The sequence below is a fragment of the Halomonas sp. THAF5a genome, assembly GCF_009363755.1.
Classification (GTDB): Bacteria; Pseudomonadota; Gammaproteobacteria; order Pseudomonadales; family Halomonadaceae; genus Halomonas.
Genome location: NZ_CP045417.1, coordinates 392,981 through 448,065 on the forward strand (window position 1 = coordinate 392,981; position 55,085 = coordinate 448,065).

The 55,085-nt window shown below is 69.9% G+C and carries 56 protein-coding genes (2 of these 56 running past the window's edge); 37 read left to right on the plus strand and 19 right to left on the minus strand.

Annotation, left to right across the window (positions count from 1 at the left end):
- Together FIU83_RS01755 and FIU83_RS01760 are read left to right on the plus strand one after the other, a co-directional pair.
- Positions 1–386, plus strand: the 3' end of a protein-coding gene (locus FIU83_RS01755; RefSeq protein ID WP_152485211.1) for a DHH family phosphoesterase. Its footprint begins 1,408 nt before the window's first position; only the last 386 of its 1,794 coding nucleotides appear in the window; its start codon lies off the left edge, out of view; the stop codon is at positions 384–386.
- A 9-nt stretch (positions 387–395) separates the two neighbouring features.
- A complete protein-coding gene (locus FIU83_RS01760; protein WP_152482477.1) occupies positions 396–1,013 on the plus strand; it encodes a YitT family protein in 618 nt (205 codons plus the stop codon).
- Positions 1,014–1,038: 25 nt separating this feature from the next.
- Here the strand turns inward: FIU83_RS01760 and FIU83_RS01765 are convergent, their stop codons facing one another.
- The 3 genes from FIU83_RS01765 to FIU83_RS01775 form a co-directional block, all read right to left on the minus strand.
- Positions 1,039–1,458 (minus strand): VOC family protein, encoded by a 420-nt coding sequence (locus FIU83_RS01765; RefSeq protein WP_152482478.1) that lies wholly within the window; start codon positions 1,456–1,458, stop codon positions 1,039–1,041.
- 134 nt (positions 1,459–1,592) lie between these two features.
- The gene (locus FIU83_RS01770; RefSeq protein WP_152482479.1) at positions 1,593–4,175 is read right to left on the minus strand and encodes a heavy metal translocating P-type ATPase; all 2,583 of its coding nucleotides are present in this window, start codon (positions 4,173–4,175) and stop codon (positions 1,593–1,595) included.
- Positions 4,172–4,615, minus strand: a complete 444-nt coding sequence (locus FIU83_RS01775; RefSeq protein ID WP_152482480.1) for a MerR family transcriptional regulator — start codon at positions 4,613–4,615, stop codon at positions 4,172–4,174. Before FIU83_RS01775 ends, FIU83_RS01770 begins: the two co-directional genes overlap by 4 nt.
- 271 nt (positions 4,616–4,886) lie before the next feature.
- Between FIU83_RS01775 and FIU83_RS01780 the strand changes: the two genes are divergently transcribed.
- The 8 genes from FIU83_RS01780 (at position 4,887) to rimI (ending at position 13,073) form a co-directional block, all read left to right on the plus strand.
- The gene (locus tag FIU83_RS01780; RefSeq protein ID WP_253939516.1) at positions 4,887–6,281 is read left to right on the plus strand and encodes an OmpP1/FadL family transporter; all 1,395 of its coding nucleotides are present in this window, start codon (positions 4,887–4,889) and stop codon (positions 6,279–6,281) included.
- Positions 6,282–6,536: 255 nt separating this feature from the next.
- A protein-coding gene (prfB, locus tag FIU83_RS01785; protein ID WP_152482482.1) for a peptide chain release factor 2 occupies positions 6,537–7,635 on the plus strand; the annotation gives its coding sequence in 2 pieces (ribosomal slippage) (positions 6,537–6,611 and positions 6,613–7,635; 1,098 coding nt in all).
- Between the two features lie 107 nt (positions 7,636–7,742).
- On the plus strand, positions 7,743–9,281 hold the full coding sequence (gene lysS / locus FIU83_RS01790) for a lysine--tRNA ligase (RefSeq protein WP_152482483.1): 1,539 nt from the start codon (positions 7,743–7,745) through the stop codon (positions 9,279–9,281).
- A gap of 247 nt (positions 9,282–9,528) precedes the next feature.
- Entirely contained in the window at positions 9,529–9,915 is a 387-nt protein-coding gene (locus FIU83_RS01795) for a hypothetical protein (RefSeq protein WP_152482484.1), read from the plus strand.
- Between the two features lie 107 nt (positions 9,916–10,022).
- Positions 10,023–11,417, plus strand: coding sequence for an MFS transporter (locus FIU83_RS01800; protein WP_152482485.1), 1,395 nt, complete (start codon positions 10,023–10,025; stop codon positions 11,415–11,417).
- A gap of 75 nt (positions 11,418–11,492) precedes the next feature.
- Positions 11,493–11,804, plus strand: a complete 312-nt coding sequence (locus FIU83_RS01805; protein WP_152482486.1) for a BolA family transcriptional regulator — start codon at positions 11,493–11,495, stop codon at positions 11,802–11,804.
- Positions 11,801–12,622, plus strand: coding sequence for a hypothetical protein (locus tag FIU83_RS01810; RefSeq protein WP_152482487.1), 822 nt, complete (start codon positions 11,801–11,803; stop codon positions 12,620–12,622). The genes FIU83_RS01805 and FIU83_RS01810 overlap by 4 nt, the downstream gene beginning before the upstream one ends.
- Positions 12,609–13,073 carry a ribosomal protein S18-alanine N-acetyltransferase gene (gene rimI, locus FIU83_RS01815; protein WP_152482488.1) on the plus strand — a complete coding sequence of 155 codons (465 nt, stop codon included), beginning with the start codon at positions 12,609–12,611 and terminating at the stop codon, positions 13,071–13,073. Before FIU83_RS01810 ends, rimI begins: the two co-directional genes overlap by 14 nt.
- A 7-nt stretch (positions 13,074–13,080) precedes the next feature.
- On the opposite strand, the gene FIU83_RS01820 is transcribed toward rimI, so the two are convergent.
- Both FIU83_RS01820 and rsmD read right to left on the minus strand, forming a co-directional pair.
- Positions 13,081–13,275 carry a cell division protein ZapB gene (locus tag FIU83_RS01820; protein WP_152482489.1) on the minus strand — a complete coding sequence of 65 codons (195 nt, stop codon included), beginning with the start codon at positions 13,273–13,275 and terminating at the stop codon, positions 13,081–13,083.
- An 83-nt stretch (positions 13,276–13,358) separates the two neighbouring features.
- Positions 13,359–14,030, minus strand: a complete 672-nt coding sequence (rsmD, locus tag FIU83_RS01825) for a 16S rRNA (guanine(966)-N(2))-methyltransferase RsmD (protein ID WP_152482490.1) — start codon at positions 14,028–14,030, stop codon at positions 13,359–13,361.
- Positions 14,031–14,120: 90 nt separating this feature from the next.
- Between rsmD and ftsY the strand changes: the two genes are divergently transcribed.
- From ftsY to rpoH, 4 genes are all read left to right on the plus strand, one after another.
- Positions 14,121–15,485, plus strand: a complete 1,365-nt coding sequence (gene ftsY / locus FIU83_RS01830) for a signal recognition particle-docking protein FtsY (RefSeq protein ID WP_152482491.1) — start codon at positions 14,121–14,123, stop codon at positions 15,483–15,485.
- Complete coding sequence (gene ftsE / locus FIU83_RS01835; protein WP_152482492.1) at positions 15,482–16,150, plus strand: cell division ATP-binding protein FtsE; 669 nt, start codon at positions 15,482–15,484, stop codon at positions 16,148–16,150. Before ftsY ends, ftsE begins: the two co-directional genes overlap by 4 nt.
- Positions 16,147–17,118 carry a permease-like cell division protein FtsX gene (ftsX, locus tag FIU83_RS01840; protein ID WP_152482493.1) on the plus strand — a complete coding sequence of 324 codons (972 nt, stop codon included), beginning with the start codon at positions 16,147–16,149 and terminating at the stop codon, positions 17,116–17,118. The genes ftsE and ftsX overlap by 4 nt, the downstream gene beginning before the upstream one ends.
- 147 nt (positions 17,119–17,265) lie before the next feature.
- Positions 17,266–18,132 (plus strand): RNA polymerase sigma factor RpoH, encoded by an 867-nt coding sequence (gene rpoH, locus FIU83_RS01845; protein ID WP_152482494.1) that lies wholly within the window; start codon positions 17,266–17,268, stop codon positions 18,130–18,132.
- A 94-nt stretch (positions 18,133–18,226) separates the two neighbouring features.
- Here the strand turns inward: rpoH and slmA are convergent, their stop codons facing one another.
- From slmA to coaBC, 5 genes are all read right to left on the minus strand, one after another.
- Positions 18,227–18,838, minus strand: a complete 612-nt coding sequence (gene slmA, locus FIU83_RS01850) for a nucleoid occlusion factor SlmA (protein ID WP_152482495.1) — start codon at positions 18,836–18,838, stop codon at positions 18,227–18,229.
- 103 nt (positions 18,839–18,941) lie between these two features.
- Complete coding sequence (gene argB, locus FIU83_RS01855) at positions 18,942–19,859, minus strand: acetylglutamate kinase (protein ID WP_152482496.1); 918 nt, start codon at positions 19,857–19,859, stop codon at positions 18,942–18,944.
- 71 nt (positions 19,860–19,930) lie between these two features.
- On the minus strand, positions 19,931–21,319 hold the full coding sequence (locus FIU83_RS01860; RefSeq protein WP_152482497.1) for a phosphomannomutase/phosphoglucomutase: 1,389 nt from the start codon (positions 21,317–21,319) through the stop codon (positions 19,931–19,933).
- Between the two features lie 31 nt (positions 21,320–21,350).
- Positions 21,351–21,818, minus strand: a complete 468-nt coding sequence (gene dut / locus FIU83_RS01865; protein ID WP_152482498.1) for a dUTP diphosphatase — start codon at positions 21,816–21,818, stop codon at positions 21,351–21,353.
- A gap of 22 nt (positions 21,819–21,840) precedes the next feature.
- Positions 21,841–23,121, minus strand: a complete 1,281-nt coding sequence (gene coaBC, locus FIU83_RS01870; protein WP_152482499.1) for a bifunctional phosphopantothenoylcysteine decarboxylase/phosphopantothenate--cysteine ligase CoaBC — start codon at positions 23,119–23,121, stop codon at positions 21,841–21,843.
- Between the two features lie 111 nt (positions 23,122–23,232).
- Here coaBC and radC point away from each other — a divergent pair, with 111 nt between their 5' ends.
- The 11 genes from radC to FIU83_RS01925 all read left to right on the plus strand — a co-directional run bounded on the left by radC (position 23,233) and on the right by FIU83_RS01925 (position 33,447).
- A complete protein-coding gene (gene radC, locus FIU83_RS01875; RefSeq protein WP_152482500.1) occupies positions 23,233–23,907 on the plus strand; it encodes a DNA repair protein RadC in 675 nt (224 codons plus the stop codon).
- A gap of 340 nt (positions 23,908–24,247) precedes the next feature.
- Complete coding sequence (gene rpmB / locus FIU83_RS01880) at positions 24,248–24,484, plus strand: 50S ribosomal protein L28 (RefSeq protein ID WP_071944134.1); 237 nt, start codon at positions 24,248–24,250, stop codon at positions 24,482–24,484.
- Positions 24,485–24,508: 24 nt separating this feature from the next.
- Positions 24,509–24,664 carry a 50S ribosomal protein L33 gene (gene rpmG, locus FIU83_RS01885; protein ID WP_071944136.1) on the plus strand — a complete coding sequence of 52 codons (156 nt, stop codon included), beginning with the start codon at positions 24,509–24,511 and terminating at the stop codon, positions 24,662–24,664.
- A gap of 94 nt (positions 24,665–24,758) precedes the next feature.
- On the plus strand, positions 24,759–25,595 hold the full coding sequence (gene mutM / locus FIU83_RS01890) for a bifunctional DNA-formamidopyrimidine glycosylase/DNA-(apurinic or apyrimidinic site) lyase (protein WP_152482501.1): 837 nt from the start codon (positions 24,759–24,761) through the stop codon (positions 25,593–25,595).
- A gap of 29 nt (positions 25,596–25,624) precedes the next feature.
- Positions 25,625–26,818 carry a class I SAM-dependent rRNA methyltransferase gene (locus tag FIU83_RS01895; protein WP_152482502.1) on the plus strand — a complete coding sequence of 398 codons (1,194 nt, stop codon included), beginning with the start codon at positions 25,625–25,627 and terminating at the stop codon, positions 26,816–26,818.
- A 3-nt stretch (positions 26,819–26,821) separates the two neighbouring features.
- On the plus strand, positions 26,822–27,151 hold the full coding sequence (locus FIU83_RS01900; protein WP_152482503.1) for a DUF2007 domain-containing protein: 330 nt from the start codon (positions 26,822–26,824) through the stop codon (positions 27,149–27,151).
- Positions 27,152–27,371: 220 nt separating this feature from the next.
- Positions 27,372–28,487, plus strand: coding sequence for an alanine dehydrogenase (gene ald / locus FIU83_RS01905; protein ID WP_152482504.1), 1,116 nt, complete (start codon positions 27,372–27,374; stop codon positions 28,485–28,487).
- A gap of 239 nt (positions 28,488–28,726) precedes the next feature.
- Entirely contained in the window at positions 28,727–29,752 is a 1,026-nt protein-coding gene (trpS, locus tag FIU83_RS01910) for a tryptophan--tRNA ligase (protein ID WP_152482505.1), read from the plus strand.
- A gap of 170 nt (positions 29,753–29,922) precedes the next feature.
- Positions 29,923–31,131, plus strand: coding sequence for a YeeE/YedE family protein (locus FIU83_RS01915; RefSeq protein WP_152482506.1), 1,209 nt, complete (start codon positions 29,923–29,925; stop codon positions 31,129–31,131).
- A 169-nt stretch (positions 31,132–31,300) separates the two neighbouring features.
- Positions 31,301–31,630, plus strand: a complete 330-nt coding sequence (locus tag FIU83_RS01920; protein ID WP_152482507.1) for a hypothetical protein — start codon at positions 31,301–31,303, stop codon at positions 31,628–31,630.
- Between the two features lie 137 nt (positions 31,631–31,767).
- On the plus strand, positions 31,768–33,447 hold the full coding sequence (locus FIU83_RS01925) for an NAD-dependent malic enzyme (RefSeq protein ID WP_152482508.1): 1,680 nt from the start codon (positions 31,768–31,770) through the stop codon (positions 33,445–33,447).
- 80 nt (positions 33,448–33,527) lie between these two features.
- Here the strand turns inward: FIU83_RS01925 and acnA are convergent, their stop codons facing one another.
- Complete coding sequence (gene acnA / locus FIU83_RS01930) at positions 33,528–36,272, minus strand: aconitate hydratase AcnA (protein WP_152482509.1); 2,745 nt, start codon at positions 36,270–36,272, stop codon at positions 33,528–33,530.
- A 182-nt stretch (positions 36,273–36,454) separates the two neighbouring features.
- Between acnA and FIU83_RS01935 the strand changes: the two genes are divergently transcribed.
- A complete protein-coding gene (locus tag FIU83_RS01935) occupies positions 36,455–36,664 on the plus strand; it encodes a CPXCG motif-containing cysteine-rich protein (RefSeq protein ID WP_152482510.1) in 210 nt (69 codons plus the stop codon).
- 104 nt (positions 36,665–36,768) lie between these two features.
- Positions 36,769–37,719, plus strand: coding sequence for a thioredoxin-disulfide reductase (gene trxB / locus FIU83_RS01940; protein WP_152482511.1), 951 nt, complete (start codon positions 36,769–36,771; stop codon positions 37,717–37,719).
- A 228-nt stretch (positions 37,720–37,947) separates the two neighbouring features.
- Here the strand turns inward: trxB and FIU83_RS01945 are convergent, their stop codons facing one another.
- On the minus strand, positions 37,948–38,226 hold the full coding sequence (locus tag FIU83_RS01945; RefSeq protein ID WP_253939517.1) for a SlyX family protein: 279 nt from the start codon (positions 38,224–38,226) through the stop codon (positions 37,948–37,950).
- Positions 38,227–38,292: 66 nt separating this feature from the next.
- On the opposite strand from FIU83_RS01945, the gene FIU83_RS17680 reads away from it, so the two are divergent.
- The gene (locus FIU83_RS17680) at positions 38,293–38,757 is read left to right on the plus strand and encodes a cold-shock protein (protein ID WP_301538567.1); all 465 of its coding nucleotides are present in this window, start codon (positions 38,293–38,295) and stop codon (positions 38,755–38,757) included.
- Between the two features lie 208 nt (positions 38,758–38,965).
- Here the strand turns inward: FIU83_RS17680 and FIU83_RS01955 are convergent, their stop codons facing one another.
- The 7 genes from FIU83_RS01955 to map all read right to left on the minus strand — a co-directional run bounded on the left by FIU83_RS01955 (position 38,966) and on the right by map (position 46,735).
- Positions 38,966–39,346: a hypothetical protein gene (locus tag FIU83_RS01955; RefSeq protein ID WP_152482512.1), complete on the minus strand. Its 381-nt coding sequence runs from the start codon at positions 39,344–39,346 to the stop codon at positions 38,966–38,968.
- Between the two features lie 7 nt (positions 39,347–39,353).
- Positions 39,354–40,526: a succinyl-diaminopimelate desuccinylase gene (gene dapE / locus FIU83_RS01960; protein ID WP_152482513.1), complete on the minus strand. Its 1,173-nt coding sequence runs from the start codon at positions 40,524–40,526 to the stop codon at positions 39,354–39,356.
- Positions 40,513–41,538 (minus strand): 2,3,4,5-tetrahydropyridine-2,6-dicarboxylate N-succinyltransferase, encoded by a 1,026-nt coding sequence (dapD, locus tag FIU83_RS01965; protein WP_152482514.1) that lies wholly within the window; start codon positions 41,536–41,538, stop codon positions 40,513–40,515. Before dapD ends, dapE begins: the two co-directional genes overlap by 14 nt.
- 40 nt (positions 41,539–41,578) lie before the next feature.
- A complete protein-coding gene (locus FIU83_RS01970) occupies positions 41,579–41,917 on the minus strand; it encodes an arsenate reductase (RefSeq protein ID WP_152482515.1) in 339 nt (112 codons plus the stop codon).
- Complete coding sequence (gene dapC / locus FIU83_RS01975; RefSeq protein WP_152482516.1) at positions 41,911–43,116, minus strand: succinyldiaminopimelate transaminase; 1,206 nt, start codon at positions 43,114–43,116, stop codon at positions 41,911–41,913. The genes FIU83_RS01970 and dapC overlap by 7 nt, the downstream gene beginning before the upstream one ends.
- A 135-nt stretch (positions 43,117–43,251) precedes the next feature.
- Positions 43,252–45,933: a [protein-PII] uridylyltransferase gene (locus FIU83_RS01980; protein WP_152482517.1), complete on the minus strand. Its 2,682-nt coding sequence runs from the start codon at positions 45,931–45,933 to the stop codon at positions 43,252–43,254.
- Positions 45,934–45,943: 10 nt separating this feature from the next.
- Positions 45,944–46,735 (minus strand): type I methionyl aminopeptidase, encoded by a 792-nt coding sequence (gene map, locus FIU83_RS01985; RefSeq protein ID WP_108445282.1) that lies wholly within the window; start codon positions 46,733–46,735, stop codon positions 45,944–45,946.
- Between the two features lie 294 nt (positions 46,736–47,029).
- On the opposite strand from map, the gene rpsB reads away from it, so the two are divergent.
- From rpsB to bamA, 9 genes are all read left to right on the plus strand, one after another.
- On the plus strand, positions 47,030–47,776 hold the full coding sequence (gene rpsB / locus FIU83_RS01990) for a 30S ribosomal protein S2 (protein WP_152482518.1): 747 nt from the start codon (positions 47,030–47,032) through the stop codon (positions 47,774–47,776).
- A 139-nt stretch (positions 47,777–47,915) separates the two neighbouring features.
- Complete coding sequence (tsf, locus tag FIU83_RS01995) at positions 47,916–48,785, plus strand: translation elongation factor Ts (RefSeq protein ID WP_152482519.1); 870 nt, start codon at positions 47,916–47,918, stop codon at positions 48,783–48,785.
- Positions 48,786–48,901: 116 nt separating this feature from the next.
- Complete coding sequence (gene pyrH / locus FIU83_RS02000; RefSeq protein ID WP_152482520.1) at positions 48,902–49,669, plus strand: UMP kinase; 768 nt, start codon at positions 48,902–48,904, stop codon at positions 49,667–49,669.
- A gap of 4 nt (positions 49,670–49,673) precedes the next feature.
- Positions 49,674–50,231: a ribosome recycling factor gene (frr, locus tag FIU83_RS02005; protein WP_152482521.1), complete on the plus strand. Its 558-nt coding sequence runs from the start codon at positions 49,674–49,676 to the stop codon at positions 50,229–50,231.
- Positions 50,232–50,345: 114 nt separating this feature from the next.
- Entirely contained in the window at positions 50,346–51,122 is a 777-nt protein-coding gene (gene uppS, locus FIU83_RS02010) for a polyprenyl diphosphate synthase (protein WP_253939518.1), read from the plus strand.
- A gap of 4 nt (positions 51,123–51,126) precedes the next feature.
- On the plus strand, positions 51,127–51,927 hold the full coding sequence (locus FIU83_RS02015) for a phosphatidate cytidylyltransferase (protein WP_152482522.1): 801 nt from the start codon (positions 51,127–51,129) through the stop codon (positions 51,925–51,927).
- Positions 51,924–53,105, plus strand: coding sequence for a 1-deoxy-D-xylulose-5-phosphate reductoisomerase (gene ispC / locus FIU83_RS02020; RefSeq protein ID WP_152482523.1), 1,182 nt, complete (start codon positions 51,924–51,926; stop codon positions 53,103–53,105). Before FIU83_RS02015 ends, ispC begins: the two co-directional genes overlap by 4 nt.
- Before the next feature lie 39 nt (positions 53,106–53,144).
- Positions 53,145–54,503, plus strand: a complete 1,359-nt coding sequence (rseP, locus tag FIU83_RS02025; RefSeq protein WP_152482524.1) for an RIP metalloprotease RseP — start codon at positions 53,145–53,147, stop codon at positions 54,501–54,503.
- Between the two features lie 87 nt (positions 54,504–54,590).
- Positions 54,591–55,085: the 5' portion of an outer membrane protein assembly factor BamA gene (gene bamA, locus FIU83_RS02030; RefSeq protein WP_253939519.1), read on the plus strand. 1,851 nt of this gene lie beyond the right edge of the window; the window shows 495 of its 2,346 coding nt (coding positions 1–495); the start codon lies at positions 54,591–54,593; its stop codon lies beyond the right edge, outside the window.

Here is a 55,085-nt window from a genome sequence, read left to right on the forward strand (position 1 = left end):
CCGTCGGCGAGCAGCTGGGCGAGGCCGAGCTGCGCCCGCGCATCCTCACCGACGGCGAGCTCGCCCCCGACCAGCTCGACCTCGCCACCCTGGACGAGCTCGAACGCCTCGCCCCCTACGGCCGCGAGTTCGATGCCCCGCTCTTCGAGGGCAGCTTCCTGGTCGAGGCGCTGCGCCCGGTGGGCGCCGACGGCAGCCACCTGATGCTCGAGCTCTCGACCGGCGCCGCGAGCCTCAAGGCGATCTGGTTCCGGGCACTGACCCCGGGCGAGGTGCCGGCCTTCGGCGTCGGCGCGACCCTGCACTGCGCCTTCAAGCTCAACCGCAACCGCTGGCGGGGGCGCGAGAGCTTGCAGCTGATGATCGAGCACGCCGAGCCGCGCTGAGGAGACGCCATGGACCCCCAGGACCTGCCCACCGACCGCCACCGCCTCCACGAGGACGTGATGGCGATGCTGGTCGGCACGCTCTTCGTCGCCCTCGGCGTGAGCTTCTACACCCAGGCGATGCTGCTCACCGGCAGCACCGCGGGCCTCGCCTTCCTGCTGCAGTACGCCACCGGCTGGCGCTTCGGGGTCGGCTTCTTCCTGATCAACCTGCCGTTCTACTGGCTGGCGATCCGGCGCATGGGCTGGAGCTTCACCCTGCGCACCTTCGTGGCCATCGCCCTGGTCTCGACGTTCTCGGAACTCACCGCCGGCTGGGTGCGCTTCGAGCAGCTGCAGCCGCTCTACGCCGCCCTGATGGGCGGCAGCCTGATCGGCATCGGCATGCTGGTGCTGTTTCGCCACCGCACCAGCCTCGGCGGCATCAACATCCTCTCGCTCTACCTGCAGGACCGCTACGGCTGGCGGGCCGGCTACGTGCAGCTGGGCATCGACGGGGCGATCATGCTGATCGCGCTGGCGATGCTGCCCCTGGAGAGGGTCGGGCTCTCGGTGCTGGGCGCCGTGGCGCTCAACCTGATCATCGCCCTGAACCACAAGCCGGGGCGCTACATGGGGGTCAGCTGACGCCCCTGTGCCGGAGCCGTGGGCCTCAGTAGGTCGGCCAGACGCCGGGCGTGGCGAGCTCCAGCAGGTGGCCGTCCGGATCGCGGAAATAGAGGCTTTCGCCCCCGCGGGGCCAGTGGGTGCGCCCCTCGATGGGAATCTCGTGACGCCCCAGCTGTGCCTCCCAGTCGGCGAGTGCCTCGATGGCGATGGCGAAGGCCAGGTGCACCTGGCCGGCGCCGTCGTGGGGCGGGATGGTGCCCATCTCGCCGGGCAGCACCACGGTCTCCTGCGTCTCGCCGTCGAGGAACAGCAGCAGCACCGAGCGGCCGCCGGCGTCATAGGCGGTGAAGCGGTGATCGGCGTTGAAGGGCGCAAGCCCCATCACCTCCTCGAAGAAGGCCCGCGCCCGGGCCATGTCCGCCACGTAGAGGGCGGTTTCCAGCACGCCGTTGAGTTCGGGCATCGGGCACTCTCCCTGGTGGCTATCTGCCTTCAGCGTAGCGTCGGCGGCCCCGGGCGTCGGTCAGCGCTGGCCCCAGAACCACCAGGCGATCAGGGCGATCAGGGCCAGGCCGGCGAGATTGACGATCCAGCTCATCATGCATCCTCCTGGGGGGGATCGCGGCGCCGGGTTCCGCTCCGGCCCTCGGCGGCGGGGCGGAACAGGCGCAGCCGGTTGGCGTTGCTGACCACGGTGATCGAGGAGAGCGACATGGCGGCCCCGGCGATCATCGGCGAGAGCAGGGTGCCGGTGACGGGGTAGAGCACCCCGGCGGCGATGGGGATGCCCAGCACGTTGTAGCCGAAGGCGCCCACCAGGTTCTGCTTGATGTTGGCAAGCGTCGCCCGGCTGATCTCGATGGCGGCGGCCACGCCGTGCAGCGAGCCGCGCACCAGGGTGATGCCGGCGCTCTCGATGGCCACGTCGGTGCCCTGGCCGATGGCGAAGCCGACATCGGCCCGGGCCAGCGCCGGGGCGTCGTTGATGCCGTCGCCGACCATGCCGACCACCTCGCCGGCGGCCTGGCGGCGGCCGATCTCGGCGTGCTTGTCCTCGGGCAGCAGGCCGGCGCGGACCTCGTCGATGCCCACCTCCCGGGCGATGGCGGCGGCGGTGTGCGCGTTGTCGCCGGTCAGCATCACGATCGTCAGGCCATCGTCCTGCAGGCGCTTCACCGCCTCGCGGGTGTCGTGGCGCAGCGGGTCGCTGATGCCGAAGACCGCGGCGAGCCGGCCGTCCACGGCGAAATAGACCACGGTGCGCGCCTTCTCCTCGAGCTCGCCGGCGATCTCCCGGGCCTCGTCCAGCGCCACGCCGGCCTCCTCCAGCAGCCGGGCATTGCCCAGCAGCAGCGGGCGTCCGTCGGCGGTGTTCGCCGTGATGCCGCCGCCGGTGACGGTGTCGAAGTCGGTGATCTCATCGGGCCGGGCGCCGGCCTCCTCGGCGTGGGCCATCAGCGCCTCGGCCAGGGGGTGCTCGGAGCCTCGCTCCAGGGCCGCGACCAGGCCCAGCACCGTGCGCTCGTCGCCCGCCAGGACCTCGGCCTCGGTGACCCGGGGCTTGCCCTCGGTGAGGGTCCCGGTCTTGTCCACCACCAGGGTGGTCAGCCGGCTGGCGGTCTGCAGGGCGTCGCCGCTTCTCACCAGCACGCCGTGCTCGGCGGCCTTGCCGACCCCGATCATGGTGGAGATCGGCGTGGCCAGGCCCAGCGCGCAGGGGCAGGCGATGATCAGCACCGTGGTGGCGGTGACCAGCATGTGGATCACCCGCAGCTCGGCGCCGGCATTAAACCAGGCGAGCGCGGTGAGCACGGCGATGATCATCACCGAGGGCACGAAGATGCTCGACACCCGGTCGGCCAGCTGGCCGATGGGCGGACGGGAGGCCTGGGCGCTGGCCACCTGCTCGGTGATCCGGCCGAGCCGCGTGTTCGCCCCGACGCGGGTGGCGTGGTAGACCAGGCCGCCCTTGCCGTTGACGGTGCCGGCGCTCACCTCGTCGCCTGCGCCCTTGGCCACGGGCACCGGCTCGCCGGTGAGCATCGACTCGTCGATGTGGCTCCGGCCCTCGGTCACCTCGCCGTCCACCGGCAGGCGCTCGCCGGGACGCACGCGGATATGGTCGCCCTGGCGCACCTCGTCGATCTCGATCTCCTGCTCCTTGCCGTCGCGGATGACCCGGGCGGTGCGGCTCTGCAGGTCGAGCAGGCGCTTCAGGGCCTCGCTGGTGCGGCCCCGGGCGCGCAGCTCCAGGGCGTTGCCCAGCAGCACCAGGCCGATGACCATGGCCGAGGCCTCGAAGTAGATGCCCCGGGCCACCTCCGGCAGCCAGGGGCCGACGGCCACCACCGCCATGGAGTAGAGCCAGGCGGTGCCGGTGCCCATGGCGATCAGGGTGTCCATGTTGGCCTGGTGGTGGCGGACGTTCTTCCAGGCGTTGACGAAGAAATGGCGCCCCGGATAGGCCATCACGGCCAGCGTCAGCAGGCCGACCGCCAGCCAGTAGAGGCGGCCGCCGCCCACCGGCTGGGGGTGGTAGACGAACATGCTGGCCATCAGCGGCACGGCGAGCGCCAGCGACAGCAGGCTGCCCCGTAGGCGCTCACGGTAGGTGCGCTCGTCCTTGCGCGCCCGGGCCTCCTCCGCCTCGCGCAGGTCGACGATGGGCTCGGCGCCATAGCCCACGTCCTCCACGGCGCGCACCAGGGCGTCCGGGTCGGCGCTGCCGCGCACCTCGGCGGTGTGGGTGCCGAAGTTCACCTCCGCACCGACCACCCCGGGCGTCTTCTCGAGGGCCTGCTGGACGCTCTTCACGCAGCTGGCGCAGGTCATGCCGCTGATCGAGAGGCGGCGGGTCGTCGGCTGCTGCGCCTCGACAGGGGCGTCATGCGGCGCGTCGCCGGAGGCTGGCTCGGCGTCCTCGGTCGACTCGGTTTCGCGGGTTTTCGCCTCGGTGGACTCGTCATCGCCGTGCTCGACGGGCGGATAGCCGGCCTCGGCGAGCGCCTCGTCCAGTTCGCGTGCCGCGAGCGAGGTGGCGACCTCGAGGCGCTTGTCGGCGGGGGTGCCGGTGACCTCGGCCGCGCTGTCCCGGGCCTGGATGGCGCGGCGCATCTTGGCCACGCAGCCCTGGCAGCTCATGCCGGGCACCCGGCGTTCGAGGGTCTGTCGGGCGTTCATGGCGTCTCCTCGCCGGCGTCCACGCCGGTCTTGAGCGGTTCGGGGAAACTCTCGATCAGCCGACACAGGCTGTGGCCGTCCGGCGTGCCGTCGGGCATCTCCTCCCAGGCGGCCAGGGCCTGCTCCATGCGCGTGGCCAGTGCCTCCAGCTCGGCGATGTGCGCGCGGATCTGGGGCAGTCGGCTCGCCAGCAGGTCGCGCACCATCGGGCAGGGCGAGTCGCCATGGTCGGCATGCTCGAGGATGTCGCGGATCTCCGCCACGCCGAACCCCAAGGTGCGGGCGCGCTGAATGAAGCGCAGGCGCTCCAGCTCCCGCTGGTCGAACAGCTGGTAGCCGTTCTCGGGGTGGCGTTCGGGTCTCAGCAGACCCTCTCGGGTGTAGTGGCGCACGGTCTCGGCGGTGACGCCGGCCTGGCGAGCGATCTCGCTGACTTTCATCGCGGTGTCTCCGGTGAATGCCATGGGGGAAGTGTAAAACCCTTGGGTTACCTATAGGTCAAGCCTTGACGGCACCCCTGGGCGGCATGGCCGTTGGTCGGTGGCTAAGGCAATGAATAAAAAGAAGTTAAAACGTGCGTTCTACCAAAGTATTAGAAAAAAATGCTTTAAAACGATCGTTTGGACTTGATCCCTGGCCGGGGATGGGCGAACACTGACGGCACGTGACCGCCCCGCGGAAGAACGACAATAACGATCCATCGGAATAGGGATGCCTCGCCATATGCCCCATCACGTCAATCGGCTCACCCTCGCCATCGCCTTCGCCTCCACGGCGCTGATCGCCAGTCAGGCCGCCGCCACCGGCTTCCAGGTGCGCGAGCAGAGCGCCAAGAGCCTCGCCAACGCCTTCTCGAACGCCGCCGCCGGCGCCGAGGATGTCAGCTTCATGGCCCATAACCCGGCCGCTATCGGCAACATCGACGGCAATCAGGTCGCCGGCGGGGTGGCCTATATCGATGCCTCCTTCGAGCTTCAGGGGGCAGAAGCAACAGGTCTAGGCGGTTCCAATTACGACCGAGGCGGCTCTCGTCAGGGCGGCGAGACGGCCACCGTGCCGAGCTTCGCCGCCAAGACGCAGCTCGATGAGCGCTGGGACCTGGGCCTGGCCATCTATGCGCCCTACGGCCTCTCCACCAAGTACGACAAGGACTGGATCGGCCGCTACCATGCCGTGGAGACCGAGCTCACCACCATCGACTTCCAGCCGACGCTTAACTATCGAGCTTCGGAGCGACTCAACCTGGCCGTGGGCCTGCGCGCGCAGTATGCGGATGCAACACTCTCGAATGCCTTAGACCTCGCCTCATTCGGGGCAAAAGCTGCAATGGAGCGGGGGGATATGGCGACCGCGCAGGCGTTGGGCGCTCAGGCTGGATTTGCCGATGGCTTCGCCGAGGTCACTGGCGACGACTGGGGCTATGGCTATACCCTTGGTGTCCTCTATCAGGCCACCGACAGGACGCGGCTGGGGGCCAGCTATCGCTCCGAGATCGATCTGACCCTCGATGGCGAGGTAAACTACAGTTCGGATAACGTCACAGGTCAGCAGGTACTGGCAGGAGCGCAGGCCCAGGGGCGTCTGCGCGATGGCGGTGGCACCGCCGACCTGACCACCCCGGCCAACCTGAATCTGGGCGTCTACCACCAGCTGACCGACCGGCTGGCGCTGATGGCCAACGCCGAGTGGACCGAGTGGAGCAGCTTCGACGAGCTGGTGGTCGAGTTCGAGGATGGTAGCGCCCCTAGCCGCACCGAGGAAAACTGGGACGACACCTGGGCCTTTTCGGTGGGCGCGAACTATGCCCTGAACCCGCAGTGGCTGCTGCGGGCCGGCCTGGGCATCGACGAGACGCCGGTGCCGAGCGCCGAGTTCCGAACCCCTCGGGTGCCGGACGCCGATCGCCGCTGGGCCTCCCTCGGCGCCACCTATCAGCCGACCGAGAACCTGGGCATCACCGCCGGTTATCTGCGCATCTTCGGCGACGACGTCGAGATGGATCAGGACGCCACCCCGACCAACGAGAACGCCAGCCGCGGCAACCTGTCCGGCACCTACGAGGTGGAGGCCGACGTCTTCGCCCTCTCGGTGGACTATCGCTTCTAAGCGCGGCCCTGGCTGCAGGACCTTTCGGGCATGACCCTCGAGCCCCCGGCCACTGGCCGGGGGCTTAACGTTTGGCCTGGGTTCAGGCGGCCGCCTCCTCGAGGAAGGCCGCCCGCATCAGCTCCCGGGTGTAGTCGACCGCCTGCCGATGACGGGTGAGGATGGTCGCTGCGGCCGGGGTTCGCTACAATAGGCCCCTTTTCCCGCGCCGCCGCGGCGGCCGTCTTTCCACCGCAGATTCAGGCGAGCGAGCCCATGCTGGAAACCAATGCCATCCACCACCTCATCAAGGACCTGTCTGAGCGGACAGACGTCCTGAGGGGGTATCTTTGACTATGCCGAAAAGAAGGATCGGCTAGAGGAAGTCACCCGCGAGCTCGAGGACCCCAACGTCTGGAACGATCCGGACTACGCCCAGAAGCTCGGCAAGGAGCGCTCCACCCTGGAGAACATCGTCGCCACCATCGACGAGCTCGAGCAGGGTCTCGGCGATAGCCAGGACCTCCTGGAGCTCGCCGAGATGGAGGAGGACGAGGGCACCGTCGCCGAGGTCCAGAAGGAGCTCGACGGCCTGCAGGCGAGCCTCGAGAAGCTCGAGTTCCGGCGCATGTTCTCCGGCGAGATGGACGAGAACAACGCCTACCTCGATATCCAGGCCGGCTCCGGCGGCACCGAGGCCCAGGACTGGGCCAACATCCTGCTGCGCATGTACCTGCGCTGGGCCGAGCATCACGGCTTCAAGGCGGAGATCATCGAGGTCTCGGCCGGCGACGTGGCGGGCATCAAGTCGGCCTCGGTGCACGTCCAGGGCGAGTACGCCTTCGGCTGGCTGCGCACCGAGACCGGGGTGCACCGCCTGGTGCGCAAGAGTCCCTTCGACTCCGGCGGTCGCCGCCACACCTCCTTCGCCTCGGTGTTCCTCTCGCCGGAGGTGGACGACAGCTTCGAGGTCGAGATCAATCCCTCGGACCTGCGCGTCGACACCTACCGCTCCAGCGGCGCCGGCGGTCAGCACGTCAACACCACCGACTCGGCCGTGCGCATCACCCACGAGCCCACCGGCATCGTGGTGGCCTGCCAGAGCCAGCGCAGCCAGCACGCCAACCGCGACTTCGCCATGAAGCAGCTCAAGGCGAAGCTGTGGGAACACGAGATGCAGAAGCGCAACGCCGCCAAGCAGGAGGCCGAGGACTCCAAGGCCGACATCGGCTGGGGCAGCCAGATCCGCTCCTACGTGCTGGACGACCAGCGCATCAAGGACCTGCGCACCGGCGTGCAGTCGAGCAGCTGCGACAAGGTGCTGGACGGCGACCTGGATCAGTTCATCGAAGCCAGCCTGAAACAGGGGCTCTGAGCCCCAGCCCTGCCGCGCCCGGGCGATCCTCGCCCGGGGCGCGGCACGACGCCCACTCTCTTCACAGCAGCGGCCTCTGGCGAGGCCGCGACGCCACAGGTAGCGACATGGCCCACCCGGACTCCCCGCAGAACGACGAGAACCGCCTGATCGCCGAGCGCCGTGCCAAGCTGGCCGCGCGCCGCGAGCTGGCCGCCGACACCGGCGCGAGCGCCTTCCCCAACGACTTCCGCCGCGACAGCCTGGCGGCCGAGCTCGACGCCGAGCTCGGCGACAAGGACAAGGCCGAGCTGGAGGCCCTGGGGCGTCCGGCCGCCGTGGCCGGGCGCATCATGCGCAAGCGCGGACCCTTCATCGTGATCCAGGATCCCTCCGGCACGATCCAGCTCTACGTCGACAAGAAGGGGCTGCCGGCCGAGGTGCTCGAGGACATCAAGGGCTGGGACATCGGCGACATCGTGGCCGCCCGCGGGCCGGTGCACAAGTCGGGCAAGGGCGACCTCTACGTGATGATGGTCGAGGCCAGGCTGCTCACCAAGAGCCTGCGGCCGCTGCCCGACAAGTTCCACGGCCTGACCGATCTCGAGGCGCGCTATCGCCAGCGCTACGTCGACCTGATCGTGAACCCCGATTCGCGCCGGGTCTTCGAGGCCCGCGCCGGGGTGATCAGCGCCATGCGCCGCTTCTTCGAGGATCGAGGCTTCATGGAGGTCGAGACGCCGATGCTGCAGCCGATCCCCGGCGGCGCCACGGCCCGGCCCTTCGTCACCCACCACAATGCGCTGGACATCGACATGTACCTGCGCATCGCCCCGGAGCTCTACCTCAAGCGCCTGGTGGTGGGCGGCTTCGAGCGGGTCTTCGAGATCAACCGCAACTTCCGTAACGAGGGGCTCTCCACCCGGCATAACCCCGAGTTCACGATGATCGAGTTCTACCAGGCCCATGCCAATCATCATGACCTGATGGACCTCACCGAGGAGATGCTGCGCAGCGTGGCCCAGCGGGTGCTCGGCACCACCACGGTGGTCAACACCGTGCGCAACGCCGAGGGCGAGGTGCTGGAGACCTTCGAGTACGACTTCGGCCAGCCGCTGCGCCGCATCACCGTGTTCGACGCCATCCTCGAGTTCAACCCGGACATCCACGCCGAGGCCCTGGCCGACGAGGCGGCGGCCCGCCAGATCGCCGAGCGCCTGGACATCGACGTCAAGGACGGCTGGGGGCTGGGCAAGATCCAGATCGAGATCTTCGAGAAGACCGTCGAGCACCGCCTCCAGCAGCCGACCTTCATCACCGAGTACCCCACCGAGGTGAGCCCGCTGGCGCGCCGCAAGGACAGCGACCCCTTCGTCACCGAGCGCTTCGAGTTCTTCGTCGGCGGCCGCGAGATCGCCAACGGCTTCTCGGAGCTCAACGACGCCGAGGACCAGGCCGAGCGCTTCGCCGCCCAGGCCGCGGAGAAGGAGGCCGGCGACGACGAGGCGATGTACTTCGATGCCGACTACGTCCGCGCCCTGGAGTTCGGCCTGCCGCCGACCGCCGGGGAGGGCATCGGCATCGACCGGCTGGTGATGCTGTTCACCGACAGCGCCTCCATCCGCGATGTCCTGCTGTTCCCGGCCATGCGTCCCGAAGTCGACTGAATAGGCTGTACTTCAGGGTACGAGCGAGGGGCGCTGGGGATAGGCCGAAGGGGAGGTCCGAGGACCAGGGAGGGCCGAGGTAGCGTCCATGGAGGGATTCACAGCGCCTCCCCCAAGGCCTGTCGCCAGGTCAGCCCCGAGCCGGGCAGTTAGAGGCCACTCATCTGCGGTGATGAGGTGGGAAGCATTGGTAAACGCCGTGGGCAGCGCCCATAATGACCGTCGTTTCGACGTCGAGGAGACCGTGATGAAACTGCTCAACCGCTCCGCCCTGAGCGTCAGGCCGACCCGGCACTTCGTGGACTGGATCAATGCGCTCGAACCCACCATGGATGGGGACGACCTGACCCTGGCCGACGTCGAACGCGAAAGCACCGTCTACCTGATCCCCGAGATGGACACGCCGGAGGCCCTGGAGGGCTTCGTGCGCGAACGCTTCCTCGAGATCCTCGAGACCGAGCTGCGCGCCTGGGAAGAGGACGAGCGCCAGTGGCCCGAGTCCCTGGACTGGTCGCTCTTCCAGCGCTTCCTGCAGGTCGAGCACAGCTACCTGGCCGTCGACCTGGACAACGAGGCGGCGCTGGAGGTCTCCGAGGTGGACGACGCCCTGCTGCTGGAGACCGACCAGGACTGAGGCGTCGGTCGAGCCGTCATCGCGATGACGGCCCACCGAGAAACCGGCTTCGGCCGGTTTTCGTTTTATGGCCCCGGCGACGGGGAACGGACAGTGACGGACACAGGATGAGTCGACTCTTCGCGACCCGTCCCGGCGACGACGGCCTGCCGGGCCCGGCACGGCGCCTGGCGGTGCTGGCCCTGATCCTCGGGACCCTGATGGCGGTGGTGGACACCACCATGGTCAACATCGCCCTGCCCACCATCGCCGCCGACCTCGCGGCCTCGCCTTCCCGGGTGGTGTGGGTCACCAACCTCTTCCAAGTGGTCTGCGCCGCCTTCCTGCTGGTCTTCGCCGCGCTCAGCGAACGGGTCGGGCGCTATCGTCTCTACACGGCCGGGGTGGCGCTCTTCACCCTGGCTGCGCTGGGCAGCGCGCTCTCCCGCAACCTTGAGACCCTGCTGCTGTTCCGCGGCCTGCAGGGGCTCGGCGCGGCGGCGACCCTCTCCATCGGGCCCTCGCTCTACCGCTCGATCTTCCCCTCGCGGCTGCTCGGCAGCGCCCTGGGGCTCTCCGCCCTGGTGGTGGCCGGCGGCTACGCGGCGGGGCCGACGATCGGCGGGCTGGTGCTCTCGGTGGCGAACTGGCCGTGGCTCTTCGCCCTGCACGTGCCGCTGGGGCTATGCGCCGCCGGCCTGGCCTGGCGGGCGCTGCCCCGGGAGGCGGGGCGCCGGGAGGCCTTCGACGGGCGCGGCGCGCTCTTCGCGGTGGTGATGATGGCCGGGCTTTTCATCGGCCTCGACGGCGTCGGCCACGGGGTTCCCGGCTGGCAGGTGCTCGCCTGGCTCGGCGGCAGCGCGCTCGGTGCCGGCCTTTTCCTACGCCGCCAGCGGCGCGCGCGCCACCCCCTGCTGCCGCTCTCGCTGTTCGCCGAGCCGCGCTTCTCGCTGGCCGTCTGCGCCTCGGGGCTGGCCTTCGTGGGGCAGGGGCTGGCCTTCGTGGCGCTCTCCTTCGTCTACCAGCAGGAGATGGGCTTCACGCCGCTGCAGACCGCCTGGATGTTCACTCCCTGGCCGCTGGCGATCATGGTGGTGGGGCCCCTGGCGGGCCGCTTCGCCGACCGGGTCAACCCGAGCCTGCTCTCCAGCGCCGGCCTGGTGCTGCTGCTGCTGGGCCTGGCCGCCCTGGCCGGGCTGGACGCCGAGGCGAGCTTCGTCGACAGCCTCTGGCGCACGGCGCTGTGCGGCATGGGATTCGGCCTCTTCCAGCCCCCCAACAACCGCGAGATGATGGCCAGCGTCCCCCGGGAGCGCAGCGCCCGGGCCTCCGGCGTGATGAGCACCACCCGCACCGTGGGCCAGTCCCTCGGGGTCGCCCTGGTCGGCGCCTTCCTGGCCGCCGGTGCCCCGGTGCAGGCGACGCTCTGGGCCGGGGCCGGGGCCTGCGCGCTGTCGCTTCTGGCGAGCCTCTCGCGGATCGGCCTGGCCGGGCGGGCCCAGCGCGAGGCGCGCCGGGCCTGATCGCAACGGGCGTCGTCGGGCCCGCGTGGAAGGCGTACAATGGGTCCCTCACTCACCCAGCATCGAGACCTCGACATGAGCATCCAGGACACCATCGAAGCCAAGCTCAAGGCCCTCGAGCCCGACGTCGTGGCGGTGGAGAACGAGAGCCACCGGCACAATGTGCCGGCGAATTCGGAGACCCACTTCAAGGTCACCCTGGTCGCGCGCCGCTTCGAGGGGTTGATGCCGGTCAAGCGTCACCAGCAGCTCTATGCGCTGCTCGCCGATGAGCTGGCCGGCCCCGTACACGCCCTGGCCCTGCACCTCTACACGCCCGAGGAGTGGGCGGCCAGCGGCCAGTCGCGCCCCGACTCTCCCGACTGCCGGGGCGGCGGCACCCCGTGACCCCGGAGCCGCAGCGCCTGCAGTACCTGGAGGCCATGGGCCTGACGGCCTGGGTCGCTCGCTACCGCCTGCCCAACGCCCTGCCCACGCCGGAGGCCGAGTGGGCGGCGCCTGATCCCGAGGCCGCCACGGCCTCGCCGCCCGGCGAGCGCCTGCACGCCCTGCTCGACGAGGCCGCCCAGGCCCGGGACGCCGCACCCCGGGAGGCGCCCGCCGAGCCGGAGCCGCCCCAGCGTGCGCCGGCCGGTCCCGGCAAGGCGCGGGCCCTGCTCGGCGACATCGTGCCCGCCATCGAGGCCGAGGCCGCCGCCGAGTCGGAGGCGGCGCGTCCCGTCCAGCGCGCCGGCGAGGCGCTGCGCTTCACCCTGCAGGTGGCCTGCCTCGACGGCCGCTGGCTGATCCTGCTGCCCCGGGAGGCGTCCCCGGGCGCCATCGAGACGCGCCTGCTGCGCCACCTGCTGCAGGCCGCCGGCGTGGTGCCCGAGCAGATGCCGGCCTTCGAGGCCTTCCGCTGGCCCCAGGTGGAGGGCTTGCCGGTGGAGGCGCCCCTGGAGGAGGCGCGAGAGGGACTCCAGGCCTTCCTGGCCGGGCGGGCGCGGCGCGGCTGGGTGCCGGAGCGGCTGCTGGTGTTCGGCGAGGATGCCGTTCTCGACGAGTTGCTCGGCGTGGTGGAGGCCCACTGCCCGCTGCTGGCGCTGCCGGCCTGGCAGGGGCCCGCCCTGGAGACGCTGGCCGGCAGCGCCGAGGCCAAGCGTGCGCTCTGGCCGCGGATCCGCGACTGGCGATCGGCCTGGGAGGCAGGGCATGCCCCCGGCTGAGGCGACGCTGCGCCCGCTGGGGAGCGGCGACCTGGCGGCGCTGACGGCCCTGGAGCAGGCGGGGCAGGCGCATCCCTGGACGCCGCGCCAGCTCGCGGCCGCGCTGAATGATCCCGAGACGCGGGTCATCGGCGCCGCGTGGAACGCGCGCCTGGTGGGGCATGCGGTGGTGGTGCGCCTGCCCTTCGAGGCGGAGCTGCAGGCCATCCTGGTGGCCGGCGACCAGCGCCGCCAGGGGGTGGCGGCCCGGCTGCTCGATGCGGTGATCGAGGCGGCGAAGGGGTGGGACGTCGAGCGCCTGCTGCTGGAGGTGCGGGCGAGCAATGCGCCGGCCATCGGCCTCTATCGGCGCGCCGGCTTCCACGAGGACGGCCGGCGCCGCGGCTACTATCCGCCCCTCGCCGGCCGTGAGCGCGAGGACGCGCTGCTGATGTCGCTTTCGCTGGGCTGATCCCGCCTCAGCTGGTCGCGGTCGTCTCGACCTCGTCGAACTTGCCCAGCAGGCTCGCGAGGCGGCGCTCCCACTCCTCGCGCTCCTGCTTCAGGCGAGCGTTTTCCTCGCGCAGCTCCTCGGCTTCCATCCTCATCAACTCCAGGGCCTCGACGGCGCTGGAGACCTTCTGTTCGAGCTGGTTGAAGAGTTCGATGCTCATCCTGTTCTCCTGACTACGTCCTGCGGATCGGGCCGCGCCCGTTGGGGGTTCTCCTGCCAGCAGCGTAACCCTGCGGCCGGGGCTCAGCAACCGTCGCCGTCGGGCGACTGGCCGTCGTCCGGCCGTCGCCGATAGAGCCGTCCGGTGCTGTCGCCGGCGCGCACCTCCCGATGCGGCTGCCAGGCGGCCGGCACGTCCGGCGTCAGCGAGGACTCGGTCTCGAGGTAGATCCAGGCCGCCTCGTCGAGCCAGCCGCCGGCCTCCAGCGCCGCGCAGCACTCGGCGGCGAGGCCGCGGTGGAAGGGCGGGTCGAGAAAGACCAGCGAGAAGGGGGCGGCGGGGCCGGCCAGGAAGGCCTGGGCCTCGGTGGTGCGCAGGGTGGCGCGCTCGCTGGCCTCGAGGGTCACGAGGTTGTCGGCCAGCTGGCGCGCCACCCTGGCGTCGGCCTCGACGAACACCGCCTCCCGGGCACCCCGCGACAGGGCCTCGAGGCCGAGCGCGCCGGTGCCGGCGAAGAGGTCGAGCACCCGGGCTCCGGGCACGGCGGCGGTCAGCCAGTTGAAGAGCGTCTCGCGCACCCGGTCGGGGGTAGGGCGTAGCCCGGGGTGGTCGAGCACCGGAAGCTGGCGGCGGCGAAAATCGCCGCCGATCAGGCGCAGCCGTCCGGGGGTTCGGCGGTCGGTGCCTCGGTGGCCGGGGCCCTTGGCCGAGCCCGGGCGACGGGGCTTGCGGGAGGAGGAAGTGCGACGTGTCATGGGGCGGATTGTAACCGCCGGCTTGTCCACAGTCATGGTGCGCAATGGTAGGATGAGGCGATTCGTTCATCCGTGAGGCGTGATCCCCCCATGTTCGGTTTTCTCAAGCGCAAGAAGAAGCAGGAACAGCAGCAGACGACACCGGAACAGGAGGCCGAGCGCCGGTCGGACGAGCAGGCGACAGCGGACGAGGCCACGCCCGAGGAGGCGTCTGCCGAGCCTCGGGAAGCACCCGCGGAGGAAGCCGTCGCCGAGCCGGAGAGCGACGCCGGTGCCGCCGAGGCGTCAGGGCCCCTCGCCGCGTCCACGCCGGAGGAGTCGGCGAATGAGGTGCCCGTGGCAGAGGCATCGCAGGCGGTCGCCCCCGAGCCTGTTCGCGAACCCGAACCCGAACCCGAACCCGAACCCGAACCCGAACCCGAACCCGAACCCGAACTCGAGCCTGAGCCCGAGCCCGAGCCCGAGCCGACCCCGGCGCCGGCCGCCCTGCAGGAGAAGCCCGTCGGCGAGAAGAAGGGGTGGTTCGCGCGCATCCGCGCCGGGCTCGGCAAGACCCGCGCCAACCTCACCGACGGCCTCGCCGACCTCTTCATGGGGCGCAAGCAGATCGATGACGACCTCATGGAGGAGCTCGAGACCCAGCTGCTGCTGGCGGACGTGGGCATCGAGGCCACCACCGAGATCATCGATCGGCTCGCCGACCGGGTCTCGCGCAAGGAGCTCAAGGATCCCCAGGCGCTCTACCGGGCCCTGCAAGAGGAGCTGGCGGCGAGCCTCGAGCCGGTCACCGAGCCCCTGGCCCTGCCGCCCAAGGGCGAGGGGCCCTTCGTGATCCTGGTGGTCGGCGTCAACGGCGTCGGCAAGACCACCACCATCGGCAAGCTGACCCAGCGCTTCCAGCGCGAGGGGCGCAGCGTGATGCTGGCCGCCGGCGATACCTTCCGCGCCGCCGCCGTGGAGCAGCTCAAGGTGTGGGGCGAGCGCAACGACGTGCCGGTGATCGCCCAGCACACCGGCGCCGACAGCGCCTCGGTGATCTTCGATGCCTTCTCGGCGGCCAAGGCCCGTGGGGTCGACGTGCTGATCGCCGACACCGCCGGGCGCCTGCACAACAAGGCGCACCTGATGGAGGAGCTGAAGAAGGTCCAACGGGTGATGGGCAAGATCGATGGCAGCGCCCCCCACGAGGTGATGCTGGTGCTCGACGCGGGCACTGGGCAGAACGCCCTGGCCCAGGCCTCGACCTTCCACGAGGCGGTACCGATCACCGGCGTGACCCTGACCAAGCTCGACGGCACGGCGAAGGGCGGCATCATCTTCGCCCTGGCGCGCCAGCTCGGCACCCCGATCCGCTTCATCGGCGTGGGCGAAGGGCTGGATGACCTGCGGCCCTTCGTGGCGCGCGAGTTCGTCGATGCCCTGTTCGACCGGGACCAGGACACGCCCGCGTCATGATCGCCTTCGAGCACGTCGGCAAGCGCTACGGCGGGCGCTATGACGCGCTCGCCAACATCGACTTCCGCGTGCGCCGCGGCGAGATGGTCTTTCTGACCGGCCACTCCGGGGCGGGCAAGAGCTCGCTGCTGAGGCTGATCATGCGCCTGGAGCGGCCCAGTCGCGGCCGGGTGCGGGTGGCGGGCCACGACATCGATCGCCTGCACCACAGCCAGGTCCCCTTCTATCGTCGCCAGATCGGCGTGGTCTTCCAGGACCACCAGCTGCTCTTCGACCGCTCGATCTACCACAACGTGGCGCTGCCGCTGGAGATCCAGGGCATCGAGCGCCGCGAGGCCGCCCGCCGGGTGCGGGCGGCACTCGACAAGGTCGGCCTGCTGCATCGCGAGCAGGCCCTGCCCATCGAGCTCTCCGGCGGCGAGCAGCAGCGGGTGGGCATCGCCCGGGCGGTGGTCAACAAGCCGGCGCTGCTGCTGGCCGACGAGCCCACCGGCAACCTCGACCCCCAGCTCTCCGCCGACATCATGGGGCTGTTTGAGGACTTCAACCGCATCGGCACCACGGTCATGGTCGCCAGCCACGACCTGGCGCTGATCGCCCGGCTGCGCCACCGCACCCTGCGGCTGCGCGAGGGACGCCTGGTGGCCGACGAGGAGATCGCATGAGCCGACCCGAGCCGTCGCCCCGTGGCGCCCGCACGCAGCGCGCGAGCGGCACCCTGCGCTGGCGCGCCTGGGCCCGCCACCACCGCGCCATGGCCGCCGACAGCGCCCGCCGGCTGTGGCGCCGGCCCCTCGGCAGCCTCCTGACGATGCTCGCCATCGCCATCGCCCTGGTGCTGCCGGCCGGCCTGTGGCTGACCCTGGACAGCGCCCGCCTGCTCGACGCCCAGCTGGAGCAGAGCGCCACCCTCACCACCTACCTCGAGGAGGACGTCGGCGAGGCCGAGGCCGGACGCATCGAACAGGCCCTGGCCGCCCAGGCGGGCGTGGCCGCCACTCGCCTTATCACCGCTGCCGAGGGCATGGCCGAGTTCCAGCAGGCGCTGGGGCTCGAGGACGCCCTGGCGCGGCTCGAGACGAACCCGCTGCCGGCCAGCGTCGTGGTGCATCCCGTCGATGCCGATCCCGCGGCGGTGCGCCGCCTCGCCGAGGCCCTCCAGGCGGTGCCCGGCGTCGATGAGGTGCGCCTGGACCTCGCCTGGCTGGAGCGCCTGCGCCAGCTCGCCGCCTTGGGCCAGCGCGTCACCCTGGCGCTGGGCGTGCTGTTCGCGCTGGGGGTGCTGCTGGTGGTCGGCAACACCATCCGGCTGGCCGTGGAGAGCCGCCGCCAGGAGATCGAGGTGGTCACCCTGATCGGCGCCACCCACGCCTTCGTGCGCCGCCCCTTCCTCTACAGCGGTGCCTGGTTCGGCCTCGGTGGTGGCCTGCTGGCCTGGGGGCTGTTGAGCCTCGGCAGCGACTGGCTGGCGGCCCCGGTCAGCGCGCTGGCGGCCAGCTACGGCGCCAGTTTCGAGCTGCCGCGGCTGGGCGTCGAAGGGTCTACAATACTGCTGGGCTGTAGTACACTACTTGGCTGGCTGGGTGCCTGGCTGGCCGTGAATCGGCACCTGGCGGAGATTCGGCCCCGATAAGGCAAGCGGCCGGTTGATTCCACGCCTAGGGCGAGTACATTCGGAACTTTCCACGGCCTTTAACGTCGTAGTCAGCGATCACGAACAGCACTGTACGCACAGCACTATACGCACAGCACTATGGGCTTCGAAGGAGACAACCTGCACATGAGCACCAGTCTTCTGCCGGTGGGACAGCTCTCTCCCGGTCATGACCTGAACGGCTACATCCAGGCGGTCAACGGCATCCCCATGCTGACCGTCGAGGAGGAGCGCGATCTCGCCTTCCGGCTTCACGACGAGGGAGACCTGGAAGCGGCCCGCCGCCTGGTGCTGTCGCATCTGCGCTTCGTCGTCTACATCGCCCGCAGCTACTCCGGCTACGGCCTGCCCCAGGCTGACCTGATCCAGGAGGGCAACGTCGGCCTGATGAAGGCCGTCAAGCGCTTCGACCCGAACCAGGGGGTGCGGCTGGTCTCCTTCGCCGTGCACTGGATCAAGGCCGAGATCCACGAGTTCGTGCTGCGTAACTGGCGCATCGTCAAGATCGCCACCACCAAGGCCCAGCGCAAGCTGTTCTTCAACCTGCGCGGCGCCAAGAAGCGCCTGGCCTGGCTGAACAGCGACGAGGTGGAGGCGATCGCCAAGGACCTCGACGTCAAGCCCGAGGTGGTGCGCGAGATGGAGGGTCGGTTGTCGGCCCACGACGCCGGCTTCGATGCCTCGCCCGGCGAGGACGAGGAGTCCGCCTACCAGGCGCCGGTGCACTTCCTCGACGACGCCGCCTCCGACCCGGCCGCCCAGCTCGAGGACAGCGACTGGGAACAGGACGCCACCCAGCGCCTGCAGACGGCCCTCGAGGCCCTCGACGAGCGCTCTCGGGACATCCTGCAGCAGCGCTGGCTCGGCGACGACAAGGCGACCCTGCACGAGCTGGCCGACGTCTACGGCGTCTCCGCCGAGCGCATTCGCCAGCTCGAGAAGAACGCCATGAAGAAGATCCGCCAGCAGATCGGCGACGCCCTGGTGGCCTGACCTCCGCTCGGCTCGCACCGTCGAGCGATGGTCCCCGAACGACGAAGCCCCGGCCATTGGTCGGGGCTTCGTGCGTTGGGGCGGGGCAGTGGCGTCAGGCCGTCTGGGCGGCCGGGCGCAGGAGCTGCGCCGAGAGCAGCGACCACTGGTCGTCCCAGTGCTCGGTGGGGCGGTGGCGGAAGTCGCTGCGCACGTAGCGTGAGATCTGCCCCTCGATCAGGGCCAGCATCAGGTTGGCGGCGGCGGAGACCGGCAGGGCGGGGCGGCGTCCCTCGCGCAGCTCGGCCTCGCGCAGCACCTGCTTGAGCTGGGTCTCCAGGCGCTCGAAGAGCTGATGGATGCGAAGGCGCAGCCGGGCCGTCTCCCCGGTCAGGGCGTCGCCGCCCAGCAGGCGCGAGAGGCCCGGGTTCTTCTCGGCGAAGGCCAGCACCAGGGTGAGGATCTGGCCGCAGCGCGGCACCGCGTCGGGCACCTCGTCCAGGATCCGGCCGATGCGCTCGAAGAGGCTCTCCTCGATGAACTCGATCAAGCCCTCGAACATCCGCGCCTTGCTCGGGAAGTGGCGATAGAGCGCGGCCTCCGAGACGCCGACCTGGCGGGCCAGGGCGGCCACGGTGATGCGCTTGCCGCTGTCTTCCTCCAGCATCAGCGCCAGGCCCTGCAGGATCTGCTCGCGGCGGCTGGGGGTCTGGGTTTCCTGCGTCATGTCGTTATGTTCTTGTCGGTCGGGTGGATCGGGCCGGCCCCGAGGGGCCGGTTCGCAAGGCCAGCTCTTGGCGGCTGGCTCGAGCGGATGAGGGGCGCGGGGCTCAGCCCTCGCCGGGCTCCTGCGGCGCGTCGGTGATCAGGGTGCCGACGCCGGCGTTGGTGAAGATCTCCAGCAGGGTGGCGTGGGGCACGCGGCCGTCGATGATGTGGGCGCTCTTGGCGCCGCCCTTCACGGCCTCCAGGGCGCAGCGGATCTTCGGCAGCATGCCGCCGTGGATGGTGCCATCGGCGATCAGGACGTCCACCTGGCCGGTAGTCAGGCCGGTGAGCACCTCGCCGTCGGCGTTCATCAGGCCGGCCACGTTGGTCAGCAGCATCAGCTTCTCGGCGTCCAGCGCCTCGGCCACCTTGCCGGCCACCAGGTCGGCATTGATATTGTAGCTGCGCCCCTCGGCATCGACCCCGATGGGGGCGATCACCGGGATGAAGTCGCGGGCGGCGAGCATCTCGATCAGGTCGGTGGAGATGTGCTCCACCTCGCCGACGTGGCCGATGTCGATGATCTCCGGGGCGGTCATCTCCGGGCTCTGGTGCTCTACCTTGAGCTGGCGCGCGCGGATCTGGGCGCCATCCTTGCCGGTCAGGCCGATGGCCTTGCCGCCGCTCTGGTTGATCAGGTTGACGATGCCCTTGTTGACCAGCCCGCCCAGCACCATCTCCACCACGTCCATGGTCTCGGCGTCGGTGACCCGCATGCCGTTGACGAAGCGCGACTCGATGTTCAGCTTGTCGAGCAGGTCGCCGATCTGGGGGCCGCCGCCGTGCACCACCACCGGATTGATGCCGACCTCCTTCATCAGCACCATGTCCCGGGCGAAGGAGTCGATCAGGGCGTCCTCGGTCATGGCGTTGCCGCCGTACTTCACCACCACGGTCTTGCCGGAGAAGCGCTGGATGTAGGGCAGCGCCTCGGAGAGCACCTCCACTACCTGGCGCGGGTCGCGGGTCTGTTCGGTCATCGGTCGATTTCCCTGTCCTGTTTCGTCTGGCGAGCGTCCTCGTACGGCGCGCCCGCGTGGCGAGCCGCCCCTCAGCGGGGCAGCTCGAGCTCGGGCGACACCTGGGCGAGGGCGTCGGCGAAGCGGGCGCGGATGCGCGTGAGCGCCGCCTCGTCCTTGCCCTCGAAGCGCAGCACCAGCACCGGCGTGGTGTTGGAGGCGCGGCACAGTCCCCAGCCGTCCGGGTAGTCGACGCGGATCCCGTCCAGGGTGGTCTTGACGCCGTCGTCGCCGAAGTCACCCTCCCGGGCCAGCTGGTCCACCAGGGCGAACTTGTTCTCGTCGGTCACGGTGATGTTGATCTCCGGGGTGCCGAGATCCTGGGGGTAGCGGGCGAAGAAGGCGTCGGCATCGTCGCCCTGCTTGGCGAGGATCTCGAGCAGCCGCGCCGCGGCGTAGAGGCCGTCGTCGAAGCCGTACCAGCGTTCCTGGAAGAAGATGTGGCCGCTCATCTCGCCGGCGAGCGCCGCGCCGGTCTCCTTCATGCGCGCCTTGATCAGCGAGTGGCCGGTGCGCCACATCTCGGGCGTGCCGCCCGCTTCCTCGATCACCCGGGTCAGGTTGCCGGTGCACTTGACGTCGAAGATCACGCGGGCGTCGCGATTACGCGACAGCATGTCCTCGGCGAAGGCCATCAGCAGGTGATCGGGGTAGATCAGCTTGCCGCCCGGGGTGATCACGCCGAGGCGGTCGCCGTCGCCGTCGAAGGCCAGGCCGATGTCGGCGCCGGTCTCCTGCACGGTGCGGATCAGGTCCTCGAGGTTCTCGGGCTTGCCCGGGTCCGGGTGGTGGTTGGGGAAGGTGCCGTCGATCTCGGCGAACAGCGGCACCGTCTCGGCGCCGAGACGCTCGACCAGTGCCGGGCCGAGCTCGCCGGCCACGCCGTTGCCGCAGTCGACCACCGCCTTGATCGGGCGGGCCAGGCTGACGTCGCCGAGGATGCGCGAGAGGTAGGCGTCGCGCACGTCCTCCTCGCGCACCGCGCCCTGACCCTCGGCGAGATCGCCGGTGGCGAGGCGGGTGTGCAGCGCGGTGATCGCCTCGCCGGAGAGGGTCTCGCCGCCGAGCACGATCTTGAAGCCGTTGTAGTCCGGCGGGTTGTGGCTGCCGGTGACCATCACGCCGGAGGCGGTGCCCTCGAGCACGTGGGTGGCGAAGTAGAGCACCGGGGTCGGGACCATGCCGACGTCGACGACGTCGCATCCGGTCGACGTCAGGCCGCGGGTCAGGGCGGCAAGCAGGCGCGGCCCGGAGAGGCGTCCGTCGCGGGCGACGACCACGGTGGATTCGCCGCGGGCGCGGGCCTCGCTGCCGATGGCGCGGCCGATCTGCTCGACGCCGGTCTCGGTCAGGGTGTCGTCGACGATGCCGCGGATGTCGTAGGCGCGGAAGATCGAGGCGGGTACGGTCTCTGGGGTCATGGGATCCATCCGTTGTCAGGGGGCGAGTGGCTCAGCGCCGGCCCGAGCTGCCGAAGCCGCCGGCGCCGCGATGGCTTTCGGCGAAGTCGTCGACGAGCTCGAGCTCGGCCTGCACCACGGGCACAAGCACGTACTGTGCCAACCGCTCGAGGGGCTCGATGGTGAAGGGCGCCTGGCCGCGGTTCCAGGTCGAGATCATCAGCTCGCCCTGGTAGTCGGAGTCGATCAGGCCCACCAGGTTGCCGAGCACGATGCCGTGCTTGTGGCCCAGCCCCGAGCGGGGCAGGATCATGCCGGCCAGCCCCGGGTCGGCGATGTGGATGGCGAGCCCGGTGCGGATCAGCTCGCACTGGCCGGGTGCCAGGGTCAGCGGGGCGTCGAGCAGGGCGTGCAGGTCCATGCCGGCGGAGCCGTCGGTGGCATAGCGGGGCATCGCGTCGCGCAGGCGCTCGTCGAGCAGCTTGACGGCGAGGCGCGGGCGTTCGGGGGCGAGAGACATCGGGGTTCCTCGGGGTGCGGTGTCAGGGAGTGTGTCGGGCCGTCAGGCAGGCCAGGGCGCGGCGCACCACCGCCAGGGCGAGGTCGCCCTTGGGCTGGGGCGAGAGCGCCTCGCGGCCCTCGGCCTCGCCGTCGCGCCACAGCAGCAGGGCGGCATTGTGGTCGGTGCCGAAGCCGATCCCGGGGTCGGAGACGTCGTTGGCGACGATCAGGTCGAGCCCCTTGCGGGTCAGCTTGTCCCGGGCGTAGGCCTCGAGGTCGCGGGTCTCGGCGGCGAAGCCGACGACGAAGGGGCGCTCGGCCAGGGCCGCCACGCCGGCGATGATGTCTGGGTTCTTGACCAGGCGCAGGGTCAGGCCTTCCTCGCCGTCGACCTTCTTGATCTTGTGCTCGGCGGCCGTCTCGGCGCGGTAGTCGGCCACGGCGGCGCAGCCGATGAAGAGATCGCTGTCGGGGGCCAGCCGCTGGGCGGCCGCGTGCATCTCCCGGGCGCTCTCCACGTCGATGCGCTCCACGCCGTCGGGGGTGGGCAGGGCCACCGGGCCGCTGATCAGTCGGACCCGGGCGCCGAGCGCGGCCGCGGCGGCGGCCAGGGCGTAGCCCATCTTGCCGGAGCTGTGGTTGGAGAGGTAGCGCACCGGGTCCAGCGCCTCCCGGGTGGGACCGGCGGTGATGGTCACGGTCAGCCCCTCGGCCTCGCGCGCTTCGGCCGGCGCGGCGTCGGGCGCCAGCGCCGCGATGATCGCCTCGGGCTCCAGCATGCGCCCCGGCCCCACGTCGCCGCAGGCCTGGTCGCCGCTGTCCGGTCCCAGCAGTCGCCAGCCGTCCCGGGCGAGCCGGTCGGCGTTGCGTGCCGTCGCCGGATGGCGCCACATGGCCTGGTTCATGGCCGGGGCCATCACCCGCTCGGCGTCGCTCGCCAGGCACAGGGTGGTCAGCAGGTCATCGGCATGGCCGTGGGCGAGGCGGGCCATCAGGTCGGCGGTCGCCGGGGCTATCAGGATGGTCTCGGCCCAGCGGGCCAGCTCGATATGGCCCATGCCGGCCTCGGCCTCGGGGTCGAGCAGCGAGGTGCGCACCGGCTCGCCGGTCAGCGCCTGCAGGGTCAGCGGCGTGATGAAGGCCTGGGCGCCCTCGGTCATGACCACGCGCACCTCGCCGCCGGCCTGCTTGAGCAGGCGGGCGAGCTGGGCGCTCTTGTAGGCGGCGATGCCGGCGCTGATGCCGAGCAGGATGCGGCGGCCCGCGTACGGGTGGCCCGCATTCGGGCGGCCGCTGCGCCGTGTGCCGGGCAGTGAAGACATGGTGATATCCGAGCGGGAATCTGGCCCCCTACCTTACCACCGGCGCCCCACCTTGCGTAGCCGCCGGCCCGACTACACTGATAGCCAGCAATGACGGGCAGGGAGGCCGAGATGTCGATTCGCGACTGGCCGGAAGGGGAGCGTCCCAGGGAGAAGCTGCTGGCGCTCGGGGTGGAGGCGCTCTCCGACGCGGAGCTGCTGGCGATCTTCCTGCGCGTCGGGGTGGCGGGCCGCTCGGCGGTGGACCTGGCGCGGGATCTGCTGTCGGCCTTCGGCGGCCTGCGCCCGCTGCTCGAGGCCGACCAGGCGCGCTTCTGCGCCGAACGCGGCATCGGCACCGCCACCTTCGTGCAGCTCCAGGCCACCCTGGAGCTGTCGCGGCGCCACCTCGCCAGCCAGCTCGAGCGCGGTCACGCCCTGACCTCGCCGACCCTGGTGCGCACCTACCTCGCCGCGAAGCTGCGCCATCTCGGGCACGAGGAGTTCGCCGCGCTCTTCCTCGACAGCCAGCACCGGGTGCTGCGCTACGAGTCGCTGTTTCGCGGCACCCTGGACAGCGCCTCGGTCTACCCCCGCGAGGTGGCCAGGCGCGCCCTGGCGCTCGGTGCCGGGGCGGTGATCTTCGCGCACAACCATCCCTCTGGGGTGGCGGAGCCGTCGGATGCCGACCGGCGCATCACCGAGCGGCTGCGCGAGGCGCTCGCGCTGTTCGAGATCCGCGTGCTGGATCACTTCGTGGTGGGGGACGGGGAGGTGGTCTCCTTCGCCGAGCGGGGCTGGCTGTAGCGGAGCGCGTCGCCAGGTGCCCGTCCGGCTGCCCCTGCCGACCAGAATCGTGATAGGAAATTCGCGCGCGGATCGTTATAATGTCGCACCGGCTGCGCTGGGCCCTTTGGTACGGGTCCCCGCCTGTCATCGCCGTCAGCCGTGCCACCCTCGGGTGTCGCGAGGCCATGCCACGCCCCCATTGGAACATCGCCGCGTCGCTTGCCGACCGTGGCGGGTTCTGGTATAAAGTGCAGCCTTTGAATTCCCTTGGGTCAAATGACAACGGGGTCGTCCCGGTTTGCCCGACAGGTTTTGAACACTCAGGTCTATACACCTGGCCAAGCGGTTGGAGGCTCTCATGTCCAAAGTATGTCAGGTTACCGGCAAGCGCCCGGTGACTGGTAACAACGTTTCACACTCCCAGCGCAAGACGCGCCGTCGTTTCGTGCCGAACCTGCATTCCCACCGTTTCTGGGTGGAGTCCGAGAAGCGCTTCGTCAAGCTGCGCGTCTCCTCCAAGGGCATGCGCATCATCGACAAGAAGGGCATCGAGGCGGTGCTCGGCGACATTCGCAAGCGCGGCGACGCCGTCTAAGCGTTCCACAGGGAGATATCCGTCATGCGTGACAAGATCCGAATGATTTCCAGCGCCGGTACCGGCCACTTCTACACCACCGACAAGAACAAGCGGAACACCCCGGACAAGCTCGAGAAGAAGATGTTTGATCCGACGATCCGCAAGCACGTGATGTACAAGGAAGGCAAGATCAAGTAACCCTTGGTCGCTTCCGCCGCAGGTACGAGCCTGTCAGCCTGAACCCGGCCCGATGGTCGGGTTCTTGCGTAGTGACGCTTCTCCGGACGAGACCATGCCCGAGTTGCCCGAAGTCGAGACCACCCGCCGTGGCATCGCGCCCCATGTGGAGGGCCGCGAGATCACCGAGGTGATCGTCCGCCAGGCCCGCCTGCGCGTGCCGGTGCCGCCGGACCTCGTCGAGCGTCTCGTCGGGGCGCGAATCGGCCCCCTCGCGCGTCGCGCCAAGTACCTGCTCGTGCCGCTCTCGGCCCCGGAGGGCGGCGGCTCGGTCGGCACCCTGCTCTGGCACCTGGGCATGTCCGGCAGCCTGCGGCTCGCCCGCCTCGGCGAGCTGCCGAAGAAGCACGACCACGTCGACCTGGTGCTCGACGACGGCGGCATCCTGCGCTACCACGATCCGCGCCGCTTCGGCTTCGTCGACTGGCTCGCCGACGCCCCGGCGGAGGATGCACGCCTCGCCCGGCTGGGGCCGGAGCCGCTGTCCGACGCCTTCGATGGCGCCCGGTTGTTCGCGCTCTCCCGCCGCCGGCGCCTCGCCGTGAAGCCCTTCCTGATGGACAACGCCGTGGTGGTCGGCGTGGGCAACATCTACGCCGCCGAGGCGCTGTTCCTGGCCGGCATCGACCCGCGCCGGGCCGCCGGACGCATCGCCCGGGAGCGCTACGATCGCCTCGCGGAGGCGGTGCGCGAGGTGCTGGCGGCCGCCATCACCCAGGGCGGCACCACCCTGCGCGACTTCGTCGGCGGCACCGGCGAGCCCGGCTACTTCAAGCAGCGGCTCAACGTCTACGGCCGCGACGGCGAGCCCTGCCGGCGCTGCGGCGCCGAGCTGCGCCTGGTGACCCTGGGCCAACGGGCCAGCGTGTTCTGTGGCCAGTGCCAGACCTGAACGATCCCCCTTTCCCCAGCGAGACCCCCATGACTCAGCACACCCTGCGCCTGAAGAAGAATGCCGACCGTCGCCTCAAGGCCGGCCACCTGTGGCTCTACTCCAACGAGATCGACATCCAGGCCACGCCCCTCAAGGGGATCGCGCCCGGCGCGCAGGTGGTGGTCGAGGCGGCCAACGGCAAGGGCATGGGGGTGGCCTACGTCAATCCGCATTCGCTGATCTGCGCCCGGATGGTCTCCCGCGATCCCAAGCAGGGGCTCGACCGCTCGCTGCTGGTGCACCGCCTCAACCAGGCGCTGGCCCTGCGTCAGCGGCTCTTCGACAAGCCCTTCTACCGCCTGGTGCACGGCGAGGGCGATCTGCTGCCGGGGCTCATCATCGACCGCTTCGGCGACGTCGTCGTGGTCCAGCTCAACACCGCCGGCATGCAGGCCGTGGCCGAGGAGCTGCTCGATGCCCTGGACAAGGTGCTCTCGCCGGCGGCCGTGGTGTTCCGCAACGACACCAGCGGGCGTCGCCAGGAGGGCCTCGAGGCGGGCGTCGAGGTGGTGAAGGGTGAGCTGCCCGACCAGGTGCTGCTGGAGGAGAACGGCGTGCGCTTCGTCGCGCCGGTGCTCGACGGCCAGAAGACCGGCTGGTTCTATGATCACCGGGTCAACCGCGCCTGGCTCAACGGCCTGGTGGCCGGCAAGCGGGTGCTGGACCTGTTCAGCTACGTCGGGGGCTGGGGCGTGCAGGCCGCGGCCAGCGGCGCCAGCGAAGTGCTCTGCGTGGACGCCTCCGGCGCGGCCCTGGAGCGGGTCGCCGAGAACGCCACCCTCAACGGCCTGCACGAGCAGGTGGCGGTAGGCGAGGGCGATGCCTTCGAGGTGCTCGCCGCCCTCAAGGCCGAGGGGGAGGAGTTCGACGTGGTGATTCTCGACCCGCCCGCCTTCATCCGCAAGCGCAAGGACATTCCCAACGGCGAGCGGGCCTACGGCAAGCTCAACCGCGAGGCGATGCGCCTGCTCGGCCGCGACGGCCTGCTGCTCTCGGCCTCCTGCTCCATGCACCTGGCCCCGGAGCGCCTGGTCGACGTGGTGCGCGGCGCGGTGCGCCACCAGGATCGCCAGGGCCAGATCCTCTTCCAGGGCCACCAGGGGCCGGACCATCCGGTGCACCCGGCGATCCCCGAGACCGCCTACCTCAAGGCCCTGGGCGTGCGCGTCTTCCGCGACTAGGCCGTGACGGTACCCGGCTACGTCCGCGCCTTCGCTCATTCCAACGCGCTGCTGGTCAGCCACGTGCATAACGTGCTGGCCGCGGCCGGCATCCCGGTGGAGCTGCGCAACATGACCCTGGGCGGCGGCGCCGGCGAGCTGCCGCTGGGCGAGTGCGAGCCGGAGGTGTGGGTCGCGCCCCACAACCGCGAGCGGGCCGAGGCGCTGATTCGCCAGGCCCTCCACGGGGGCAGCGAACGCCCGGCCTGGACCTGCCCCGGCTGCGGCGAGCGCCTCGAGGGCGCCTTCGACACCTGCTGGCACTGCGGCACCGGCCGGGAGGCGCGGGACTAGCCCGTCAGGCGGGCGGGGCCCTCTCACCTCCCGACCGGCTCGGCCGCTCTTGCCATTCCGCAGGGTTTTCTGTTTGAACCTTTTCTCGTGGAAGATTTTCCGGCGAGAGAACCTGCGTACGCGCATCCTTTTTGTTTTTCTGCGTGGACTCTTCGTGTATCGACTGCCTGTGCTGTAATGGGAGGAGCATCGATTCCGTCATCCACCGCAGGAGCGTGCCATGCAGATCGCCGTCCCCAAGGAAATCAAGAATCATGAGTACCGCGTCGCCCTGACCCCCTCGGGAGCCCGGGAGCTGGTCGGCCGTGGCCACACGGTCACCGTCCAGGCCGGGGCCGGCGAGGGCGCCGGTTTCCAGGACGCCGCCTATGAGGCCGCCGGCGCGCGCCTCGAGGCCGACGTGGCGAGGGTCTGGCGCGAGGCCGAGCTGATCCTCAAGGTCAAGGAGCCCCAGGCCGAGGAGGTCGCCCGGCTGAGCAAGGGCCAGACGCTCTTCACCTACCTGCACCTGGCCGCCGAGGAGACCCTGACCCGGGGCCTGATGGCGAGCGGCGCCACCTGCATCGCCTACGAGACCGTCACCGACCGCCAGGGCGGGCTGCCGCTGCTGGCGCCGATGAGCACCGTGGCCGGCCGCATGGCCGTGCAGGCCGGCGCCCACAGCCTGGAGAAGGCCCAGGGCGGGTCCGGCGTGCTGCTGCCCGGTGTGCCCGGCGTCGCGCCGGCCAAGGTGGCCGTGATCGGCGGCGGCGTGGTGGGCGAGAACGCCGCCCGCATGGCGCTGGGCCTGGGCGCCGAGGTCACGGTGCTCGATACCTCCATCCCGCGCCTCGAGACCCTGGACGACCGCTACCAGGGGCGCATGAAGACCGTCTTCTCCACCGCCGACGCCATCGACGAGGCGGTGCGCGAGAGCGACCTGATCGTCGGCGCCGTGCTGATTCCCGGCGCCGCCGCGCCCAAGCTGATCACCCGCGCGATGCTCGCCGAGATGAAGCCGGGCAGCGTGCTGGTGGACGTGGCCATCGACCAGGGCGGCTGCTTCGAGACCAGCCGTGCCACCACCCACGCCGAGCCGACCTATATCGTCGACGGCGTGGTGCACTACTGCGTGGCCAACATGCCCGGCGCCGTGGCGCGCACCTCCACCCAGGCGCTGACCAACGCCACCCTGCCGTTCGTGCGGGCGCTGGCCGACAAGGGCTGGCAGCAGGCGCTGGCCGACGACCCGCACTTCGCCGCCGGCCTCAATGTCCATGACGGCCAGGTCACCTACCAGGCGGTGGCGGACGCCTTCGGCCTGGAGAACGTCGATCCGGCCAGCCTTCTGGGCTGACGCCTGAGCGGGGCGCGAAAAAAGCGGCACCGGTGAGAGGCGGGAGAGGAGGTCCTTTTCCAGGGAAGGAAAAGGTAGCGCCCAGGGACGGGTTCACAGCGCCTCCTCGATGGTCCGGCACCCCGGCGCCTTTCACCGGTCAAGCCGCGTGCAGGGAGGCCTTGCTCGGCCCCGGTCGCCTTGACCGGGGCCTCGCGTTACCATAGCGGCCATTCGAGAGTCAGCAGAGTCCCGCCTTCATGACCGCACCGTCCGACAAGACCCGTGTCCTCACCGGCATCACCACCACCGGTACGCCCCACCTCGGCAACTACGTGGGGGCGATCAAGCCCGCCATCGTCGCGAGCCAGGATCCGAGCGTCCAGTCCTACTACTTCCTCGCCGACCTGCATGCGCTGATCAAGTGCCAGGACCCGCGGCGGGTGCAGGCGTCGCGCCTGGAGATCGCCGCCACCTGGCTGGCGCTGGGGCTGGATACCGACAACGCCATCTTCTACCGCCAGTCGGACGTGCCGGAGATCCCGGAGCTGACCTGGATGCTCTCCTGCGTCTGCGCCAAGGGCCTGATGAACCGCGCCCACGCCTACAAGGCGGCGGTGGCCGAGAACGAGGCCGCCGGCAACCAGGACCCGGACAAGGGCATCACCATGGGGCTGTTCGGCTATCCGGTGCTGATGGCGGCGGATATCCTGATGTTCAACGCCCACAAGGTGCCGGTCGGCCGGGACCAGATCCAGCACATCGAGATGGCACGTGACATCGGCGGGCGCTTCAACCACCTCTACAAGGGCCAGTACTTCACCCAGCCCGAGGCGGTGGTGGACGAGCGGGTCGAGGTGCTGGGCGGCCTCGATGGACGCAAGATGTCCAAGAGCTACAACAACACCATTCCGCTGTTCGTCTCCGAGAAGAAGCTCCAGAAGCTGGTGCGCAAGATCAAGACCAACTCCCTGGAGCCCGGCGAGCCCAAGGACCCGGCGTCCTGCACCCTGTTCCAGATCTTCGCGGCCTTCGCGAGCGCCGACGAGACCGAGGCCATGCGCGCCGAGTACGCCAACGGCATCGGCTGGGGCGAGGCCAAGGACCGTGTCTTCGAGCTGCTCAACGAGCAGCTGCGCGAGCCCCGCGAGCGCTACCAGGGGCTGATGGAGGATCCCGGCCATATCGAAGGGGTGCTGCTCCAGGGGGCCGAGCGAGCCCGCGCCGAGGCGGCGCCCTTCATGGACCGCCTGCGCCAGGCCGCGGGCCTCGGGCGCTTCGTCTGAGCGTCGCCCCCCGCCGCACGTCCCGGGGCCGGGCACCGTCGTGTGCCCGGCTCTTTTATGTCCTTATGGCATGAAAACCATACCGACGATGATTTCATGTTCTGCGTCGGATTCGTTAGTCTGCTCCTCTTCCCCCTGACCGTGACCCGGCCCCTTCCGGAGGATCCCCCATGAGTGATGTCGCCCAGACCCGACGCTCCCGTCCGACCCTACCGCTACTCGCCGCCGCCGGCCTGCTGCTGGGGGCGCTGGCCGTGGGCAGCGCCTTCGGTGCCCGGACAGGCGCGCTGATGGCGGTGGGCGGCCTGCTCGGCATGGTGCTCTACCATGCCGCCTTCGGTTTCACCGCCGCCTGGCGGGTCTTCATCACCGAGCGTCGCGGCCGCGGCCTGCGGGCGCAGATGGTGATGCTGGCCATCGCCGTGGCGCTCTTCTTCCCGGCGCTCTCGGCTGGCAGCCTGTTCGGGCAGTCGGTGCACGGCTTCGTGGCACCGATCGGCGTCTCGGTGGTCGTCGGCGCCTTCCTGTTCGGGATCGGCATGCAGCTGGGCGGCGGCTGCGCCTCCGGTACCCTCTTCACTGCCGGCGGCGGCAACGCCCGCATGCTGATCACCCTGCTGTTCTTCGTGGTCGGCTCGGTGATCGGCACGGCCCATTTCGCCTGGTGGCAGAGCCTGCCGGCCTTCCAGCCGGTCTCGCTGGTGAAGAGCGCCGGTGCCGGCGGCGGCATCGTGATCAGCCTGGCCCTGTTCGCCGCCATCGCGGCGCTGACCGTGGTGATGGAGCGACGTCGCCACGGCCAGCTGGAGCGCTCCCCCCGGATCGACGCCGGCAACCGGCGCTGGCTCACCGGGCCCTGGCCGCTGCTGTTCGGCGCCGTGGCGCTGGCGCTGCTCAACTTCGCCACCCTCTCGCTCGCCGGGCGCCCCTGGGGGGTGACCTCGGCCTTCGCCCTCTGGGGCGCCAAGGGCTTCGAGCTGCTCGGTGGCGACGTCGGCCAGTGGGGCTACTGGCAGGCCCCCTGGAACGCCCGGGCGCTGGAGGCCAGCGTGTGGAGCGACATCACCACGGTGATGAACGTCGGCATCATGGTCGGCGCCCTGGTGGCGGCGTCGCTGGCCGGCAAGTTCGCCCCCAACCTGCGCATCCCGATGCGCTCGGTGGTGGCCGCGGTGATCGGCGGCCTGCTGCTCGGCTACGGGGCCCGCCTGGCATTCGGCTGCAACATCGGCGCCTACTTCGGCGGCATCGCCTCCGGCAGCCTGCACGGCTGGGTGTGGCTGGTGGCGGCCTTCGCCGGCAACATGCTGGGCGTGAAGCTGCGGCCCTTCTTCTTCTCCGGGCCCTCCGCGCGGGTGGCCACCGCCAAGGGCTGCTGACGGCGCATCCCCGGCGGCGCCCCGGCGTGGCGCGGCCGGTGCGAGGCGCGACAGGCGTCGGTGTCTGCTAATATGCAACCTCGGGGCGGTCGTCCGCGTCGCGGCGTCACGCCTCACCCACAACAAAGGCCACACGGCCGCCACACCGACCTGTCGCAAGGGACCTACCATGCCGTTTCAACGCCTGGCACTGACGCTGTGCCTGATGCTGTTTGCCGTGATGGCGCACGCCCGGGACTACTACGTCGATATCACCAACGAGACGGGCTATACCGTCTACTACCTCTATGTCAGTCCGGAGCACGCCTCCTCCTGGGAGGAGGATGTGCTGGGCAGCGATGTGATGCCGAGCGGCACGACGCGGCGCGTCACGCTGCAGGGGTACAAGAGCCCCCTCTTCGACATCCGGCTGATCGATGAGGACGACGATACCTACACCTTCTGGGGCGTCGACGTCTCCCGACGCGACCTGGTGGTGACCCTCGACGATCTCGATTAGCGCGCGAGCGCTGTCGTCGCCGGCTCCTGCGCCCCGGCACTCGGCCGGGGCGTCGTCGTTTTCGGCGTGGTAGAGTGTCGCCAATGGCGCCGGGAGAGCGCCAACGGCCCGTTCCAGTCACCCTATCGAGGCGAGAGATGACCACCGAAGAAAAGCGCCCCCTCTACATTCCCTACGCCGGTCCACCGCTGCTCGAGATGCCGCTGCTCAACAAGGGCAGTGCCTTCACGCGGGAGGAGCGCCTGGAGTTCAATCTGATCGGGCTGCTGCCGCAGAATGTGGAGACCATCGAGGAGCAGGCAGAACGGGCCTACCGGCAGTACAGCCAGTGCCAGAACGACCTCGACAAGCATATCTACCTGCGCGCGATCCAGGACGATAACGAGACCCTCTACTTCCGGCTGGTCTCCGAGCACCTCGAGGAGATGCTGCCGATCATCTATACCCCCACGGTCGGCAAGGCGTGCGAGGAGTTCTCCAACATCTACCGCAACCACCGCGGCCTCTTCATCGCCTATCCCGACCGCGACCGCATGGACGACATCCTCAGGAGCGCCACCAAGGACAACGTCAAGGTGATCGTGGTCACCGACGGCGAGCGCATCCTGGGGCTTGGCGACCAGGGCATCGGCGGCATGGGCATCCCCATCGGCAAGCTCTCGCTCTACACCGCCTGTGGCGGCATCAGTCCGGCCTATACGCTGCCGATCATGCTCGACGTGGGGACCAACAACCAGGCGCTGCTGGACGATCCCATGTACATGGGCTGGCGCCATCGGCGGATCTCCCAGGAGGAGTACGACGCCTTCATGGCGGAGTTCATCGCCGCGGTGAAGCGTCGCTGGCCCGGCGTGCTGCTGCAGTTCGAGGACTTCGCCCAGGCCAACGCCCTGCCGCTCCTGGACCGCTACCGCGACGAGCTGTGCTGCTTCAACGACGACGTCCAGGGCACGGCCTCGGTGGTGGTGGGTACCCTGATGGCGGCCTGCCAGGCGCGTGACGAGGGCATCGGCCAGCAGCGGGTGGTGTTCGTGGGTGCGGGCTCCGCCGGCTGCGGCATCGCCGAGCAGGTGGTGGTGGCCATGCAGGCCGAGGGGCTGACCGAGAAGGAGGCGCGCTCGCGGATCTACATGGTCGATCGCGAGGGCCTGGTCACCTCCGACCAGGCCTGGCTGCGCGATTTCCAGGGGCGCCTCGCCCACGACCCGGCGCTGGTGGCCGAGTGGGACGGCCAGTCGCTGCTCGAGGTGGTGCGCCGCATCGAGCCCACGGTGCTGATCGGTGTCTGCGGCATGCCGGGCATCTTCACCGAGGAGGTGGTGCGCGCCATGCACGCCAACTGCGAGATGCCGCTGATCATGCCGCTCTCCAACCCGACCTCCCGGGCCGAGGCGGTGCCGGAGGACGTGATCCGCTGGACCGACGGCCAGGCCCTGGTCGCCACCGGCAGCCCCTTCGCACCGGTCGAGTACGAGGGGCGCACCATCCCCATCGCCCAGTGCAACAACGCCTACATCTTCCCGGGCATCGGCCTCGGCGTGGTGGCAGCCGGGGCCAAGCGGGTCACCGATGCCATGCTGATGGCCTCGTCACGGGCGCTCGCTCGCGAGGCGCCGCTGGTCAAGGAGGGCAAGGGCGCGCTGTTGCCGCCGCTCTCCCAGATCCGCGAGCTCTCCTCGGCGATCGCCTTCGACGTCGCCGCCCAGGCCCAGGGCGAGGGGGTGGCGCTGAAGACCGACGGCATCAAGCTGCGCCGGGCCATCGAGCGCAACAGCTGGACGCCGGAGTATCGGCGTTACCGCCGCCGCTCCTTCTGACACTTCGCCTGGGACGACAAAGGCCCTGCCGGGTTACCCGGCAGGGCCTTTTGCTGCTAAGGCTGTAGGACCTTGTCGGCTTAGGCGGCCCCAATCATCTTGCGCAGCACGTAGTGGAGGATGCCGCCGTGGCGGTAGTACTCCAGCTCGTTCTCGGTATCGATGCGGCACAGCGCCTCGAGCTTCTTCTCGCCCTGATCGGAGGCGATGGTCACCGTGACCTTGCCCCCCGGGGTGAGCTCACTGAGCCCCTCGATGGAGACCGTCTCGTCGCCGGTCAGGCCGAGCGTCTTGCGGCTCTTGCCCTCGGGGAACTGCAGCGGCACCACGCCCATGCCGATCAGGTTGGAGCGGTGGATGCGTTCAAAGGACTCGGCGAGCACGGCGCGCACGCCGAGCAGGCGGGTCCCCTTGGCCGCCCAGTCGCGGCTGGAGCCGGTGCCGTACTCCTTGCCGGCGATCACCACCAGCGGCGTCCCCTCCTGCTGGTACTGCATGGCCGCGTCATAGATGGCCATCTGCTCGCCCGAGGGCACGTGGCGGGTCTCGCCGCCGACCACGCCATCGAGCATCTCGTTCTTGATGCGCACGTTGGCGAAGGTGCCGCGCATCATCACCTCGTGGTTGCCGCGCCGCGAGCCGTAGGAGTTGAAGTCCACCGGCTTGACGCCGTGCTCCTGCAGGTAGCGCCCGGCGGGGCTGTCGGGCTTGATGGCGCCGGCCGGCGAGATGTGATCGGTGGTCACCGAGTCGCCCAGCAGGGCCAGCACCCGGGCGTCCTTGACGTCCTCGACGGCCTCGGGCGTGCGGCCCATGCCCTCGAAGAAGGGCGGATGCTGGATGTAGGTGGAGTCGGTCGACCACTGGTAGACCTTGCTCTTCGGCACCTCGATGGCCTTCCATGTCGCGTCGCCGTCGAAGACCTCGGCGTACTCCTTGCGGAACATCTCGGTGTTGACCCGCTCCACGGCCTCGGCGATCTCCGTCTGGCTGGGCCAGAGGTCCTTGAGGAAGACCGGCTCGCCGTGATGGTCGGTGCCCAGCGGCTCGCGGGTCAGGTCGAGCTGCACGTTGCCGGCCAGGGCGTAGGCCACCACCAGGGGCGGCGAGGCGAGCCAGTTGGTCTTGACCAGCGGATGCACCCGGCCCTCGAAGTTGCGGTTGCCCGAGAGCACCGAGGCCACGGCCAGGTCGCCCGTCTCGATGGCCTCCTCGATGGGGCCCGCCAGCGGACCGGAGTTGCCGATGCAGGTGGTGCAGCCGTAGCCCACCAGGTGGAAGCCCAGGGCGTCCAGGTCCTCCTGCACGCCGCCGGCGGCCAGGTAGTCGGTGACCACCTTGGAGCCCGGGGCCAGGGAGGTCTTGACCCAGGGCTTGGTGGTGAGCCCCTTCTCGCGGGCCTTCCGGGCCAGCAGGCCGGCAGCCATCATCACGCTGGGGTTGGAGGTGTTGGTGCAGGAGGTGATGGCGGCGATGACCACGGCGCCGGGGTTCAGCCGGAAGGCCTCGCCGTCGAGGTCGACGTCCTGGCTGTCATGATGCTCGTAGCTCTCCTCGACGCCCACGGCGGTCTGGCCGCCCTCGGACATCAGCTTGCCCTTCTCGGTGGAGGAGAGCGGCTTGCCGTCGTCCTCCATCACCTTGGCGAAGGCCGCGCTCATGTCCTTGAGGGCGACGCGGTCCTGGGGCCGCTTGGGGCCGGCGAGGCTCGCCTCGACCTCGCCCATGTCCAGCGCCAGGGTGTCGCTGAAGACCGGCTCGTCGCCGGGCTCTCGCCACAGCCCCTGGGCCTTGCTGTAGGCCTCGACCAGCGCCACCTGGGCATCGTCGCGGCCGGTCAGGCGCAGGTAGGTGAGGGTCTCGTCGTCCACCGGGAAGAAGCCGCAGGTCGCGCCGTACTCCGGCGCCATGTTGGCGATGGTGGCGCGGTCGGCAAGCGGCAGGTCCTTGAGGCCGTCGCCGTAGAACTCGACGAACTTGCCCACCACGCCCTTCTTGCGCAGCATCTCGGTGACGGTCAGCACCAGATCGGTGGCGGTGATGCCCTCGCGCAGCTTGCCGGTGAGCTTGAAGCCGACCACCTCGGGGATCAGCATCGAGACGGGCTGGCCGAGCATGGCGGCCTCGGCCTCGATCCCGCCCACGCCCCAGCCGAGCACGCCCAGGCCGTTGATCATGGTGGTATGGGAGTCGGTGCCGACCAGGGTGTCGGGGTAGGCCAGCATCTGGCCATCGACCTCCTTGGTCCAGACGGTCTGGCCGAGGTACTCGAGGTTGACCTGGTGGCAGATGCCGGTGCCCGGGGGCACGACGCGGAAGTTATCGAAGGCCTGCTGGCCCCAGCGCAGGAACTCGTAGCGCTCGTGGTTGCGCTCCATCTCGATGGCGACGTTGTCCTTGAACGCCGTGGGGTTGCCGAACTTGTCGACCATCACCGAGTGGTCGATGACCAGGTCCACCGGGGAGAGGGGGTTGATGCGCGCGGGGTCCTCGCCGAGGGACTCCACCGCGGCGCGCATGGAGGCGAGGTCGACGACGCCGGGCACGCCGGTGAAGTCCTGCATCAGCACCCGGGCCGGGCGGTAGCCGATCTCGCGGTCGGAGTGGCCCTGCTGCTGCCAGTCGACCAGTGCCTGCATGTCCTCGCGCTCGACGCTCTCGTCGTCGGCGAAGCGCAGCTGGTTCTCGAGCAGGATCTTCAGCGTCTTGGGCAGTCGGTCGATGTTGCCGAGCGCCTCGGCGGCCTTGGGCAGGCTATGGAACCGGTAGGTCCGGCCGCCGGCTTCCAGCGCCTCCAGGGTATCCGGTAGGGCATCGTTGCTCATGCTGTGTCCTCCTTTCGCGTCGCGGGAAGTAGGGGTCACCATCCTGGCACCTCCAGACTACATGGTCATGATAGAAGGCGTTTTCAAGCGGTGCCCGGGGCCGCCGGCGGCCGGGCACCCTTGAAATGGCGGGCCCGGCCCTCCATATTGCTGCAACGTCACACGAGGGTGGTGATCGCCGAATGAACGAGGAACAGCTCGAGTCGCGGGAGGTGCACTGCCCCTATTGCGACACGCCGTTCGACCTGCTGGTCGACCTCTCCCAGGGCAGCCAGGCCACCTGGGAAGATTGCCCGCGCTGCTGTGCGCCGATCCAGCTGCGCATCGAGGTCTCGCCCGTCAGCGGCGAGCTGGATGCCCTCACGCTGGGGCGCGACGACGACGTGCTCTAGCCGGCGCCGGCCGGCGTCTGCCCGTGTCAGCGGTCTGCGCCATGCCGGCATCCGTCGGCATCGCCCAGCCCACTGTGCCATTCCCGACTCCACGAGGTCCTTCCATGAGCGACGCGCGTCACGAACGCCTGATCATCCTCGGCTCCGGCCCCGCCGGCTACACGGCGGCGGTCTACGCGGCCCGGGCCAACCTCAAGCCGCTGCTGATCACCGGCATCCAGGCCGGCGGCCAGCTGACCACCACCACCGACGTCGACAACTGGCCGGGCGATGACGAGGGCGTCCAGGGCCCGGAGCTGATGGAGCGCATGAAGCGCCACGCCGAGCGCTTCGACACCGAGGTGCTGTTCGATCACATCAGCGAGGTCGAGCTGCGCGAGAAACCCTACACCCTGAAGGGCGATGGCGGCACCTACACCTGCGACGCCCTGATCATCGCGACCGGGGCCAGCGCCCGCTACCTGGGGCTGCCCTCCGAGCAGGCGTTCATGGGCCAGGGCGTCTCGGCCTGCGCCACCTGCGACGGCTTCTTCTATCGCAACCAGGAGGTCGTGGTGGTGGGCGGCGGCAACACCGCCGTGGAGGAGGCGCTCTACCTCGCCAACCTCGCCTCGAAGGTGACCCTGGTGCATCGCCGCGACAGCCTGCGCGCCGAGAAGATCCTGCAGGACAAGCTCTTCGAGAAGGCCGAGGAGGGCAAGGTGGTGCTCGAGTGGAACCAGACCCTCGACGAGGTGCTGGGCGACAACAGCGGCGTGACCGGCGTGCGGCTGCGCTCCACGGAGACCGGCGAGACCAAGGAGCTGGCGGCGCCGGGCGTGTTCATCGCCATCGGCCACAGCCCCAACACCGGCATCTTCGAGGGGCAGCTGGAGATGGCCGGCGGCTATATCCGCGTGCAGTCCGGCCTCGAGGGCAACGCCACCGCCACCAGCGTGCCGGGCGTGTTCGCCGCCGGCGACGTCATGGACCACGTCTATCGCCAGGCCGTGACCTCCGCCGGCACCGGCTGCATGGCGGCGCTGGACGCCGAGCGCTACCTCGACGAGCTGTAATGCCTCTCAACCGGCAAGAAAGCGCCCAGTGCTACAGGCACCGAGGCGAGCGGCGCCGGGGGCAGTCCATAGAGGAGGTCCTACGCCACGGATGGCGTAGGTAGCCCCCAGGGAGGGGTTCATGGCGCCTCCTCGGAGGACTGGCCCCGGGCGAGCCGCGGTTCAGTGCCCGCAAAGGCCAGGCGGACAGCCGAGTCTGGTGGGTGCTCATGCCAACTACCCACCGTGTCAGTAGTGCGGCGGCACCTCGTCCTCCTGGCGATGTGTCGTTGCGTCTGCTTCCTGCAGCGCCCGCTGCTGGTCGCGCAGCCGCTCCTGCATCAGCGCGTTGATCCGCTCGAGCTGCGAGAGCCGCCGCTCCTGGCCGGCCACGGCCTCGTCCAGGGTGTCGAGCCAGTGCTCCTGGTAGGCGATCCGGCTCTCCAGGGCCTCCAGGCGGCGTACCAGCTCGTCGGGCGACGTGGCATCGCCCATGATAGAATCCTTGTGCTGCGTGTCACCGTTCATCGTGGCACCTTCATGCATGAGAGTCCCTTTCTTCCTTTCACCACCATCAGAGAGTTTTACAGGTCCATGAATCGAAAGGTCGTGTTTCGCTGCAGTCTCATCAGCCTGCTGCTGGCCGCCCCGGCGCCGCTGCTGATCGCCCTGCTCGTCCATCTCACCGGCGGCGTGCTGTCCCGTGAGCTGTTTGCCAGCCTCGAGGTCGGCGGCGTCGCCGCGGTCTATTCTGCCGCCGCGCTCGCGGTCTTCCTGCTGCTGCTCGTTGCCACCCTGGCGGTCAATGCGCTGACGCCCCAGCTGGTCAACCTGGCCGAGGTCGAGGACGACGATCGCGAGATCGGTGAGGTCAAGTGGTTCAACGTCAACAAGGGCTACGGCTTCATCACCCGCGACGACGGCGAGGATGTCTTCGTGCACTTCCGGGCCATCCGCGGGCGAGGGCATCGCACCCTGGCCGAGGGCCAGAAGGTACGCTACCACGTCATCCAGAACGAGCGGGGGCTTCAAGCCGACGACGTCACCGTTATCACCTAAATCGAAGCGCCTGCGCTCGTCCAGGCGTTGTTGGAAGCGCGACTCGCGCGCGAGCCCGGTCGAGATGCTCATTTACTAAAGTAAACTCCGCTCTCACGCCGCACTTCCGCCTAGCCTGGTCATCGCTCGGCAGCTTCTGGCCTGGAAAGGCCGCTGGATGCAAGCCTGTAGACATCGCCCCGCATTCGCGGGGCGATGTCGTTTCGGGCTACTGGCCGGAGTCGGGCCAGTCGATCGGGCGCTCGGTGCCGTCGGGCAGCACCTGCAGGAAGCGGTCCGGATCGTCGCCTGGCTGCCAGCCACCCAGCGAGCAGCGCACCTCGCACTCGAGCCGACGCGCGGCCTCCCGGGCGCACTCGGCGTCCGTCGCCCAGGGCGTGTCGGGGCTGTCGAACCACAGGCTGGCGAAGCCGTCTGCGGCCTGTTCCACCAGCAGCACCGGCACCTCGGCCTGGCCGCCGCGGGTGCGCCACTGGCGCTTGCCGGCGGGGGCCAGCGCCGCGGCCCCGATGGCCTCGGCGAGCCAGGCGTCGAGGCGGGCGATGTCGCCCCGGGCCAGGTAGATCTCGATATCGGGATAGGAGTCCATGGGAGCCTCAGGGCCGCGCCGTGCCGTTGACGAAGAGCCTTGCGAGGATCGCCTCGTAGGCCCGGCTCAGGTCGTCGAGGTCGGACGCCCGCACCCGCTCGTTGACCTGGTGGATGGTGGCGTTGCAGGGGCCGAGCTCCACCACCTGGCTGCCCAGGGTGGCGATGAAGCGCCCGTCGGAGGTGCCCCCGGAGGTGGAAAGCGTCGGGCGCAGCCCCACGGCCTCCTCCACGCCGGCCACCGCGGCCTCCACCAGGTCGCCCTCGGCGGTCAGGAAGGGCTCGCCGTTGAGCGTCCAGTCCAGCCGGTAGTCGAGGCCGTGAGCGTCGAGCAGCGCCTCGGTGCGAGCGCGGAGCTGCTCGTGGGTCACCTCGGTGGAGAAGCGGAAGTTGAACACCACCTCCACGTCGCCGGGGATGACGTTGGTGGCGCCGGTGCCCGAGCGGAGATTGGAGATCTGGAAGCTGGTCGCCGGGAAGAAGGCGTTGCCCTCGTCCCAGTGCTCCCGGGCCAGGGCGTCCAGGGCGGGCATCGCCTGGTGGATGGGGTTGCGCGCCAGGTGCGGGTAGGCCACGTGGCCCTGGATGCCCTTGATGTGCAGCACGCCGCCGAGCGAGCCGCGCCGGCCGTTCTTGATCACGTCGCCCAGGCGCTCCGTGGAGGAGGGTTCGCCGACGATGCAGTAGTCGAGCCGGTCATGGCTCTCGCGCAGGTGCTCGACCACGGCCCGGGTGCCGTCCACCGCCGGGCCCTCCTCGTCGGAGGTGATCAGGAAGCCGATCCGGCCGTGGTGGTCCGGGTGGGCGGTGACGAAGCGCTCCACCGCGGTGACCATCGCCGCCAGGCTGCCCTTCATGTCGGCGGCCCCGCGGCCCCGGAGCATGCCGTCGTCGTCGATGACGGGCTCGAAGGGAGGGGTCTCCCACTGGGTGTGGGGGCCGCTCGGCACCACGTCGGTGTGCCCGGCGAAGGCCAGCAGCGGGCCGTGGTGGCCGCGGGTCGCCCAGAAGTTCTCCACGTCGCCGAAGGGCAGGCGCTCGACCCGGAAGCCGAGGGCCTCCAGGCGCTCGATCATCAGCGCCTGGCAGCCCAGGTCATCCGGCGTCACCGAGGGGCGCCGGATCAGCTCGCAGGCGAGCGCCAGGGTCGGCGAGAGTTCGGTGGCCTCAGTTGTGGGCATGCAGCGCCTCGTTCAGCGCGATGGCGCTCTTGTTGGTGAGGCACTCGATGCGGCCGTTCTGGGAGTTGCGACGCAGCAGCAGGTCGTCCTGGCCGGCGAGATCCCGGGCGGCCACGGTGTTGGCGACCTGGCCCTGATCGTCGAGCACGGTGACCTTGGCCCCGGCGGTGATGTACAGGCCGGCCTCCACGGTGCAGCGATCGCCCAGCGGGATGCCGATGCCGGCGTTGGCGCCGATCAGGCAGCCCTCGCCGACCCTGATGACGATATTGCCGCCGCCGGAGAGGGTGCCCATGGTGGAGCAGCCGCCGCCGAGGTCAGAGCCCTTGCCGACCATCACGCCGGCGGAGATGCGGCCCTCGATCATGCCCGGGCCCTCGGCGCCGGCGTTGAAGTTGACGAAGCCCTCGTGCATCACGGTGGTGCCCTCGCCGAGGTAGGCGCCCAGGCGCACCCGGGCGGTGTCGCCGATGCGCACGCCGGCCGGTACCACGTAGTCGGTCATCTTGGGGAACTTGTCGACGCAGTCCACGGAGAGCGGACGGCCGGCCAGGCGGGCCTTGAGGCGGCGCGCCGGCAGCTCCTCGATGTCGATCGCGCCTTCGTTGGTCCAGGCGATGTTGCGCAGCAGGCCGAACATGCCGGTGAGGTCCAGGCCGTGGGGCTTGACCAGGCGATGGGAGAGCAGGTGCAGCTTGAGGTAGACCTCCGGGGCGCTCTGGGGCGGGGCGTCCACGTCGAGGAACATCGCCACCAGCGGGCGCTGGCTGGCCGCCAGGGACTCGGCCAGCTCGGCCTGCTCCGGGTGGCCGGCGTCACGCAGCGCGCCGGCCAGGGCGCCGCACTGCTCGGGCAGGAAGCTCACCGCGGCGTTGCCGTCGGGCGCGTCGAGCACCTCGGCGGCGGCGGCCACCAGGCTCGCGTCCGGGTTCAGCAGCGGCGCCGGGTAGTAGATCTCCAGCCAGTCGCCCTGGGTGTTCTGGGTGCCGATTCCGAGTGCAAAGCTCAGCATGGGGGTGTCCTCTGAAAGCGTGGGAGGGGGCAGGCGCCCCTTAGAGTGAGTCGTAGTCGCCGTCGCGGAAGCCGACGAGGATCTCGTCGCCGTTCTCCAGCAGCGGGCGCTTGAGCAGGGTCGGGTGGGCCAGCAGCAGCTCACGGGCCGAGTTGGCGTCGAGGTTCTCCTTCTCCTCGTCGTCGAGCTGGCGCCAGGTGGTGCTGCGTTTGTTGAGCACCTCCATCAGCGGCACCCGGTGCAGGAGGTGTTCGAGCAGCGGGGCCGAGAGGCCGTCCTCGCGCAGGTCGTGGACCTGGAAGGGGATGCCCTTCGCGTCCAGCGCCTTGCGCGCGCGGCGGCAGGTGTCGCAGTTCTTGATCACGTAGAGCGTCAGCATCGGGGGCTCCTCTCGATGAAGCGGCGAATGCGGCGCGCGGCCTCGGCGGTGGCCTCGACCTCCGCCACCAGGGCCAGGCGCAGGCGCCCGGCGCCGGGGTTGGTGCCGTCGTGTCCTGGACGGCCCATATACGAACCGGGCAGCACGCCGACGTGCTCCTCGGCGTGGAGGGCGCGGGCGAAGGCCGCGTCGTCGCCGCCCGGCACCGCGGGCCACAGGTAGAAGCCCGCCTCGGGCGCGGGGAAGTCCATCACCGGGGCGAGGATCTCGGTGACCGCCGCGAACTTCTCGCGGTAGGCGTCGCGGTTGGCGCGCACGTGGGCCTCGTCGTTCCAGGCGGCGATCGAGGCGTGCTGCAGCGGCAGCGACATGGCGCAGCCGTGATAGGTGCGATAGCGCCGGAAGGGGGCGATCAGGTCGGCATCGCCGGCCACGAAGCCCGAGCGCAGCCCCGGCAGGTTGGAGCGCTTGGAGAGCGAGTGGAACACCAGGCAGCGCCGGTAGTCGTGGCGGCCCAGCCGCGCGCAGGCCTCGAGCAGCCCCGGGGGCGGCGCCGCCTCCTCCAGGTAGAGCTCCGAGTAGCACTCGTCCGAGGCGATGAGGAAATCATGCTCGTCGGCGAGCTCGATCAGCCGCGTGAAGTCTTCAAGCGGCGTCACCGCCCCGGTGGGGTTGCCCGGCGAGCAGACGAACACCAGCTGCACCTCGCGCCAGGTCTCGGCCGGTATGGCCTCGAGATCCGGCCGGAAGCCCGTCTCGGCGCGGCAGTCCAGGTAGAGCGGCTGGCCGCCGGCGAGCAGCGTCGCCCCCTCGTAGATCTGGTAGAAGGGGTTGGGCATCGCCACCCGGGCGGGGCGGGTGCGATCCAGTGCCGCCTGCACGAAGGCGAAGAGCGCCTCGCGGGTGCCGTTGACCGGCAGCACCTGCCGCTCGGCGTCGAGGCCCGACAGGTGAAAGCGCCGAGTCGCCCAGTCGGCGATGGCGCGGCGCAGCTCCGGGAGGCCGGCGGTGGCCGGGTAGCGGGCGAAGGCCTGGCGGTGCTCGTCGAGCGCCTGGAGCGCGGCGGCGTAGGGCGCGTGCTGGGGCTCGCCGATCGTCAACGAGATCGGCGCGATCCCCTCGGGCGGCGTCACGTCGGCCTTGAGGGCGGCGAGCTTCTCGAAGGGGTAGGGCTTGAGGGCGTCGAGGTCGGGGTTCATGGGGGTCCAGGTGCGCCTTGGGCGGCGAGCGCCGGCGTCGTTATCGGTGATGCCTCGCCCGGTCGAGGCGGGCGGGGAGGGCGTCGATTATAGGGAAGCCCCGGGGCGGCCTCAAACGCCGGCCGCCCCGCGCGCTCAGCCGGTGACCGAGAGCGCCTCGATGAGCCGCTCGCGCAGCCGCTGCTGGCGCTCGGGGTCGACGAGCGGCGCGCCGGCCTTGTCGGTGATGAAGAAGACGTCCTCGACCCGTTCGCCCAGGGTGGCGATCTTGGCCGCCGACAGGGCGATGTTCTGCTCCATGAAGATGCGCCCGACCCGGGCCAGCAGGCCGGGGCGGTCGGGGGCGACCACCTCGAGGAGGGTGCGCTCGTTGGCCGGGTCCTGCTCGATGCTGACCTCGGTGGGCACGCGGAAGTGCTTGAGCTGGCGCGGGGTGTGGCGGGTGACGATCTGCGGGTAGTCGTCAGGGTCGTCGAGCTCCTCCACCAGGTGGCGACGGATCTCCTCCAGGCGCCCCGGGGCGCGGATCGCCTGGCCGTGGTCGTCCAGCACGATGAAGGTGTTCAGCGTCCAGTCGTTGCTCGAGGTGGCGATGCGAGCGTCGTGGATCGACAGCCCCAGCTGGTCCATGGCGGCGGCGGTGGCGGCGAAGAGGTCGTCCACCGAGCGGGTGTGGATGAACACCTTGGTGCCGCCCTCGGCCATGTCGTCGGTGGGGGCGTTGATCAGGATCAGCGGCAGCTGGCTCGCGCCGTGGTCGAGGATGCCCTGGGTCTGCCAGACGATCTCGCTGGGCGCGTACTGCAGGAAGTAGTCCTCGCCCAGCGATTCCCAGAGCCGGTCGACCCGGGCCATGTCGGCGCCCACCGTGGCCAGCAGCGAGTGGGCCTCGCTGCGGGTCTCCTGCACCCAGTCGTCGCGCTCCAGGGGGTTCTCCAGGCCACGGCGCAGGGCGCGCTTGGTCTCGCCGTGCAGCTGGCGCAGCAGCGAGGCGCGCCAGCCGTTCCAGAGCGTCGGGTTGGTGGCGTTGATGTCGGCCACCGTCAGCACATAGAGGTAGTCGAGTCGGGTCTCGTCGCCGACCAGGCGGGCGAACTCGGCGATCACGTCGGGGTCGGTGATGTCGCGCTTCTGGGCGACCATCGACATCATCAGGTGGTGCTCCACCAGCCAGCTGACCAGGCGGGTGTCCCGGCCGGAGAGGCCGTGGCGCTCGCAGAAGCGCTCGGCGTCCCGGGCCCCGAGGATCGAGTGGTCGCCGCCGCGGCCCTTGCCGATGTCGTGGTAGAGCCCGGCGATCCACAAGAGCTCCAGCTTGGGCAGCTGGTGGATCAGGGTGGCGGCCACCGGGAACTCCTCGCGGGCCGCGGGCTTGCGGAAGCCGTGGATGCACTTGAGCAGGCGCAGGGTGTGGGCGTCCACGGTATAGATGTGGAAGAGGTCGTGCTGCATCAGCCCCACCGCCTGGCCGAATTCCGGCAGGTACTTGCCGAGCAGGCCGTAGCGGTTCATGCGCCGGAGCTGGCGGGCGACGTTGCCGTCTGAGCGCAGCAGGGCCATGAACAGGCTCTGGTGGCGCAGGTCGTCGCGGTAGAGGTCGTCGATCAGGTGGCGGTGGTCGCGGAGCAGGCGGATGGTGGCGGCGCGCACCCCCTCGATCTCCGGGTGCTCGGCCATCAGCAGGAAGAGCTCGAGCAGCGCCGAGGGCCGCTTGCGAAACACGTTGCGCGAGCGTGCCTGGATATAGCCGCCCTTGATCTCGAACCGCTCGTTGAGCGGCACGGTGGGCAGCGCCTGGCCGGCGTGGAGGATCGCCTCGTCGAAGTGCTGCAGCAGCATGTCGTTGAGCCCGGCCAGCGCCGTGACGTGGCGGTAGTAGCGCTTCATGAACTGCTCGACGGCGAGGCGCTCCGGGGTGTCGCGAAAGCCGAACAGCTCGGCGATGGTGCGCTGGTGGTCGAACAGCAGCCGGTCCTCGGCGCGGCCGGTGAGCATGTGCAGGGCGTAGCGGACCTGCCAGAGGAAGGCCTGGCCCTGGCTGAGGATGCGCAGCTCGGCGTCGTTCATGAAGCTGCCGGCGACCAGGTCCTCGTAGCGCTGGGTGTCGAAGTGGCGCTTGGCCACCCAGCCGATCATCTGGATGTCGCGCAGCCCGCCGGGCGAGCTCTTGATGTTGGGCTCGAGGTGGTACTCGGAGTTGTTGTAGCGGTAGTGGCGGCTGATCTGCTCCTGCCACTTGGCCTCGAAGAAGCGGTCCGCCGGCCACAGCCGCTCGGTGGAGAGCCGCGCCTGCATCGCCTCGCGCAGCCGTTCGGGGCCGGCCAGGGTGCGCGATTCGAGCAGGTTAGTGATCACCGTCACGTCGGCGCGGGCCTCGCGCTCGCAGTCGGCGAGCGAGCGCACGCTGTGGCCGATCTCCAGGCCGATGTCCCACAGGAAGGTGATGAAGGCGGTCAGCGCCTCCCGGAAGGGCGTGTCATCGTCCTCCTCGAGCAGCAGCAGCAGGTCGATGTCGGAGTGGGGGTGCAGCTCGCCGCGGCCGTAGCCGCCCACGGCGAGCAGCGCCACGCCGTCGCCGGGCCAGTCATGCTGCTCCCAGGCGATGGCCAGCAGGCGGTCCAGGCACCAGGCCCGGCCGTGCACCAGATCGCGGATGTCGGCGCCGGCGCGGAAGCGCTCGTCGAGCCGCGCCTGGATCTCCCGCAGCGCCGCCTTGAAGGGGGTGATGGGGGAGCGCTCGCCGGCGAGCTCGGCGCGGAAGGCCTCGACGTCGAAGAGGCTCTCGTCGGGCGCGAAGCGATAGTGGTGCAGCAGCATGGCAATCGACTCAGCGGTCGAGGAAGGAGAGGTCTTCGTCGCGACGCGCGGTCAGCACCTCGACCCCCGTCGCGGTGACCAGCAGGGTGTGCTCCCACTGGGCGGTGAGGCTCTTGTCCTTGGTCACGGCGGTCCAGCCATCGCGCAGCACCTTGGTCTGGTGGCCGCCGACGTTGATCATCGGCTCGATGGTGAAGCACATGCCCTCCTCGAGGGCGATGTCGGCCTCGGGCGCGTAGCCGTCATAGTGCAGGATCTGCGGGTCCTCGTGGAAGCCGGCGCCGATGCCGTGGCCGCAGAAGTCGCGCACCACCGAGTAGCCGTTGGCCTCGGCGTGGGACTGGATGGCGCGGGCCAGCTCGGAGAGGCGGGCGCCCGGGCGCACCAGGGCCATGCTGCGGTAGAGGCACTCCTGGGTGACGCGGCACAGCCGCTCGCCCTGGATGCTCTCGCCGACGATGAACATCATGCTGGAGTCGCCGTGGTAGCCGTCGGCGGTCTTCACGGTGATGTCGATGTTCATGATGTCGCCTTTCTTCAGCTTCTTGGCGTCATCGGGGATGCCGTGGCAGACCACGTGGTTGATCGAGGTGCAGATCGACTTGGGGAAGCCGTGGTAGTTCAGCGGCGCCGGGGTCGAGCCCAGCTCGTCGACGATGAAGTCGTGGCAGAGCCGGTCGAGCTCGCCGGTGCTCACGCCGGCCTTCACGTGCGGGATGATCATCTCGAACACGCTGGCGGCCTGGCGGCCGGCCTCGCGCATCTTCTCGATCTCGTCGGGCGTCTTGATGGGTACGTTCATGGAATCTCGAATCAGGGGTGGGGCCGCCCGGAAGACGGCGGGCACGAGCGTCGGGCGACTTCATCTTGGAGGTCATCCATGGTATAAAGCTGCGCGCTTTCCTGCAATCGCGGAGCCCGTGTCGATCCATCGGCACCTCGGCGAGCGGCCGGAACGCGCGACAACCACTGCAATGCCTTGAAAACACACATGCACCGGCACATGGTCCCGGGTGCTGTCGTGACATCCTCGATGACGCGACGGTCGGATCCATGGGGTGCATGGAGGCCTAACCCGATTTTTCAGGAGTCATCCATGGCACACGTCAACATGCGTGACCTGCTCAAAGCAGGTGCTCACTTCGGTCACCAGACCAAGTACTGGAACCCGAAGATGAGCAAGTACATCTTCGGCGCCCGCAACAAGATCCACATCATCAACCTCGAGCACACCCTGCCGGCCCTCAACGAGGCCATCGATGTGGTCGAGAAGATGGCAGCGGCCAACAACAAGATCATGTTCGTCGGCACCAAGCGCAGCGCGAGCAAGATCATCAAGGAAGAGGCCAAGCGCGTTGGTCAGCCGTTCGTCAACCACCGCTGGCTCGGCGGCATGCTGACGAACTACAAGACCATCCGCGTCTCCATCAAGCGCCTGCGCGACCTCGAGACCATGCACGAGGACGGCACCTTCGAGAAGCTGACCAAGAAGGAAGTGCTGATGGCGACCCGCGAGCAGGACAAGCTCGAGCGGTCCGTGGGCGGTATCAAGGAAATGGGCGGCCTGCCCGATGCCCTGTTCGTGATCGACGTCGATCACGAGCGCATCGCCATCAACGAGGCGAACAAGCTGGGCATCCCGGTCATCGGCGTGGTGGATACCAACTCCAACCCCGATGGCGTCGACTACGTGATCCCGGGCAACGATGACTCCATCCGCGCCATCCAGATCTACGTCAAGGCCGTCGCCGACGCCTGCGCCCGCGCGAAGGAAGGTCGTCCCGACGAGTTCGTCGAGGTGACCGACGCCGAAGAGAGCCAGAGCGACGCCGCCGCCGAGTGATCGTCGGCCCGCCTGGGCCGGCCCGTCTGCCGTCACCCTGGTGACGGCTCGCCGGACAGGCGCAAGGGGGCCCAGGCCCCCTTTTCTCTCTTCAATTCCCCGCTAGTATTCCAGGTCGAACAAGTCAGAGGACACTACCATGGCAGCGATCAGCGCCTCCCAGGTCAAGGAACTGCGCGAGCGTACCGGGCTCGGCATGATGGAGTGCAAGAAGGCACTCACCGAGACCGATGGTGACATCGAGCAGGCGATCGAGAACCTGCGCAAGAACTCCGGCCTCAAGGCCGCCAAGAAGGCCGACCGCACCGCCGCCGAAGGCGCCGTGGTCACCCGCGTGGCCGAGGACGGCAGCTACGGCGTGATGGTCGAGATCAACTCCGAGACCGACTTCGTCGCCCGTGACGACAACTTCACCGCCTTCGCCAAGAAGATCGCCGACGCCTTCTTCGCCGCCAAGAGCGAGGACGTGGCCGCCGTGATGGAAGGCGAGCTCGAGACCGCGCGCGAGCAGCTGGTGCAGAAGATCGGCGAGAACATCGGCGTGCGTCGCTGCGTCGTGGTCGAGGCCGGCGACGGCAACCTGGTGGGCGAGTACGTCCACGGTGGCCGCATCGGCGTGCTGACCGTGCTCAAGGGCGGCAACGCCGAGACGGCCCGCGACATCGCCATGCACGTCGCCGCCATCAATCCGGCCGTGGCGCATCCCGAGGACATGCCTCAGGAGCAGCTGGACGCCGAGAAGGCGATCATCCTGGCCCAGCCGGACATGGCCGGCAAGCCGGAGAACATCGCCGAGAAGATGGTCCAGGGTCGTCTCAAGAAGTACCTGGCCGAGAACAGCCTGACCCAGCAGGCCTTCGTCAAGAACCCGGATCAGACCGTGGCCGAGTACGCCAAGGCCGCCGGCGGCGACGTGATCGGCTTCACCCGCTTCGAAGTGGGCGAGGGCATCGAGAAGGAAGAGGTCGACTTCGCGACCGAAGTGATGGAACAGGCCAAGCGCAGCTAAGGTCGCAGGTTCCAGAGTGACGATGGCGTGCGCGCGAGCGCACGCCATCGCGTATCCGGCCGGTAGATCCGGCCACCCCACCAGGCCCCATGCGTCGAGAATCCCGGAGACATCCCATGACCAGCGCCGATCAACCCGCCCCCAGCAAGCCCGAGAAATCCCGTGCCGAGGTATCCAAGTACAAGCGCATCCTGCTCAAGCTGTCCGGTGAGGCCCTGACCGGGGATGCCGAGTTCGGCATCGATCCCAAGGTGCTGGATCGCCTGGCGCTGGAGATCGGCCAGCTGGTGGGCATCGGCGTCCAGGTCGGCATCGTGGTCGGCGGCGGCAACCTGTTCCGCGGCGCCGCGCTGCACGAGGCGGGCATGGATCGCGTCACCGGCGACCACATGGGCATGCTGGCCACGGTGATGAACGCCCTGGCCATGCGCGACGCCCTCGAGCGCTCCAACATCCGCTCGCGGGTGATGTCGGCGATTCCCATGAGCGGCGTGGTGGAGCACTACGACCGCCGCACCGCCATCCGCTACCTGACCTCCGGCGACGTGGTGATGTTCTCGGCCGGCACCGGCAACCCCTTCTTCACCACCGATTCCGCGGCCTGCCTGCGCGGCATCGAGATCGACGCCGACGTGGTGGTCAAGGCCACCAAGGTGGACGGGGTCTACGACAAGGATCCTGTCAAGCACGCCGATGCGGTCAAGTACGAGCAGCTGTCCTATGATGATGCGCTCGACCAGAAGCTCGGCGTGATGGATTTGACCGCTATCTGCCTGGTGCGGGACCATGACATGCCGGTGCGGGTCTTCAACATGAACAAGCCGGGCGCGCTGCTGAACCTGGTGGTGGGTGGCAAGGAAGGCACGCTGATTGACAGAGGGTGAGACAGTGATCGACGACATCAAGAAGGATGCGGAAACCCGCATGAAGAAGAGCCTCGAGGCCCTTCACTCCAACTTCAACAAGATCCGTACCGGCCGCGCGCATCCCAGCATCCTGGATGCGGTGAGCGTCGAGTACTACGGTAGCCAGATGCCGCTCAACCAGGTGGCCTCGATCAACGTCGAGGACGCGCGCACCCTGACCGTGGTGCCCTGGGAGCAGAGCATGGTGCCGAAGGTCGAGAAGGCGATCATGACCTCCGACCTGGGCCTCAACCCGGCGAGCGCCGGCAACGTGATCCGCGTGCCGATGCCGATGCTGACCGAGGAGACCCGCAAGGGCTACATCAAGCAGGCGCGCCAGGAAGCCGAGAATGCCCGGGTGGCGGTGCGCAACGTGCGCCGCGACGCCAACGGCGACATCAAGTCGCTGCTCAAGGAGAAGGAGATCACCGAGGACGAGCAGCGCCAGGCCGAGGATGCGATCCAGAAGCTGACCGATGGCATCGTCGCCGAGATCGACAAGGCGCTGGAGTCCAAGGAACACGACCTGCTGCAGGTCTGAGGACGGCGAGCGGCGCTGGCGAGCGCCGCCGGCGACGGATCGCCCCTCGGCGAGCCGCGGACCCCGGTCCGCGGCTCGCCGGCCTTCATGCTCTTACCCGCCATGCGAGACACCATGACGTCACCGCAGTCCCCCCGCGGCACGGTCGCTGCCGCCCCCGAGGCCCCGCTGCCGCGCCATGTCGCGATCATCATGGACGGCAACAACCGCTGGGCGAAGGCGCGCGGCCTCTCCGGCATCCGCGGCCACCACGCCGGCGTCGAGGCGGTGCGAGCCGTCATCCGTCGCGCCGCCGAGCGCGGCATCGAGACCCTCACCCTGTTCGCCTTCTCCAGCGAGAACTGGAAGCGCCCCGCCAGCGAGGTCAACGCCCTGATGGAGCTCTTCCTGATGGCGCTCCAGCGCGAGGTGAAGAAGCTGCATCGCCACGGCATCCGCCTCTCGGTGATCGGCGAGCGCAGCGGCTTTTCCGCCTCGATCCAGAAGCACATCGCGAGCGCCGAGGCGCTGACCCGCGACAACACCGGCCTGCACCTGGTGATCGCGGCCAACTACGGCGGGCGCTGGGACATCGCCTGCGCCGCACGCCGCCTGGCCGAACGCGTCGCCGCCGGCGAGCTCGCCCCCGAGGCGATCGACGAGCAGGCGATCGACGAGGCGGCCAGCCTCGCCGGCGATGCCCCGGTCGACCTGTGCATCCGTACCAGCGGCGAGCAGCGCATCTCCAACTTCCTGCTCTGGCAGATGGCCTACGCCGAGCTCCATTTCACGCCCGTGCTGTGGCCGGACTTCGACGGCGAGGCCTTCGATCGGGCCCTGGCCGACTACCAGGGGCGCAAGCGGCGCTTCGGCATGACCGACGAGCAGCTCGAGGCGCAGCAGGGGGAGTAACCACGTGCTCAGACAACGCATCATCACCGCGGCCTGGCTGGCCCCCCTGGCCCTGTTCGGCCTGTTCGGGCTCGACGGCGCGGGCTTCGGGCTCTTCACCGCGGGCGTCGTGCTGCTCGGCGGCTGGGAGTGGGCCAACCTCGCCGGGATCACCGCGCCGGCGCGGCGCCTGTGGCCGGTCGCCGGCCTCGCCGTGCTGATCGCGCTGTGCTGGGCCGGCGGCGTGGCCGCCGCCAGCTGGCCGCTGTGGCTCGGAGCGCTGGGCTGGCTCGTGAACCTCTACTGGGTGACCGGCTATCCCGCGCGCCTCGCCCAGTGGCAGTCGACCGGCATGCGCCTGGCCATGGGCCTGTGGGTGCTGCTGCCCGCCTGGGTCGGCTTCAACGTGCTGCGCGAGAGCGGCGCCGTCTGGCTGCTCTTCGTGCTGCTGCTGGTGTGGGGCGCCGACATCGGCGCCTACTTCGTCGGCAAGGCCGTCGGCCGCCGCAAGCTGGCGCCCGCCGTCAGCCCCGGCAAGACCCGGGAGGGCGTGGCCGGGGGCATGGCGGTCACCGCCGCGCTGGCGATCGTCTTCGCCGCCTGGCAGGGCCTCGGCCTCGCCGCAGGCCTGGGCCTGCTGGCGGCGACCCTGGTGGTGACGCTCGCCTCGGTGCTCGGCGACCTGCTCGAGAGCATGCTCAAGCGCCATCGCGGCATCAAGGACTCCAGCCGGCTGCTGCCGGGCCACGGCGGGGTGCTCGACCGCATCGACAGCCTGACCGCGGCGGTGCCGCTGTTCGCCCTGCTGCAGGGGGGCGTGCTGTGATCCCGCGCCGCGTCACCGTGCTGGGTGCCACCGGCTCCATCGGCACCAGCACCCTGGAGGTGCTCGCCCGCCATCCGGAGCGCTACCGGGTGCACGCCCTGACCGCCCACCGCTCCCGGGAGGCGCTGCTGGCCCAGTGCCGCGTTCACCGCCCGGCGCTGGCGGTGCTCGACACCGAGGCCGATGCCGCCTGGCTGCGTGCGCGGCTTTCCGAGGCGGGGCTTCCCACCGAGGTGCGCGCCGGGGCCGAAGCCCTGGTCGAGGTGGCCGAGGCCGCCGAGGTGGACACCGTGATGGCGGCCATCGTCGGCGCCGCCGGCCTGCTGCCGACGCTGGCCGCCGTGCGCGCCGGCAAGCGGGTGCTGCTGGCCAACAAGGAGGCCCTGGTGATGTCCGGGGCGCTCTTCATGGACGCGGTGGCGCGCCATGACGCCACCCTGCTGCCCATCGATTCCGAACATAATGCCATCTACCAGTGTCTACCCGTCGAGCATCGCGGCGGCCTGTCCCGCCACGGGGTGACCCAGCTGCTGCTGACCGCCTCGGGTGGGCCCTTCCGCGGCTGGTCGGCGCGCGAGCTCGCCGCCGTGACCCCGGAGCAGGCCTGCGCCCACCCCAACTGGTCGATGGGGCGCAAGATCTCGGTGGACAGCGCCAGCCTGATGAACAAGGGGCTCGAGCTGATCGAGGCGTGCTGGCTCTTCGATGCCCGGCCCGACCAGGTGCAGGTGGTGGTGCATCCGCAGAGCGTGATCCACTCCATGGCCGCCTACAGCGACGGCTCGGTGCTCGCCCAGCTGGGCAACCCGGACATGCGCACGCCGATCGCCTACGGGCTCGCCTGGCCGGAGCGCATCGAGGCCGGGGTCGAGGCGCTGGACCTGTTCCAGGTCGCCCGGCTCGACTTCGAGCCCGCCGACGAGGCCGCCTTCCCCTGCCTGCGCCTGGCCCGCGAGGCCATGGCGGCGGGGGGCACGGCGCCGGCGGTGCTCAACGCCGCCAACGAGGTGGCGGTGGAGGCCTTCCTCGCCGGCCGCCTCGGCTTCACCGGCATCGGGGAGCTGGTGGCGCGGGTGCGCGACGCGCGCCCGGTGGAGGCCGTCCGCGACCTCGAGACCGTGCTGGCGGCCGATGCCCGCGCCCGGCAGGCGGCGCATGACTGGCTGGCGCGGCAATGACGCACGCGCCATGACGCTGTTGACTGCAAGGAGACTGCCGTGGGCCTGATCCAGAACGTGCTGGCCGTCATCGTGGTGCTTGGCCTGCTGATCACCTTTCACGAGTTCGGCCACTTCTGGGTCGCGCGACGCTGCGGCGTCAAGGTGCTGCGCTTCTCGGTGGGCTTCGGCAAGCCGCTCTGGTCGCGCCGCGACCGCCACGGCACCGAGTTCGCGGTGGCCGCCATCCCGCTGGGCGGCTACGTGAAGATGCTCGACGAGCGCGAGGGCCCCGTGGACCCCGCCGAGCGCCACCTCGCCTTCAACCACAAGACGGTCTGGCAGCGCATCGCGGTGGTCGCCGCCGGCCCGCTGGCCAACTTCCTGCTGGCCGTCGTCGCCTACTGGGCGCTGTTCGTGGCGGGCACCACCACGGTGGCCCCGGTGGTCGGCAGCGTGGCGCCGGACTCCCCGGCGAGCCAGGGCGGGCTCGCGCCGGGCCAGGAGATCACCGCGGTGCAGGGCGAGGCGGTGCGCTCCTGGGAGGAGATCAACCTCAAGCTGGTGTCAGCCATCGGCGAGAGCGGCGCGCTCGAGGTGGCGGCCCGCGACGACGTCACCGCCGCCCCCCGGACCTACCGGCTGCCGGTCGAGGCGTGGCTGGTGCGCCAGGACCCGCCGCGGCCCCTGGAGACCCTGGGCGTGACCCCCTGGCGCCCCGAGATCCCGGCGGTGCTGGGCCAGGTGGTCGAGGGCGAGGCCGCCGCCGCGGCCGGCCTCAGGGCCGGCGACGAGATCGTGGCGGTCGACGGCGCGCCGATGGCCGACTGGCCGGCCTTCGTCGAGCGCGTGCGCGCAAGCCCCGGCGAGACCCTCGAGGTCGCGGTGCGCCGCGACGGCGAGCGGCGCACCCTCTCGCTCACCCCCCGGCGTCGCCCGCAGGAGGCGGGGGAGGCCATCGGCTACATCGGCGCCGGCGCCGAGCCCGTCGCCTGGCCCGAGGCCTATCGCCGCGAGATCCGCTACGGGCCGCTGGCCGCGGTCGGCGAGTCCCTCGCGCGCACCGGCGAGATGACGGTGCTGACCCTGGGCGCCATCCGCAAGATGGTGGTGGGCCTGATCTCGCCGTCGAACCTCTCCGGTCCCATCACCATCGCCCGCATCGCCGGCGATTCGGCGCGCAGCGGGCTGGAGAGCTTCGTCGGCTTCCTGGCCTACCTCTCGATCAGCCTGGGGGTGCTCAACCTGCTGCCGATCCCGGTGCTCGACGGCGGCCACCTGCTCTACTACTTCGTCGAGGTGGTCCGCGGCCGTCCGGTCTCCGAGCAGGCCCAGGCGGTGGGATTGCGCATCGGCCTGGCCCTCGTCGGCACCCTGATGCTGATGGCGCTCTATTTCGACCTGATGCGGCTCTGGTAGCCGGGCGTCGGCTTGTCAGTGGCCATGACAAATGTATAAGGTGCCTGTCTGGACCGGACGGCAGACCAACGCGAGCGAATCGATTGCATGAAAATCAAGACCATCGGACTGGCGGCGCTGCTGCTTGCCGGTGCCCAGGCGGCACTGGCGAATCCCTTTGACGTTTCCGACATCAGGGTGGAAGGACTGCAGCGGGTCTCGCCCGCCTCCGTGTTCAACGCCTTCCCCGTCAGCGCCCGGGACCGGGTCGACGAGCGGGAACTGGCCGAGGCGGCTCGCGAGCTCTTCGCCACCGGCCTGTTCGAGGACGTGAGCCTCGCCCGAGAGGGCGACGTGCTGATCATCCAGGTGGTCGAGCGCCCGACACTGGCGCGGCTCGAGATCGAGGGCAACAGCCAGATCCCCGACGAGGATCTGCGCAACGGCCTCAAGCAGGCCGGCCTCAACGAGGGACAGGTGCTCAAGCTCTCCACCCTCGAGGAGATCCAGCGCGAGCTCGAGGGCGTCTACCAGTCCCAGGGTCGCTACAGCGCCCGCATCGAGACCTCCGTCGAGGAGGTGGGCGAAGGCCAGGTCCAGGTC

Bases quoted from the DNA above. Each gene is read 5' to 3' on its own strand.
- FIU83_RS01920 (WP_152482507.1), top strand. From the start codon at position 31,301: ATGCCGTTTCAACGCCTGGCACTGACGCTGTGCCTGATGCTGTTTGCC.
- uppS (WP_253939518.1), top strand. From the start codon at position 50,346: ATGACGTCACCGCAGTCCCCCCGCGGCACGGTCGCTGCCGCCCCCGAG.
- FIU83_RS01860 (WP_152482497.1), bottom strand. From the start codon at position 21,319: ATGACCCCAGAGACCGTACCCGCCTCGATCTTCCGCGCCTACGACATC.
- FIU83_RS01895 (WP_152482502.1), top strand. From the start codon at position 25,625: ATGACTCAGCACACCCTGCGCCTGAAGAAGAATGCCGACCGTCGCCTC.
- acnA (WP_152482509.1), bottom strand. From the start codon at position 36,272: ATGAGCAACGATGCCCTACCGGATACCCTGGAGGCGCTGGAAGCCGGC.
- coaBC (WP_152482499.1), bottom strand. From the start codon at position 23,121: ATGTCTTCACTGCCCGGCACACGGCGCAGCGGCCGCCCGAATGCGGGC.
- dapD (WP_152482514.1), bottom strand. From the start codon at position 41,538: ATGCTGAGCTTTGCACTCGGAATCGGCACCCAGAACACCCAGGGCGAC.
- FIU83_RS17680 (WP_301538567.1), top strand. From the start codon at position 38,293: ATGAATCGAAAGGTCGTGTTTCGCTGCAGTCTCATCAGCCTGCTGCTG.
- rsmD (WP_152482490.1), bottom strand. From the start codon at position 14,030: ATGACACGTCGCACTTCCTCCTCCCGCAAGCCCCGTCGCCCGGGCTCG.
- radC (WP_152482500.1), top strand. From the start codon at position 23,233: ATGTCGATTCGCGACTGGCCGGAAGGGGAGCGTCCCAGGGAGAAGCTG.
- dut (WP_152482498.1), bottom strand. From the start codon at position 21,818: ATGTCTCTCGCCCCCGAACGCCCGCGCCTCGCCGTCAAGCTGCTCGAC.
- FIU83_RS01765 (WP_152482478.1), bottom strand. From the start codon at position 1,458: ATGCCCGAACTCAACGGCGTGCTGGAAACCGCCCTCTACGTGGCGGAC.
- ftsE (WP_152482492.1), top strand. From the start codon at position 15,482: ATGATCGCCTTCGAGCACGTCGGCAAGCGCTACGGCGGGCGCTATGAC.
- FIU83_RS01970 (WP_152482515.1), bottom strand. From the start codon at position 41,917: ATGCTGACGCTCTACGTGATCAAGAACTGCGACACCTGCCGCCGCGCG.
- FIU83_RS01820 (WP_152482489.1), bottom strand. From the start codon at position 13,275: ATGAGCATCGAACTCTTCAACCAGCTCGAACAGAAGGTCTCCAGCGCC.
- map (WP_108445282.1), bottom strand. From the start codon at position 46,735: ATGAACGTACCCATCAAGACGCCCGACGAGATCGAGAAGATGCGCGAG.
- FIU83_RS01780 (WP_253939516.1), top strand. From the start codon at position 4,887: ATGCCTCGCCATATGCCCCATCACGTCAATCGGCTCACCCTCGCCATC.
- FIU83_RS01955 (WP_152482512.1), bottom strand. From the start codon at position 39,346: ATGGACTCCTATCCCGATATCGAGATCTACCTGGCCCGGGGCGACATC.
- pyrH (WP_152482520.1), top strand. From the start codon at position 48,902: ATGACCAGCGCCGATCAACCCGCCCCCAGCAAGCCCGAGAAATCCCGT.
- mutM (WP_152482501.1), top strand. From the start codon at position 24,759: ATGCCCGAGTTGCCCGAAGTCGAGACCACCCGCCGTGGCATCGCGCCC.
- trpS (WP_152482505.1), top strand. From the start codon at position 28,727: ATGACCGCACCGTCCGACAAGACCCGTGTCCTCACCGGCATCACCACC.
- FIU83_RS01795 (WP_152482484.1), top strand. From the start codon at position 9,529: ATGAAACTGCTCAACCGCTCCGCCCTGAGCGTCAGGCCGACCCGGCAC.
- slmA (WP_152482495.1), bottom strand. From the start codon at position 18,838: ATGACGCAGGAAACCCAGACCCCCAGCCGCCGCGAGCAGATCCTGCAG.
- FIU83_RS01770 (WP_152482479.1), bottom strand. From the start codon at position 4,175: ATGAACGCCCGACAGACCCTCGAACGCCGGGTGCCCGGCATGAGCTGC.
- rpmG (WP_071944136.1), top strand. From the start codon at position 24,509: ATGCGTGACAAGATCCGAATGATTTCCAGCGCCGGTACCGGCCACTTC.
- rpsB (WP_152482518.1), top strand. From the start codon at position 47,030: ATGGCACACGTCAACATGCGTGACCTGCTCAAAGCAGGTGCTCACTTC.
- FIU83_RS01760 (WP_152482477.1), top strand. From the start codon at position 396: ATGGACCCCCAGGACCTGCCCACCGACCGCCACCGCCTCCACGAGGAC.
- tsf (WP_152482519.1), top strand. From the start codon at position 47,916: ATGGCAGCGATCAGCGCCTCCCAGGTCAAGGAACTGCGCGAGCGTACC.
- lysS (WP_152482483.1), top strand. From the start codon at position 7,743: ATGGCCCACCCGGACTCCCCGCAGAACGACGAGAACCGCCTGATCGCC.
- FIU83_RS01800 (WP_152482485.1), top strand. From the start codon at position 10,023: ATGAGTCGACTCTTCGCGACCCGTCCCGGCGACGACGGCCTGCCGGGC.
- FIU83_RS01945 (WP_253939517.1), bottom strand. From the start codon at position 38,226: ATGAACGGTGACACGCAGCACAAGGATTCTATCATGGGCGATGCCACG.
- dapC (WP_152482516.1), bottom strand. From the start codon at position 43,116: ATGAACCCCGACCTCGACGCCCTCAAGCCCTACCCCTTCGAGAAGCTC.
- FIU83_RS01805 (WP_152482486.1), top strand. From the start codon at position 11,493: ATGAGCATCCAGGACACCATCGAAGCCAAGCTCAAGGCCCTCGAGCCC.
- ald (WP_152482504.1), top strand. From the start codon at position 27,372: ATGCAGATCGCCGTCCCCAAGGAAATCAAGAATCATGAGTACCGCGTC.
- FIU83_RS01925 (WP_152482508.1), top strand. From the start codon at position 31,768: ATGACCACCGAAGAAAAGCGCCCCCTCTACATTCCCTACGCCGGTCCA.
- trxB (WP_152482511.1), top strand. From the start codon at position 36,769: ATGAGCGACGCGCGTCACGAACGCCTGATCATCCTCGGCTCCGGCCCC.
- FIU83_RS01980 (WP_152482517.1), bottom strand. From the start codon at position 45,933: ATGCTGCTGCACCACTATCGCTTCGCGCCCGACGAGAGCCTCTTCGAC.
- rpoH (WP_152482494.1), top strand. From the start codon at position 17,266: ATGAGCACCAGTCTTCTGCCGGTGGGACAGCTCTCTCCCGGTCATGAC.
- rimI (WP_152482488.1), top strand. From the start codon at position 12,609: ATGCCCCCGGCTGAGGCGACGCTGCGCCCGCTGGGGAGCGGCGACCTG.
- argB (WP_152482496.1), bottom strand. From the start codon at position 19,859: ATGACCGAACAGACCCGCGACCCGCGCCAGGTAGTGGAGGTGCTCTCC.
- FIU83_RS01935 (WP_152482510.1), top strand. From the start codon at position 36,455: ATGAACGAGGAACAGCTCGAGTCGCGGGAGGTGCACTGCCCCTATTGC.
- ftsY (WP_152482491.1), top strand. From the start codon at position 14,121: ATGTTCGGTTTTCTCAAGCGCAAGAAGAAGCAGGAACAGCAGCAGACG.
- ftsX (WP_152482493.1), top strand. From the start codon at position 16,147: ATGAGCCGACCCGAGCCGTCGCCCCGTGGCGCCCGCACGCAGCGCGCG.
- FIU83_RS01775 (WP_152482480.1), bottom strand. From the start codon at position 4,615: ATGAAAGTCAGCGAGATCGCTCGCCAGGCCGGCGTCACCGCCGAGACC.
- FIU83_RS01915 (WP_152482506.1), top strand. From the start codon at position 29,923: ATGAGTGATGTCGCCCAGACCCGACGCTCCCGTCCGACCCTACCGCTA.
- dapE (WP_152482513.1), bottom strand. From the start codon at position 40,526: ATGCCCACAACTGAGGCCACCGAACTCTCGCCGACCCTGGCGCTCGCC.
- rpmB (WP_071944134.1), top strand. From the start codon at position 24,248: ATGTCCAAAGTATGTCAGGTTACCGGCAAGCGCCCGGTGACTGGTAAC.